The 55,185-nt window shown below is 63.5% G+C and carries 61 protein-coding genes and 1 tRNA gene (2 of these 62 only partly in view); 32 read left to right on the top strand and 30 right to left on the bottom strand.

The features are described 5' to 3' along the window. The 4 genes from K3181_RS09565 to K3181_RS09550 form a co-directional block, all read left to right on the top strand. Nucleotides 1–171, top strand: the end of a protein-coding gene (locus tag K3181_RS09565) for a DUF4331 family protein (protein ID WP_221602753.1). 540 nt of this gene lie to the left of the window's left edge; 171 of the gene's 711 nt are visible here — the last part of the coding sequence; its start codon lies beyond the left edge, outside the window; its stop codon occupies nt 169–171. A 76-nt stretch (nt 172–247) separates the two neighbouring features. After that, on the top strand, nt 248–1,591 hold the full coding sequence (locus K3181_RS09560) for a tetratricopeptide repeat protein (RefSeq protein WP_221602752.1): 1,344 nt from the start codon (nt 248–250) through the stop codon (nt 1,589–1,591). Beyond that, nucleotides 1,588–2,853 (top strand): HupE/UreJ family protein, encoded by a 1,266-nt coding sequence (locus tag K3181_RS09555; protein ID WP_221602751.1) that lies wholly within the window; start codon nt 1,588–1,590, stop codon nt 2,851–2,853. The genes K3181_RS09560 and K3181_RS09555 overlap by 4 nt, the downstream gene beginning before the upstream one ends. A gap of 62 nt (nt 2,854–2,915) precedes the next feature. Continuing rightward, nucleotides 2,916–3,248: a hypothetical protein gene (locus K3181_RS09550; protein WP_221602750.1), complete on the top strand. Its 333-nt coding sequence runs from the start codon at nt 2,916–2,918 to the stop codon at nt 3,246–3,248. A gap of 302 nt (nt 3,249–3,550) precedes the next feature. On the opposite strand, the gene K3181_RS09545 is transcribed toward K3181_RS09550, so the two are convergent. Continuing rightward, a complete protein-coding gene (locus tag K3181_RS09545) occupies nt 3,551–4,342 on the bottom strand; it encodes an alpha/beta fold hydrolase (RefSeq protein WP_221602749.1) in 792 nt (263 codons plus the stop codon). A 203-nt stretch (nt 4,343–4,545) separates the two neighbouring features. Here K3181_RS09545 and K3181_RS09540 point away from each other — a divergent pair, with 203 nt between their 5' ends. Next, complete coding sequence (locus tag K3181_RS09540; protein ID WP_221602748.1) at nt 4,546–4,989, top strand: hypothetical protein; 444 nt, start codon at nt 4,546–4,548, stop codon at nt 4,987–4,989. A gap of 202 nt (nt 4,990–5,191) precedes the next feature. On the opposite strand, the gene K3181_RS09535 is transcribed toward K3181_RS09540, so the two are convergent. Genes K3181_RS09535 through K3181_RS09530 form a run of 3 tightly spaced genes read right to left on the bottom strand, consistent with a single transcriptional unit; the run spans nt 5,192 to nt 7,068 of the window. Further along, nucleotides 5,192–6,523: a dihydrolipoyl dehydrogenase family protein gene (locus K3181_RS09535; protein ID WP_221602747.1), complete on the bottom strand. Its 1,332-nt coding sequence runs from the start codon at nt 6,521–6,523 to the stop codon at nt 5,192–5,194. After that, nucleotides 6,516–6,728, bottom strand: a complete 213-nt coding sequence (locus tag K3181_RS15720) for a GDCCVxC domain-containing (seleno)protein (RefSeq protein WP_282099773.1) — start codon at nt 6,726–6,728, stop codon at nt 6,516–6,518. The genes K3181_RS09535 and K3181_RS15720 overlap by 8 nt, the downstream gene beginning before the upstream one ends. Further along, on the bottom strand, nt 6,721–7,068 hold the full coding sequence (locus K3181_RS09530; protein ID WP_221602746.1) for a mercuric transporter MerT family protein: 348 nt from the start codon (nt 7,066–7,068) through the stop codon (nt 6,721–6,723). Before K3181_RS09530 ends, K3181_RS15720 begins: the two co-directional genes overlap by 8 nt. Between K3181_RS09530 and K3181_RS09525 the strand changes: the two genes are divergently transcribed. After that, nucleotides 7,052–7,531: a MerR family transcriptional regulator gene (locus K3181_RS09525; protein WP_345725473.1), complete on the top strand. Its 480-nt coding sequence runs from the start codon at nt 7,052–7,054 to the stop codon at nt 7,529–7,531. The two genes, K3181_RS09530 and K3181_RS09525, sit on opposite strands and share 17 nt — an antisense overlap. A 252-nt stretch (nt 7,532–7,783) precedes the next feature. Beyond that, on the top strand, nt 7,784–9,940 hold the full coding sequence (locus tag K3181_RS09520) for a TonB-dependent receptor (RefSeq protein WP_221602745.1): 2,157 nt from the start codon (nt 7,784–7,786) through the stop codon (nt 9,938–9,940). Nucleotides 9,941–10,131: 191 nt separating this feature from the next. Here the strand turns inward: K3181_RS09520 and K3181_RS09515 are convergent, their stop codons facing one another. The 7 genes from K3181_RS09515 to K3181_RS09485 all read right to left on the bottom strand — a co-directional run bounded on the left by K3181_RS09515 (nt 10,132) and on the right by K3181_RS09485 (nt 18,595). Then, nucleotides 10,132–10,527, bottom strand: a complete 396-nt coding sequence (locus tag K3181_RS09515; RefSeq protein ID WP_247714917.1) for a copper-binding protein — start codon at nt 10,525–10,527, stop codon at nt 10,132–10,134. Further along, nucleotides 10,506–13,673 (bottom strand): efflux RND transporter permease subunit, encoded by a 3,168-nt coding sequence (locus K3181_RS09510; protein ID WP_221602744.1) that lies wholly within the window; start codon nt 13,671–13,673, stop codon nt 10,506–10,508. Before K3181_RS09510 ends, K3181_RS09515 begins: the two co-directional genes overlap by 22 nt. After that, nucleotides 13,670–15,187 carry an efflux RND transporter periplasmic adaptor subunit gene (locus K3181_RS09505; protein WP_221602743.1) on the bottom strand — a complete coding sequence of 506 codons (1,518 nt, stop codon included), beginning with the start codon at nt 15,185–15,187 and terminating at the stop codon, nt 13,670–13,672. Before K3181_RS09505 ends, K3181_RS09510 begins: the two co-directional genes overlap by 4 nt. Continuing rightward, on the bottom strand, nt 15,187–16,398 hold the full coding sequence (locus K3181_RS09500) for a TolC family protein (protein ID WP_345725481.1): 1,212 nt from the start codon (nt 16,396–16,398) through the stop codon (nt 15,187–15,189). Before K3181_RS09500 ends, K3181_RS09505 begins: the two co-directional genes overlap by 1 nt. A gap of 138 nt (nt 16,399–16,536) precedes the next feature. Next, entirely contained in the window at nt 16,537–16,893 is a 357-nt protein-coding gene (locus tag K3181_RS09495) for a hypothetical protein (RefSeq protein WP_221602741.1), read from the bottom strand. Between the two features lie 148 nt (nt 16,894–17,041). Then, nucleotides 17,042–17,518, bottom strand: coding sequence for a CBS domain-containing protein (locus tag K3181_RS09490; protein ID WP_247714915.1), 477 nt, complete (start codon nt 17,516–17,518; stop codon nt 17,042–17,044). Nucleotides 17,519–17,653: 135 nt separating this feature from the next. Continuing rightward, nucleotides 17,654–18,595: a DMT family transporter gene (locus K3181_RS09485; protein WP_221602740.1), complete on the bottom strand. Its 942-nt coding sequence runs from the start codon at nt 18,593–18,595 to the stop codon at nt 17,654–17,656. Between the two features lie 98 nt (nt 18,596–18,693). On the opposite strand from K3181_RS09485, the gene K3181_RS09480 reads away from it, so the two are divergent. Then, the gene (locus K3181_RS09480) at nt 18,694–18,906 is read left to right on the top strand and encodes a hypothetical protein (protein ID WP_221602739.1); all 213 of its coding nucleotides are present in this window, start codon (nt 18,694–18,696) and stop codon (nt 18,904–18,906) included. A 120-nt stretch (nt 18,907–19,026) separates the two neighbouring features. Continuing rightward, nucleotides 19,027–19,650 (top strand): cation efflux transmembrane domain-containing protein, encoded by a 624-nt coding sequence (locus tag K3181_RS09475; RefSeq protein WP_221602738.1) that lies wholly within the window; start codon nt 19,027–19,029, stop codon nt 19,648–19,650. Between the two features lie 87 nt (nt 19,651–19,737). Here K3181_RS09475 and K3181_RS09470 read toward each other — a convergent pair whose 3' ends face one another. Continuing rightward, nucleotides 19,738–20,370: a tyrosine-type recombinase/integrase gene (locus K3181_RS09470; protein WP_221602737.1), complete on the bottom strand. Its 633-nt coding sequence runs from the start codon at nt 20,368–20,370 to the stop codon at nt 19,738–19,740. A 298-nt stretch (nt 20,371–20,668) separates the two neighbouring features. Between K3181_RS09470 and K3181_RS09465 the strand changes: the two genes are divergently transcribed. Genes K3181_RS09465 through K3181_RS09455 form a run of 3 tightly spaced genes read left to right on the top strand, consistent with a single transcriptional unit; the run spans nt 20,669 to nt 22,982 of the window. Further along, complete coding sequence (locus tag K3181_RS09465; protein ID WP_221602736.1) at nt 20,669–20,902, top strand: DUF3489 domain-containing protein; 234 nt, start codon at nt 20,669–20,671, stop codon at nt 20,900–20,902. Nucleotides 20,903–20,904: 2 nt separating this feature from the next. Continuing rightward, nucleotides 20,905–21,321, top strand: coding sequence for a DUF2924 domain-containing protein (locus K3181_RS09460; RefSeq protein ID WP_221602735.1), 417 nt, complete (start codon nt 20,905–20,907; stop codon nt 21,319–21,321). Further along, nucleotides 21,318–22,982, top strand: coding sequence for a recombinase family protein (locus K3181_RS09455; RefSeq protein WP_221602734.1), 1,665 nt, complete (start codon nt 21,318–21,320; stop codon nt 22,980–22,982). Before K3181_RS09460 ends, K3181_RS09455 begins: the two co-directional genes overlap by 4 nt. Before the next feature lie 233 nt (nt 22,983–23,215). Here K3181_RS09455 and K3181_RS09450 read toward each other — a convergent pair. Further along, a tRNA-Ser gene (locus K3181_RS09450) sits at nt 23,216–23,306 on the bottom strand. 311 nt (nt 23,307–23,617) lie between these two features. Between K3181_RS09450 and K3181_RS09445 the strand changes: the two genes are divergently transcribed. Next, nucleotides 23,618–24,673, top strand: coding sequence for a peptidylprolyl isomerase (locus K3181_RS09445; protein ID WP_221602733.1), 1,056 nt, complete (start codon nt 23,618–23,620; stop codon nt 24,671–24,673). Further along, nucleotides 24,670–24,984 (top strand): DUF1905 domain-containing protein, encoded by a 315-nt coding sequence (locus K3181_RS09440; RefSeq protein ID WP_221602732.1) that lies wholly within the window; start codon nt 24,670–24,672, stop codon nt 24,982–24,984. Before K3181_RS09445 ends, K3181_RS09440 begins: the two co-directional genes overlap by 4 nt. Here K3181_RS09440 and K3181_RS09435 read toward each other — a convergent pair. Next, nucleotides 24,981–25,340, bottom strand: coding sequence for a VOC family protein (locus tag K3181_RS09435; protein ID WP_345725472.1), 360 nt, complete (start codon nt 25,338–25,340; stop codon nt 24,981–24,983). The two genes, K3181_RS09440 and K3181_RS09435, sit on opposite strands and share 4 nt — an antisense overlap. Continuing rightward, on the bottom strand, nt 25,337–27,427 hold the full coding sequence (locus K3181_RS09430; protein ID WP_221602731.1) for a RelA/SpoT family protein: 2,091 nt from the start codon (nt 27,425–27,427) through the stop codon (nt 25,337–25,339). The genes K3181_RS09435 and K3181_RS09430 overlap by 4 nt, the downstream gene beginning before the upstream one ends. A gap of 145 nt (nt 27,428–27,572) precedes the next feature. Between K3181_RS09430 and K3181_RS09425 the strand changes: the two genes are divergently transcribed. The 3 genes from K3181_RS09425 to K3181_RS09415 are packed head-to-tail and all read left to right on the top strand — an operon-like array spanning nt 27,573 to nt 30,149. Further along, nucleotides 27,573–29,027, top strand: a complete 1,455-nt coding sequence (locus K3181_RS09425; RefSeq protein ID WP_221602730.1) for a cytochrome ubiquinol oxidase subunit I — start codon at nt 27,573–27,575, stop codon at nt 29,025–29,027. Further along, nucleotides 29,017–30,024, top strand: coding sequence for a cytochrome d ubiquinol oxidase subunit II (gene cydB, locus K3181_RS09420; RefSeq protein ID WP_221602729.1), 1,008 nt, complete (start codon nt 29,017–29,019; stop codon nt 30,022–30,024). The genes K3181_RS09425 and cydB overlap by 11 nt, the downstream gene beginning before the upstream one ends. Then, nucleotides 30,021–30,149: a DUF2474 family protein gene (locus tag K3181_RS09415; RefSeq protein WP_221602728.1), complete on the top strand. Its 129-nt coding sequence runs from the start codon at nt 30,021–30,023 to the stop codon at nt 30,147–30,149. The genes cydB and K3181_RS09415 overlap by 4 nt, the downstream gene beginning before the upstream one ends. Here the strand turns inward: K3181_RS09415 and K3181_RS09410 are convergent. Beyond that, nucleotides 30,142–32,037 (bottom strand): M1 family metallopeptidase, encoded by a 1,896-nt coding sequence (locus K3181_RS09410; protein WP_221602727.1) that lies wholly within the window; start codon nt 32,035–32,037, stop codon nt 30,142–30,144. The genes K3181_RS09415 and K3181_RS09410 overlap by 8 nt on opposite strands. A 186-nt stretch (nt 32,038–32,223) precedes the next feature. Between K3181_RS09410 and K3181_RS09405 the strand changes: the two genes are divergently transcribed. Further along, complete coding sequence (locus K3181_RS09405; protein WP_221602726.1) at nt 32,224–33,099, top strand: glycoside hydrolase family 16 protein; 876 nt, start codon at nt 32,224–32,226, stop codon at nt 33,097–33,099. Here K3181_RS09405 and hemF read toward each other — a convergent pair whose 3' ends face one another. Continuing rightward, nucleotides 33,100–33,957: an oxygen-dependent coproporphyrinogen oxidase gene (gene hemF / locus K3181_RS09400; RefSeq protein ID WP_221602725.1), complete on the bottom strand. Its 858-nt coding sequence runs from the start codon at nt 33,955–33,957 to the stop codon at nt 33,100–33,102. It lies immediately after the preceding gene. A gap of 45 nt (nt 33,958–34,002) precedes the next feature. On the opposite strand from hemF, the gene pdeM reads away from it, so the two are divergent. From pdeM to K3181_RS09365, 7 genes are all read left to right on the top strand, one after another. Continuing rightward, nucleotides 34,003–34,719, top strand: a complete 717-nt coding sequence (pdeM, locus tag K3181_RS09395) for a ligase-associated DNA damage response endonuclease PdeM (protein WP_221602724.1) — start codon at nt 34,003–34,005, stop codon at nt 34,717–34,719. 136 nt (nt 34,720–34,855) lie between these two features. Further along, the gene (gene infC / locus K3181_RS09390; protein ID WP_221602723.1) at nt 34,856–35,374 is read left to right on the top strand and encodes a translation initiation factor IF-3; all 519 of its coding nucleotides are present in this window, start codon (nt 34,856–34,858) and stop codon (nt 35,372–35,374) included. 69 nt (nt 35,375–35,443) lie between these two features. Next, nucleotides 35,444–36,025, top strand: a complete 582-nt coding sequence (locus K3181_RS09385) for a hypothetical protein (protein ID WP_221602722.1) — start codon at nt 35,444–35,446, stop codon at nt 36,023–36,025. 44 nt (nt 36,026–36,069) lie between these two features. Beyond that, nucleotides 36,070–37,482, top strand: coding sequence for an SLC13 family permease (locus tag K3181_RS09380; protein ID WP_221602721.1), 1,413 nt, complete (start codon nt 36,070–36,072; stop codon nt 37,480–37,482). 296 nt (nt 37,483–37,778) lie between these two features. Beyond that, on the top strand, nt 37,779–39,086 hold the full coding sequence (locus tag K3181_RS09375) for a cystathionine gamma-synthase family protein (protein WP_221602720.1): 1,308 nt from the start codon (nt 37,779–37,781) through the stop codon (nt 39,084–39,086). 134 nt (nt 39,087–39,220) lie between these two features. Beyond that, entirely contained in the window at nt 39,221–39,967 is a 747-nt protein-coding gene (locus K3181_RS09370; protein WP_345725471.1) for an ATP-grasp domain-containing protein, read from the top strand. A gap of 10 nt (nt 39,968–39,977) precedes the next feature. Then, complete coding sequence (locus tag K3181_RS09365) at nt 39,978–40,769, top strand: SDR family NAD(P)-dependent oxidoreductase (protein ID WP_221602719.1); 792 nt, start codon at nt 39,978–39,980, stop codon at nt 40,767–40,769. Between the two features lie 9 nt (nt 40,770–40,778). Here the strand turns inward: K3181_RS09365 and K3181_RS09360 are convergent, their stop codons facing one another. Next, complete coding sequence (locus K3181_RS09360; protein ID WP_221602718.1) at nt 40,779–41,312, bottom strand: J domain-containing protein; 534 nt, start codon at nt 41,310–41,312, stop codon at nt 40,779–40,781. A gap of 153 nt (nt 41,313–41,465) precedes the next feature. Here K3181_RS09360 and K3181_RS09355 point away from each other — a divergent pair, with 153 nt between their 5' ends. After that, entirely contained in the window at nt 41,466–41,615 is a 150-nt protein-coding gene (locus K3181_RS09355; RefSeq protein ID WP_221602717.1) for a hypothetical protein, read from the top strand. Nucleotides 41,616–41,697: 82 nt separating this feature from the next. Here the strand turns inward: K3181_RS09355 and pal are convergent, their stop codons facing one another. The 7 genes from pal to galE form a co-directional block, all read right to left on the bottom strand. Further along, entirely contained in the window at nt 41,698–42,207 is a 510-nt protein-coding gene (gene pal / locus K3181_RS09350; protein WP_221602716.1) for a peptidoglycan-associated lipoprotein Pal, read from the bottom strand. A gap of 75 nt (nt 42,208–42,282) precedes the next feature. Then, nucleotides 42,283–43,665, bottom strand: coding sequence for a Tol-Pal system beta propeller repeat protein TolB (tolB, locus tag K3181_RS09345; protein WP_221602715.1), 1,383 nt, complete (start codon nt 43,663–43,665; stop codon nt 42,283–42,285). After that, nucleotides 43,662–44,468, bottom strand: coding sequence for an energy transducer TonB (locus K3181_RS09340; protein ID WP_221602714.1), 807 nt, complete (start codon nt 44,466–44,468; stop codon nt 43,662–43,664). Before K3181_RS09340 ends, tolB begins: the two co-directional genes overlap by 4 nt. Nucleotides 44,469–44,477: 9 nt before the next feature. Continuing rightward, complete coding sequence (locus K3181_RS09335; protein ID WP_221602713.1) at nt 44,478–44,954, bottom strand: ExbD/TolR family protein; 477 nt, start codon at nt 44,952–44,954, stop codon at nt 44,478–44,480. After that, on the bottom strand, nt 44,954–45,652 hold the full coding sequence (gene tolQ, locus K3181_RS09330; protein ID WP_221602712.1) for a protein TolQ: 699 nt from the start codon (nt 45,650–45,652) through the stop codon (nt 44,954–44,956). Before tolQ ends, K3181_RS09335 begins: the two co-directional genes overlap by 1 nt. Further along, entirely contained in the window at nt 45,649–46,113 is a 465-nt protein-coding gene (locus tag K3181_RS09325) for an acyl-CoA thioesterase (protein WP_221602711.1), read from the bottom strand. Before K3181_RS09325 ends, tolQ begins: the two co-directional genes overlap by 4 nt. A 100-nt stretch (nt 46,114–46,213) precedes the next feature. Continuing rightward, entirely contained in the window at nt 46,214–47,224 is a 1,011-nt protein-coding gene (gene galE, locus K3181_RS09320; RefSeq protein ID WP_221602710.1) for a UDP-glucose 4-epimerase GalE, read from the bottom strand. 139 nt (nt 47,225–47,363) lie between these two features. On the opposite strand from galE, the gene K3181_RS09315 reads away from it, so the two are divergent. From K3181_RS09315 to K3181_RS09295, 5 genes are all read left to right on the top strand, one after another. Beyond that, nucleotides 47,364–47,969, top strand: coding sequence for a DUF4136 domain-containing protein (locus K3181_RS09315; protein ID WP_221602709.1), 606 nt, complete (start codon nt 47,364–47,366; stop codon nt 47,967–47,969). Continuing rightward, nucleotides 47,966–49,105 carry a M14 family metallopeptidase gene (locus K3181_RS09310; RefSeq protein WP_221602708.1) on the top strand — a complete coding sequence of 380 codons (1,140 nt, stop codon included), beginning with the start codon at nt 47,966–47,968 and terminating at the stop codon, nt 49,103–49,105. Before K3181_RS09315 ends, K3181_RS09310 begins: the two co-directional genes overlap by 4 nt. Nucleotides 49,106–49,268: 163 nt before the next feature. After that, a complete protein-coding gene (locus K3181_RS09305; protein WP_221602707.1) occupies nt 49,269–49,406 on the top strand; it encodes a hypothetical protein in 138 nt (45 codons plus the stop codon). Further along, on the top strand, nt 49,403–49,726 hold the full coding sequence (locus K3181_RS09300; RefSeq protein WP_221602706.1) for an ArsR/SmtB family transcription factor: 324 nt from the start codon (nt 49,403–49,405) through the stop codon (nt 49,724–49,726). The genes K3181_RS09305 and K3181_RS09300 overlap by 4 nt, the downstream gene beginning before the upstream one ends. Next, complete coding sequence (locus tag K3181_RS09295; protein ID WP_221602705.1) at nt 49,723–50,139, top strand: VOC family protein; 417 nt, start codon at nt 49,723–49,725, stop codon at nt 50,137–50,139. The genes K3181_RS09300 and K3181_RS09295 overlap by 4 nt, the downstream gene beginning before the upstream one ends. A gap of 53 nt (nt 50,140–50,192) precedes the next feature. On the opposite strand, the gene K3181_RS09290 is transcribed toward K3181_RS09295, so the two are convergent. Genes K3181_RS09290 through K3181_RS09275 form a run of 4 tightly spaced genes read right to left on the bottom strand, consistent with a single transcriptional unit; the run spans nt 50,193 to nt 52,868 of the window. After that, entirely contained in the window at nt 50,193–51,212 is a 1,020-nt protein-coding gene (locus tag K3181_RS09290) for a S66 peptidase family protein (RefSeq protein WP_221602704.1), read from the bottom strand. Then, on the bottom strand, nt 51,209–51,613 hold the full coding sequence (locus K3181_RS09285) for a cytidine deaminase (protein ID WP_221602703.1): 405 nt from the start codon (nt 51,611–51,613) through the stop codon (nt 51,209–51,211). Before K3181_RS09285 ends, K3181_RS09290 begins: the two co-directional genes overlap by 4 nt. A 10-nt stretch (nt 51,614–51,623) precedes the next feature. Next, nucleotides 51,624–52,352, bottom strand: coding sequence for a glycoside hydrolase family 25 protein (locus K3181_RS09280; RefSeq protein ID WP_221602702.1), 729 nt, complete (start codon nt 52,350–52,352; stop codon nt 51,624–51,626). A 12-nt stretch (nt 52,353–52,364) separates the two neighbouring features. After that, complete coding sequence (locus tag K3181_RS09275) at nt 52,365–52,868, bottom strand: UPF0262 family protein (RefSeq protein ID WP_221602701.1); 504 nt, start codon at nt 52,866–52,868, stop codon at nt 52,365–52,367. A gap of 167 nt (nt 52,869–53,035) precedes the next feature. On the opposite strand from K3181_RS09275, the gene K3181_RS09270 reads away from it, so the two are divergent. Then, nucleotides 53,036–54,559 (top strand): replicative DNA helicase, encoded by a 1,524-nt coding sequence (locus K3181_RS09270; RefSeq protein WP_221602700.1) that lies wholly within the window; start codon nt 53,036–53,038, stop codon nt 54,557–54,559. 1 nt (nt 54,560) lies between these two features. Here the strand turns inward: K3181_RS09270 and K3181_RS09265 are convergent, their stop codons facing one another. Beyond that, nucleotides 54,561–55,185 carry the 3' portion of a phospholipase D-like domain-containing protein gene (locus tag K3181_RS09265; protein WP_221602699.1) on the bottom strand. It continues 563 nt past the right edge of the window, so the window shows 625 of its 1,188 coding nt (coding positions 564–1,188); the start codon falls outside the window, past its right edge; the stop codon is at nt 54,561–54,563.

Genomic DNA, 55,185 nt, shown 5'->3' with positions numbered 1-55,185 from the left:
ACGGCCCTGATTCCGTCGGACAGGAAGAACGCCTATAACGACGCCAACCCGGCGCAGGATGCAGATGGCGATTTCGTGCCCGATCTGGCGGACACGCTGACGGGTCTGACCAATGCGCTTGCCGATGACCTGATCGATGCCGGCCTCACGCCGTGTGCGACGCCTGCGTGAGAGGCAGAGTGGCGGACGTCATTGGAACGTCCGCCACCGTTCTCTCGTCGAGAAATGCCAGGAAGGGTGAAACGGGATGCGCCATGTCATGAGGAATCTTCGCTATCTCGTGCTTCCGCTCGCAGCGGTCGCGTTCCTGACCGGTATCGAATGGTTGGCCAATAACTCGGCCGAAGCGCCGGTCAGTGCGGCCGATTGGCGAAAGTCCGGATACGGTCCGGCTTCCTATGAAGCCGCACGGGCGCAATCCGACGCCGAGATCGCGTTGGGCAAAGAGCGTGTTCGCAATGGGCGCGATCAATGGCTGCGGCAGGAGAGTCTTGCGCGAGGATATCTGCACCGCTCACGGCTGAGCTACACCTATGATGAACTGGCGGCGGCGGGGAAAGCATTGTCGGAGGCAAAGCGCCTGGCGCCCACCGGCTCCGGCCCTTTGCTCTCCGATGCGGTGTTCGCCCAGATGTCCCACCAGCTCGGACGGGCGGAATCGTCGCTAACGGCGATGGACGCATGGGCGGTCAAAAGCGAACCGTCGATGCTTGCGGAAAGCGTCAGTTTGAAGGGCGATATCGCATTCTACCGCGGAGAGATGGGCCTCGCGCAATCGTATTACGAGAAAGCCTCGGCCTACGGATCCGATGCAGGGGTGGCCTATCGATTGGCGATACTCTCGAAAGCACGCGGCGATTTCGACGCGGCGATCCGGAATTTTGCGGATGCGAACCCGAAATCGCAGGCATCTACGCCTTTCGCGAATGCCAGCACTGCGATGCACATCGGTGGGGTCTACCTCGCCCGGGGGGACTACGCTTCGGCCAGGGAATGGTACGAGACAGCCCATCGCCTGTTTCCCGGATACTGGCTTATCGAGGCCCATCTGGCGCAAGCCAAGGCGTTGGAGGGCGATTTGGATGGCGCCATTGCGGACATGATGGTGATCGCACGTCGCGCTCCCTCAGCGGAAATCATCGACGCCCTCGCCATGCTCCTGCGAGCCGACGGACGACCCGAGGAAAGCCGAGATTGGGCCAGCAAAGCGGCCGCCATATGGGAGGAACGCCTGGCCCAGCTGCCCGAGGCTGCGTACGGCCATGCGGTCGAGCACGAGATCGTTTTCGGCTCGCCAACGAGAGCGCTCGATCTTGCCAGACGCAATCTTGCTGCCAGACCCTATGGAGAGTCCCGCGTCCTGCTTGCGTCGGCGCTCCTTTCCACCGGGGCCGTCGAGGGGGCGCTGCAGCAGTTGGCTTTGGCCGAAAGCTCGGGATGGCGCAGCGCTCCGCTCTATGCGCTTCGCGCACGAGCATTGGAGCTGTCGGACAATGGGGATGCGGCCAAGAAGGCGCGGGCGGTGGCCGAGACCCTCAATCCGCGTATCTTCGAACCGGAAGCCTCACTGGTTTGGCTTTCGCACGGATGACGGGTGTCGCGCCCTTGGTTCTGCGGCTGATCGCACTCGCGATGCTGGTCTTCATGACATCTCCCCTCGCTGCGCATTCGACTCCCAATTCGGAAGTTCGTCTGAGGCTGACCGAAGATGCGGTGACCGCCGATATCATCGTACCCGAGGGCGAATATGCCTTTGGCACGGGCAATCCGGTCGATGGAAGCGGTCAGTCGCTCCGCAGCGCACGCGATTACCTGCTTGGTCATATCAGTGTTTCGGGTCCGCAGGGGCAGCCGTGGAATGTGTCGGTCCACACAATCGAGTTCGTTCGCACCGAGGGCGGGGCGGATTTGCACGCCGTCGCCGAGCTTGCACCGCCAACCGGCATGTCCCCGCGCGAGTTGACGATCGATTGGCGGGTTCTGACGGATACGCTGCCTGGCCATTTCGCGCTTTTTCTTCTCGACGATGGTCGGGAGGGCGACGAGGGGGCTCTCCTCGGAGCAGTCCGGGACGGCAGTTCCTCGCTTGATATCGCACTTTCCAGGCCAAGCCTGTTCGATCCCTTGGTCAGCGCAATAACGCTCGGCGCGCATCATATTCTGGAGGGGTACGACCACCTGCTCTTCCTTCTGGCCCTGCTCCTACCCGCACCGCTGGTCGCCCGCTCCGGACTTTGGGCCGGGCATCGTCCGACGGGTGAAACGCTCGCTCAGCTCGCCAAGATCGTCACCGCTTTTACGCTCGGTCACAGCGTGACGCTTGTGGTCGCGACCCTATGGCAATGGTCGCTGCCCGTCGCACCCGTTGAAACTGCAATTGCCGTGTCGGTGCTCGTCTCCGCAATGCATGCGGTGCGCCCGATTCTGCCCGGCAGGGAGCCGGTCGTGGCGCTGTCGTTCGGGCTGGTTCACGGACTCGCCTTTGCCACGTTGGTCCAGAAGTCGCATGCCGGCGCCGCAAGCGGCGCGCTTACCCTGCTGGGGTTCAACCTCGGCATAGAAATGGTCCAGCTTGCCCTCGTTACCGTCGTTGTTCCCTCATTGCTCGTCTTGTCCCGGCACCCTTTCTACGACGGGATGCGCCGAACGCTGGCCTATGCCTGTGCTACGGCGGCGATCGCCTGGATCGTCAATCGCACGACGGGCCTCGCCGCGGGTCTGGTCGCATCCATGGAAGCCGCGATGGGACAAATGGGATGGCTGGCGCTCGCAGCCTCGCTGATCGCGCTCGGCCTGACCGTCCGACGCCGCGCGGCCGCCGATGATTATGTCAACAGGACGATCCGCACATGATCCATCGTCAAAACTTCCAGCACCGTGCAGCGACGAGCCTCTGTCCGAACTGCGGATGCAATTTGCGGCAGTTCGAGGAATTCACCTATGGCAACATCACCATCGACAGACGCGGCGACCTTCTGTTCGAAGGCCACCCGCTGTCGTTGCCGCGAAGCCAGCACCTGATGGTGGAAGCTTTGGTGAAGGCCGAGGGGCGCGGGCTTACGCGATCGCTTCTCGCGACCGTTGCCGGAGGCGAAATCTACGATCAGACGGTTTCGAAGTATATCGAACGCATCCGATCGAGTTTTCGAAATATCGAACCTGAATTCGACCAGATCAGCGTCTTGCGGGGCTTCGGCGCATACCGGTGGAACTATCGCAGTTCGGATCACAAAAGCTTGGCGCGCTAGAAAGGCAAGAGAGTCGATCCGGTCATAAAGCCGCTGAAACCCCATAGGGTATCCAGCGCTTGGCTGGTTGCGTTGCTCGATATAGGCGACTCTCCGGGTACCACGCTGATGCATGTTAAATTGAAGAGCTGATCGCAATCGCTTTTGAGCATAAGTCCCACACACTTGATGGGGCAGCACAAGAAGAACCGCTCTATGGCTGCTTGCCGAGCCCTCGTGGCCGAATGCGGACTATCTGCTACCGGCCCAACAAAAGACCTTACAGTGGGAGTAGCCCCTTTGCTAACGGCCCAGTTGCAGTATCATTTCGATTCCGAGACGCTCGTTGCATCCAGAATCACGCGAACGGTCTCCTCTGGCTGATCCCACATCGGGAAGTGTCCGCTATGATCGAACCAGTGCAGCGTGGCTTCAGGGAAGGCTTTGGCCGCGCGATCAGCCTGCTGCGGAAGACACAGTCGATCCTTGCGTCCCCAGCCGATGACAACCCGTGCAGACGTTTTTGCAGGGCCCTCCTGCATTGCGCCGTTGGCGAGGTCCCTCACAAGCGAATTGACGGTGCGCGTATCAGCCAATGACTTCAATTCACGCGCGACGAATGCCGGGTCGAGCGCCCACGGCCTTGCAGAGAGCTGCGCCATGAGCGCGGTCCGTCCTGCGACATTTCCGATGATAGCAGGAAGCGCCGGTCGCAGAGCGCGAACCAGAGCAACCGAAGGCGTTAAGGTGGCTTTGAAGTAAGTGCGCTCCCACCCCTGCCAGAAGCCGCCCGGATCCAGTGCGACAACCGCGCCCGCTCGACCGCGCCGCGCCATCTCGAGCACCAGGCGAGCACCCAGCGAGCTGCCAACCATATCAATACCTGTGAAATTCTCCGCGCCGAGCCATTCGTCGAGACTGCGCGCGAGCCCTTCGAACGTGCCGCTGTCGGCCTGTTCGCGTGTCTGCCCATGCCCGGGCAGGTCTACGGCGATTACCTCCCTGTCTTGGGAAAGCACAGGCGAGATCGTGTCCCACGAGCCGCAGGTAGCCCCCAGTCCATGAACCAGGAGGAGGGGTTTTCCGCGCCCCGTGCGCGTGTAGTGCATGGTCATGGAACGGGTAACGTCTCAGACCGACTTATGGGCCCGTGGATGTCTATATTGCCGAAGGTGAGGCCGAGAGCGGACGGTCCGATTCCGACCCGATTGCGGACAGTCAGAAAAATTCCAGAATTTCTATTTCAATTGGAAAGGACTGTAACCTTCTCGCTTCGTGCAGCGAACCAGCTATAGCATTGAGATGAGAGGAGCCATCTATGAAAACCGGTATTGTCGGGGGATTAGTCGCAGGGCTAATTTTCGTTCTGGTCGAAATGATTTTGGTTCCGACTGTCGGCGGAGGTAGTGCGTTTGGCCCACCGCGCATGATAGCTGCTATCGCTATGGGTGAGGAAGTTTTGCCTCCTCCGGCTACGTTTGACGCAGGCATTTTTACCGTGGGCATGCTAGTCCATTTCGCACTTTCCGCAGTTCTGGGCGTGATTTTTGCTCTGTTTATTAACCGGTTTCAGAGGGTTTTTGCCGCCAAGATCGGTGCTGGGCTGGTTTTCGGTTTACTGGTCTATCTCGTCAATTTTTACGGCCTAACTGCGCTTTATCCGTGGTTCGAGATGGCACGCAATGCGATCACAATCGTCGCACATCTGATCTTTGGTGGTGTGCTCGGCTGGTGGATGAGCGCTAAATCGGTAGCGGTGTAATGATTGAGTGTGAGTGACTCCGGGCGCGCGTCGTCGGTTCGTCACTTTTTCACTAAGTTCGTGACCGAGTCGCCGATCTAGCGATAAGCTAGGAGCCGACCGTCGACTAACGACCATGATTGCGGATGTTTGTCGAATAGCAATGCTTCCTAACCGCGGTCACACCTCAGCGATCGGGAGAGCTCAGGCGCTAAGTTGCTGCTCAACCCAACATATCTCCGGCATCGGAGGCCGCCGTCGGATAGGCGAACATTGTCGATTTAATGTCGTCCGCGGTGAGCCCATGTCGCATGGCCAAGCCAAAGACATTGATGAGCTCGTCGGCGTCAGGGCCGACCAGGTGGGCTCCAAGGATGCGCCCTGTGCCATTCTCGACCAGCAGCTTGTGGCCATAGATCTCTTCGTTCAGCCGCCTCGCCGAAAACCAACCGGGGTGCGAGCCAGCATGCACCGTGAAATCCAGCCCTGCCTCACGCGCCTCGCTTTCCAACATTCCGACTCTCGCCGCCGGCGGCTCCGTGAAAAGCGCACTCGGAACCCCCCGATAGTTTGGTGTTCGGCCGCTGTCTTCGAGTATGTTTTCTACCACGACCTTGGCATCGTGACTGGAGACCGGTGTTAGTGGCGGACCATTTGCAGCAGCGTCACCCGCCGCGAAGACCTTGGGGTTGCTCTGGCTGCGTAGCTGTTCGGTAAGCACCAAGCGGCCATCATCAAACGCGACGTCTCCGGCCTCCAGATCGAGCGAGCCGATCGCAGGAACTCGTCCGGCAGCGTGCACCACCACATCTCCTTCGATCCTGCGATCGCTAGCATGCACGGATAGAACGCCGTCTCTCTTCGCTACGCTGTCGACCTCAGCATCCACGATTTCGATGCCGAGATTGTCAAAACTCGGCATGAGCCAATCGACCGTGTCAGGGTCGAAGGCTTTCAGAATGCGGCCTCGTTGGACGATAGTGACCTTTGCACCGGCGCGCGCGGCGAGGTGGGCAAATTCCGCAGCAATGTATCCGCCGCCGACGAATACGATCTGTTCTGGAAGGGTTTCGAGTTCTAGAAACGCATCGCTATGAGTCAGCAACACCTCGCCTTCGATGCCAAGTGGTCGAGGCTCCGCTCCCGTCGCGATGAGCGCGTGGGAGAAACAGAGTTCCCTGCCGCCTACCGCGATCCGGTCGGGGCCAGCGAAGCGCGCCGCGCCGTGGAAGGTCTCGACGCCCTTACGTTCGTAGCGAGCTTCCTGTTTTTCAGGGACAGGGTCCGTGAAGCTCCGCTTAAAAGCCTGGAGCTCGCCCCAGTTAATGGAAACCGAGCCTTCAATACCCTTCCCCTTCATTCGCCTGTATGCCGCTAGCGCCTCCTCCCCGCTAACCATCATCTTCTTCGGGTCGCACCCGCGTAAAGCGCACGTGCCGCCGTAAGGCCTATAATCGATAACCGCGCATCGCTTCCCGGCCTCGGCCATGCGGTGGACTGCGACCTGCGCTGCAGTTCCCGATCCGATAGCGACGAAATCAAAAGTCTCAGCCATTGCAGCAGTCCCCTTCCTGAATCGGGGGGCAGGGAACGGTGCCGTATGAACAGAATACGCAGCAATCGCCTTGGAGCGGCTGAAGGCGAACGCCGCAACCCGCGCAGTTATGGAAGAACAGGCAAGCGTCGGTCGGCATTTCCATGTCCTCCTCATGACCGCATTCGGGACAGCGCAAGCGCGAGATCAGGATCGGATCAACCATAGAGAATGGCACCTGTCAGCAGCGCCGCACCGATGGCAATCCCTATGGCGATCAGCGCTCGATAGGTCGATGATCCGCAAGCTCCGTCTGCCGGGCAAGTGCGCGCCTGTCGAAACTGCCAGAGCAATCGAGCGGTCGCAGCAACAAGCAACACCGAGGCAACAATGAGCAGATGCGTGCGATAGGGAGCCACGACAGGCGAAATACTGCCAAGCCACGCGGAACCCACACCAATCGACGTAAGCGTCAATGGGAGTGCACAGCAAGCGGCTGCTCCGAAGGCAGCAAAGACACCGCTGCCCGCCGCTAATCCGTTCCACCATGTGCTGAAGCTGCGCACCAGTCGTCCCTTTGCAAAATTCCCGCAATTATTTACAGTCTATAGCAACTACAGACTCAAGGGGTTTCGTGTGAAAATCGGAGATGTATCGAAACAGACCAGATGCAAAATCGAGACAATCCGATATTATGAGCGGATAGGAGTCATCGACCCGCCTCCACGAAGGGGCGCTTACCGCGACTATGGTCTTCGGGACATCGAGCGGCTGCGCTTCGTTCGGCGTGCGCGCGAACTCGGCTTCTCCCTTGAAGAGGTGCGGGCGCTGCTCGACCTCACACCGGGGCCCGATGTGCATTGCGATCAAGTGCAATCAATCGCGGAACAGCATCTCGGGAACGTCCGCGCCAAGCTGGCGGACCTCGCGCGCATGGAAACTGCTCTGACAAAATTGATCAGGCAGTGTGGCACTACCAGTGATGACCGGTGCCCGGTGTTGGAAAGTCTGGCTGGCGGCGAAGGCTAAGCCTAAACCTACGAGACCATAAGCAGACCGTCCGCTCCCACCCACCTGACGACGCTTCCCCCAAGCTAGCGATGTGCCAGGAGTTGGACCGACGCTAACGATCCGATTGCGGTGGTAATGGAACACTCAGGCGATCGACAGGCGCAATCATTCCAACCCACCGCAAACTTACTCGCTATTGCAAATCATTCGCATTGACGGACGGTGGCCTCGCTTCTATTCCGCCTGCGAACGATTCGCAGGAAGGAAATTATGAGGCCCTATCTTCTGCTCGGCGCCGCCAGCACCGCCCTAACGTTTGCGCCGGCTTATGCGCAGGATAAAGCGCAGCCGACCGACGCTCTCCAAGCAACCGAGAAGAGCGAAGAGGTCGATTCCAAGAATACAATTATTGTCTCTGCCACCCGGACGCCGACGCCGATCACTGCTATTCCAAACACCGTCAAGATCATCGGCCGGGAAGAGATGGAGACACAACTGGCTGTGAGCGCCAGTCTCCTCGACAGTCTTTCCTTTTCCATTCCCAGTCTCGCCCCGGCCCGACAAAAGCTAACCAGCACCGGCGAATCGCTGCGAGGGCGAACACCGCTCTACATGGTCGACAGCATTCCGCAGTCCACTCCGCTACGCGACGGAAAGCGCAGCGGTTTCACGATCGATCCGGCGTTCGTCGAGCGGGTGGAAGTCATCTACGGCGCGAATGCAATCCAGGGGGTCGGCGCAACTGGCGGTGTGATCAACTATGTGACCGTGGATGCCCCGAAAACCGGCGAATGGCTGAACCGGATCACCGCCGAGATCACTACCGACGATTTCGAGGAAAACGGCTTCCATTACCGCGTGGCCGGAGTGGCTGGTCGGAAGTTGGGCGCGTTCGATTTCGTGGGCGGCGCGGCTTACGAAAAGCATGACCTATTCTTCGACGGCAATGATCGTCCGATCGCGGTCGACACCATCCAGGGCGAACTGATGGACAGCCACAGCCTCGCGCTGTTCGGCAAAGCAGGCTTCGAGCCGGCACCGGGCCAGCGGATTGAGGGAACAGTAAACTTCTTTGAGGTAACCGGAGAAGGCGACTACACGACGGTTCTCGGCAACCGAGATGCCGGAGTTCCAGCCACTTCCGTCCCAGGAACCCCGGCTGGCGATCCCACCTTCACGGAGGCGTTCAACGCGGCGCTGTCCTATTCGCACGACTCCTTGCTCGGCGGAGATCTGACGCTCCAGGGCTACTACTTCGACTTCTACGCCCTTTATGGTGGTGATACTTTCCCGGTCTTTCAGGATCCGGCAATCGCGCCGGCAGGAACGCTGTTCGACCAGTCCGCGCTCAGCTCTGAAAAATACGGTGCGAAGCTGACGTGGGTGCGTAAAGATGCGCTCTGGAACGGACTGCAACTGGCCCTCGGGGCCGATTACCTGCGCGACCGCAGCTTTCAGGAGCTGGCACAGACAGATCGGCTCTGGGTGCCGGAGTTGATTTATCACGGCTGGGCTCCTTTCGTGCAGCTGGAACAGGCGCTGGCAGGAGAGGTGGTGCGATTGTCCGGGGGAGCGCGTTGGGAGAATGCGACGCTCGAGGTCCCCGATTTTACTACTATCGCCAGCGCAAACAGCACCTTCGTGGAGGGCGGCGAGCCCAGCTTCGACGAAGTTCTATTCAATGCCGGCATCGTTCTCAAGCCGATGGACGGCTTCACGCTCTTCGGTTCCTACGCCCAGGGCTTTACCATGCCCGATGCTGGCTTGATTCTGCGCTCCGTGAGCACGCCGGGGCAGAGTGTCGAAGAACTTGTCGACCTGCAGCCCGTCATTGCCGACAACGTCGAAGTTGGAACTGGTTGGCGCGGAGGCGGCCTCGATCTGACGGCGAGCTACTTCTGGTCGAATTCGGATCTCGGCTCGCGCATCCAGGTCGTGGGGGGTGCCGGCCAGGTCCGGCGCGAGCGCACCGAAATCGAAGGGCTGGAAATCGCCGCCAGCTATAAGCTGGGCAGCGGGCACCGACTGGGCGCAAGCTTTGCCGCACTCGACGGACGGTTCGACAGCGACGGGGATGATATCGTCGATCGCGAACTCGATGGCCGCAACATCGCCCCTGATCGCCTTAACGCTTTCGTCGAAGGGCCAATCGCTGGACCACTGAGTGGGCGCGTCCAAGCGTCGCGCCTGTTCGATCGCACGTTCGAAAGCAACGACCCCAAGTTTAACTTCGACGGCTACACGCTCGTCGATTTGATCCTGCGTTACGAAACCGAGAAGGCCGGCGATTTCTCGTTGGCGGTCAGCAATCTGCTCGACGAACAATACATCACCTACTTCTCTCAGACGGTCACCTTCGTCAGCGATCGAGATTTCGTTTCGGGGCGCGGGCGAGCCGTCACCTTGCGTTGGCAGGGCAGCTTCTGAGCTACTGGAAAAAACCACCTCGCTAATTGTCATTCATGAAACCACCCACAGTAGTCCATCGGTGGGTTGGGGCGACCAAATCGTTTCATCAAATCGCGCCTATCGAGGGTTTTCGACCGATCAGTCTGTCCCTTTTCGTCGTGCTCCCTTGGCGACGGCGCCGGCCCTGAGGCCGACGCCGCATCGCGAAATTACTTCTTGTCGATTGACGTGATGACACTGCCTTCATCGCCAGCGCGGAATTCGAACGAGACTTCGTCACCAACCTTCACGTCATCACGAAGCTGCTGATTAGCCTCGAACGCCATGGTCATGGCGGGCCATTCAGTCGCGGGGACGGGGCCGTGATCGATCGTGATCGTTCCCGCTTCCGGATCAATCGCAGTGACAGTTCCTTCGGCGCTCGCGGACTTCGTAGCCCCGCCATCCGTCACGCGGTCGCCCATCATAGGCATGTCCGCGCCATCCATCGCCACCTGGTCATCGTCCATCGGCATGTCGCTCATGTCAGCGGCATCGTCACTCGGACCACAGGCAGATAGCGCCAGCGGTGCGGCGAGCGCCGTCATGAGGGTTGTGATACGCATTCATCTTCTCCTTGGGGGTGATTTGGCCGGTCTGGCCGGGGACGCCGCAGCAAAAGGTAGGCTGCAGGCAATACGAACATGGATAGGAGCGGGGCGGTGATCATCCCGCCGATCATGGGTGCGGCGATGCGGCTCATCACTTCGGACCCCGCGCCTGTGCCAATCAGGATTGGAAACAGGCCGGCGAGAATGACCGCGACCGTCATCGCTTTGGGCCTCACACGCAGCAATGCGCCTTCGCGGATGGCAGTCGACACTTCCCCAGCATCCGGATTGGTCCCGGACCGTTCCAGCGCGGATTTCAGATAGATCAGCATGATCACGCCGAATTCCGCAGATACCCCGGCCAAGGCGATAAAGCCGACGGCAGTCGCAACGGACTGGTTGTAGCCCATCAGATAGAGCAACCAAAATCCGCCGGTCAGGGCAAAGGGAAGTGTGCCCATGATGAGCAGGGCCTCATCAAGTCGTCGGAAGATCAGGTAAAGCAGCAGGAATATGATCGCGAGCGTTGCCGGAACGACGATCTGCAAGCGCTCATAGGCGCGAGTCAGATATTCGAACTGCCCGGCATAAGACAGGCTGACTCCAGGTGGCAGGTCGACCTGCGTAGCGATCGCTTGCTGCAGGTCGGTTACTACCGAACTGAGGTCGCGCCCGCGCACATCGATGTAGACGAAACTTGTTGGCCGACCTTGCTCGCTTTTCAACATCGGAGGGCCGCCAGTTACCCGGATATCCGCCACCGTGCCGAGCGTAATCTGCTGACCCGCCGGGGTCAGCATGGGCAGGTTGCGCAGCTGGTCGACACTGTCCCTGATCTCCCGCGGATAGCGCACATTGATCGGATATCGCGCCAGCCCCTCAACGCTGCGAGCAACGTTTGCACCGCCGACTGCTCCCGATACGATCTGCTGCACATCGGCGATGTTGAGGCTGTAACGAGCCGCTGCCGATCTGTTGATATCGACATCGACATAGCGACCGCCCGATAGCCTTTCGGCGAGCGCGGAGCTCACCCCCGGGATCTCCCCGGCGATCTGCTCGACTTGCAAGGCGACACTCTCGAGTTGGTCGAGGTCCTCGCCGGAAACCTTCACCCCAATGGGGCTCTTGATTCCGGTGGCGAGCATATCGATCCGGTTACGGATCGGCGGCACCCAAACATTGGCAAGCCCCGGCACCTGCACGGCGCGATCCAGTTCCTCGACCAGCTTGTCGGACGTCATGCCTTCTCGCCATTCGCTGCGTGGCTTGAAGCGGATGGTTGTTTCGAACATCGTGAGCGGGGCGGGGTCTGTTGCCGTGTCTGCGCGTCCGGCCTTGCCAAACACGGTATCCACTTCGGGCACTGATTTGATCAGTCGGTCGGTTCGCTGAAGGAGCGCAGATGCCTCCCCGGGCGACAGGCCAGGAAGCGCACTGGGCATATATAAGAGATCGCCTTCATCGAGCGGTGGCAGGAACTCCCCGCCCAGCCGAGAGAAGGGGATAAGTGTCGTCAGGAAAATCAGCCCGGCAATCGCCAGCGTCGTTTTCGGTCGATGCATCACCCAGTCGAGACCCGGGCGATAGGCGCGCGTCAGCACACGATTGATCGGATTACGCTCCTCCGGCGGAATCTTGCCGCGGATCAGCCAGCCCATCAGCACCGGTACCAGCGTGACAGACAAGATTGCCGCCCCAGCCATTGCGTAGGTCTTTGTGAAGGCAAGCGGAGCGAACAGCCGCCCCTCTTGTGCTTGCAGGGTGAATACGGGGAGAAAGGACAGGGTGATGATCAGCAGGCTGAAAAACAGCGCCGGGCCGACCTCTTTCGATGCATCGGCCACGATCCGCCACCGTTCCTTGGCCGACATGACCGTATCCGGATTCTCCTCAGTCCAGCGCTCGATATGCTTATGCGCATTCTCGATCATGACGACCGCCGCATCGACCATGGCACCGATAGCGATGGCGATACCACCCAATGACATGATGTTGGCGTTCACGCCTTGAAATCGCATCACAAAGAAAGCGGCGAGAACGCCCAGCGGCAGCGTGACGATCGCGACGAGAGCGGATCGCGCGTGCCAGAGGAACAGCAGGCAGACGATCGCGACAACGATGAATTCCTCGATCAGCTTGCTGGTCAGGTTCTCGATCGAGGCGTCGATCAGTTGCGAACGGTCATAGGTTGTGACGATTTCTACACCCTCAGGAAGGCTCGCCCGTAATTGATCGAGCTTGGCCTCGACCGCCTCGATCGTGCCGCGCGCATCTTCCCCCTGACGTAAGACGATGATGCCGCCCGCGACCTCGCCTTCGCCGTTGAGCTCAGCGATGCCGCGTCGCATTTCGGGGCCGACCTGCACATGCGCGACGTCGCCCAATGTCACCGGGACACCACCGGCTTCGGTGCGTAGCGGAAGGCTACGAAAGTCTGCCAAGTCCCCGAGATAGCCGGAAGCGCGAACCATATATTCGGCTTCGCCCATCTCGACGATCGAGCCGCCGGATTCCTGGTTGCCAGCCTGCACCGCGTTGACCACTTCAGCGTGAGTCACGCCCAGCGAAGCCATGCGATAGGGATCGAGGACGATCTGGTATTGCTTCACCATCCCGCCGACACTGGCGACTTCGGCTATGCCGGGTATCGTCTGGAGCTCGTAGCGCAGGAACCAGTCCTGCAGGCTCCTCAGGCCAGCAAGATCGTGATTGCCGCTGCGATCAACGAGGGCGTATTCGTAGATCCAGCCGACACCGGTTGCGTCAGGACCCAGCGTGCTTTCGACGTTTTCGGGTAGGCGATTCTGGACCTGATTCAGATATTCCAGAACGCGCGACCGAGCCCAGTAGAGATCGGTTCCGTCCTCGAAAATGACATACACGTAACTGTCCCCGAAGAAGGAGTAGCCCCGCACGGTTTTCGCACCGGGAACCGATAACATGGTGGTCGCCATCGGGTAGGTAACCTGGTCTTCGACTATCCGGGGCGCCTGGCCCGGGTAGTTCGACCGGATTACCACCTGCACATCGGACAGATCAGGCAGAGCATCGACTGGCGTCGTTCTGACCGCCCAGAAACCTGCCAAAGTCAGTCCGATGGCAACCAGCCCCACGAAAATGCGGTTGGCGATCGACGCATCGATAACGCGCCCGATCATTGGCTTGCCTTCGCAATCGAGACGATGCGCGGCCCGGTGGGGCGCTGCTCAAAGGTGAAAGTCACGCGGTCCCCGCTCTTGAAACCGCGCAACTGTGCGGGTCCTTCGCTGGCGAAGGTCATCGTCATCGCGGGCCACTCCAGTGCGGGCACCGGCCCGTGGCGCAGCGTGACTCCGCGTGCGGTGATGCTCTTGATGGTGCCCGTAGCGCGATATGTGGGGGACGCTTCGGTTTCTTCTTGCGTCTCGTCGCCCGGCGCGGCTGTCGGCGCCTCGTCTATTGGCCTCACGTTGATGCCGGCCAAACTGGCCTCGGAATCGATCAGGAACTGTCCCGAGGTCACCACCTTTTCGCCGGGGGCAAGTCCCGCCAGCACTTCCGTGCGTCCATTTGCCTCCCGACCGATGCGGACTTCCGCAGGTCGATAGCCGCCACTCTCCCGAGTGATCATAACGATGGCCCGCGAGCCAGTTCGGATTACCGCCTCGGAAGGCACAAGCAGGGCTTCTCGGCGCTCCGGCGCGAGTGTCACCTGCGCGAACATACCCGGCTTCAACCGTAATCCCGGATTGGGCATAGTCGCTCGCACGGTAATCGTGCGGCTGGCATCCTGCGCACTAGGCAGAACAGCGATGATCCGGCCAGCAAATCGTTCGCCGGGAAAGGCGGTCAGCGTCGCGCTGACAGGTTGCCCGACACGCGCGCTGGCCGCCAATGCCTCCGGCACCGCCGCTTCTAGCCAGATCGGATTGTAACCGCTGATCTCAGCGAGCATCTGACCCGCGCCAACAGTCATGCCCGGTCGCACACCCAGCGAAGTGATCGCTCCTGATTGGGGAGTGCTCACCGTTATTGTGGTATGAGGCCTGCCGCTTCGAGCAACCAAGGAAATTATCGAGTCGGGCATGCCAAGCAGCCGCAACCGCTCACGTGCCGCGCGGATAAGGGCTTCATCCCCCGTCGCAGCGACGGCGAGAAACTCGTTTTGCGCTCCTCCCCATTCTGGGATCAGGAGGTCGACGATGGGTGCGCCCCTCGCAATCAGGTCTTGCGGCGCATGGCCATAGGTCCGCTGCACGTAACCACCCGCGCGGGGCTGCACGATCGCCACCTCGCTGCCGTTGTAGGCGAGCGTTCCGGTGACACTTGTTTCCGGTTCGAGCACGCCGAATTCGGCCGTGGCCGTTCGAATACCCAGGTTCTGGACCAGCGTGGGGTCAATACTGACCCCGCCGCCGCTCTGGGCATCGCCGCCAGCGCATTTCGGCACCAATTGCATGTCCATGAAGGGCGATTTTCCCGGTTCGTCGAACCGTTGGTCCGGGACCATGGGATCATACCAGTATAACACTTCCTCACAGCCAGCATCGGTCCCGGCATCGTTGCTTGTGCCGGCACTGTCTTCACCCAGCGTCGAAAGGCCATAGCCTGCGGCAATACTCACAAGCGCGATGCCAGCGGCTGCCAGATACGACCGCTGGCGCGGCGTAAGGCGTTCGAGAACAGCCTTCATTACCGGTTCTCCCCGTAGGTGAGTTGCAACTTCACGGCCGCCTCGACCGCCGCCTGTTCGCGTTCGAGTATCTCCAGCTCCAGAAGCGCGAGCGCAGCTTTGGCTGCAATCACGTCGACGAGATCGGCTCGTCCTGCGGCGAAGCTGGCCGTTTCAAGGGCGGCACGGTCGCGCGCTAGCGGGAGCAGCTCATCACGCGCGCGCTCCCATTGCCGAACCGCGCTGCGCCAGGCAGCAAGATCGGCTTCGAAGTTCGCGATCAACGCACGCCTGCGATCTTCGCGTTCAGCCACGGCCGCGGCGGCTTCGGACTCGGCTGCAGCAATGCGCGGGTTCTGCCTGCTGCCGGCAAAGATGGGAAGGGTAACCGATCCCATAATGGAAACGGCATCGCCGAAACCGCTACCACGACGACCATAGGTGACGCTCACTCCGAAATCGGGCCTCTTCTCAGCTTTTGCGAGGTCGATGCCTACTTCCGCCTGCACACGTTCGGCGTCTGCCAGCATCAGTTCCGGATTGCCTTCCAGATTGAGGCGCAGGGATTGTGGCTGGGCGGTAGGCAGGGGCGCTACGCCGACAGCAACCGGATCCTCGGTGGGCACGTAACGCGTAATGCGGGCCTGCGCGGCCTCGCGTTCTGCATCGATGCGGGTCATCGCGTCTTCGATTTCGAGCAGCTCGCGCCGTATCGCGAGGCTCTCGGCTGGGCGAGCTGAACCCGAAGCTACGGCGCTATTGGCGACCGGCACCATGCTCCGCAAATCGTTGAGAGCTTCACGAGCCAAATCCAGTCTAGATTGAGCATAATAGAGGCTTACCCAAGCCGTCCCCGCTTTGACGAGGACATCGCGCTCGGCAACGCCTAGCTGCGCCTCGGCTAGTCGCACCTCTGAACTCGCGGCAGCCGATCGCGCCCGCCGCCTGGCGAGATTGGGAATCTCCTGGTCGACCCCGACGGCAAATTGCGTGGGCAGTTGCTCGCCGAACTCGAACGCTACCGGGCCGGTAACGGGGAGGTTCATTATACCTGCGCGAACACGCGGATCGGGCAGCGCATCCGCAGCCTTGGCCGCTTCGCGCCTACCTTGGACCCGCAGGTCACCAGCTTGCAGCGTGGGTTGTTCGTCTCGCGCAGCCGCGAGAGTTTCTTCATAGCCGATCGACTGTGCATTCGCAGTCTGAGCAGCAAGCAGGGCCGTCAACGGCACCCAGCCATTTCGCCAATTCATAAATCTCACTCATGCTGAGCAAGCATGACGGGCCAATACGTCGATGCCCGGCAATTTCCCGGGCGCACCAATGCATCCGTCAAGCTCGCAAACGACGCGAAGCGCCATCCGGGAAAATCAGACGGTGAGTGTGGCTTTTGGAGGAGGCGATTCCGGTATGAGTGGCGCGCTGTTGAGCCACTTGATGCCAAGGGGAAGAAAGGACTGCGGCACTGAAAGCTGGACCATGTCCGAAGGGCTATCACCGGACATCGCTAGTGGGGGCAGGCAATTCATGGCAACCAGACAAGCAAGGTTCATGTCCTCGCATGGCGTGCCGCTATCTGTTTCGGGAGATCCTGTCATTGCAGTCATCTCCATTTCGGAACAATGTTCCGTGCTCTCAACTTCCAAGCTCATGGGAACCGCCGCATAAGCCGCAGCCTGCACGGTCAAGCCACCGGCAATCAGCATGAGGAAGAGGATACGGAACAATCGCACGAGGCATAGCTAAAGAGTGGGAGGCGGAAAAGCAACGAGCTTCCCCGTTTCGCTAATTCACCAAGCGCAAGCTATGCTTGGCCAGCACGCTCTCAACTCGTAATGCAAGCCGTCCACGAAATCTGGCTTTATGGGGTAATGCTCAACAACAGCCAGCCTTCGCGGGCTCTTCGATTGGCTCCGAGATTTCTCGCAGGAGCACACCGGCCTCCTTCTTGCTGCCCTCCATCGCTATGTCGGCCTGAGAAACAATTCCGCAGCACTTTCCTTGCTCGTCGACCACGGGAAGCCGGCGAAGCTGCCCGTCTTCCATCTTCGCGCAGCAGTCCTCTACCGATTCTTGGGGCTTGGTTACTAACTGTTGGGACATCACGGCCTCCACAGCGGTGTCGCTTGATTTACGTTCAGCGACGCACCTGCAAGCGATGTCCCGATCTGTTACGACCCCCACGAGGACGCCGCTCTCGTCGATCACCGGGATTTCTCCACAATCGTTGTCGATCATCAATTGTGATGCCGTCTTCACGCTATCTGATGGCGCACAGCACGCGGGATCCTTCGTCATGATATCTTCGACCTTCATCATTTCCTCCTTTGATCGAGAGAAGGTGACGATCATAACTATGGGTGGGATGCGAACATCATCCCGGCACACAAGACAGAGCGAAAACTACCTGCGATAAAGGTGTCGTGGAAGCGCTCACTTCCGATCCCTGGATATCCGAACAAACCCCCGATGCGTCACTCGGGGGGCCTAGCTCTTCGCGCTTTGAGGCTTATCCAGGCTTGCCCTCGTATGTTCCTTAATCATCAGCAGCAGTCCGGCAAATACCAGCCCAAAGCCGATCAAATGCGACCAGCGAAAGGTCTCGCCCAACAGCACATAGGACAAAACCAGCGCCGAAATGGGCATGATCGCCATGGCTCCGGCGGTGAGCGCTTCGGGTGCCTCTCGCGCGCCGTTATACCATAGGACCGGAGCCAGCCCGCCTGTCGCTGCGCCCCAGAAGATCAGGGCTGCAGAGGCTCGTATTTCAACCTTCGACAGGTCGAACGGCCTGGGGTCGAAGAGCATGGCGAGAACTACGAACAGGATCGCGGCGACTAGCGATGCAGCCAAAGTCGCTTCGAGCGAGCTAATATCGTTGGACAGTTTCTTAGACAGCAGGGTGTAGGCTGCTTCGCAACATACGGCTGCAGCAACAAGTGCTGCTCCTAGTAGCGGTGCTCCGCCAGCACCGTCCGTATCATTGCGAAGCAGATTGATCGCTGCGATACCAGCCACTGCAAGAGCGAGCGCGCCCCATTTACGGCCGTTCATCGCGGCACCGAAAAATAGGACCGCTGCACCTGCGGTCACGGCCGGAGTAGCGCTCATGATCGTCGAGCCGACAACGCCCGAGGTAAGACGCATACCAAACAGCATCGTCGCCGTGAATCCGACCATTCCGAAAGCCGAGATCGCCAGTATCACCAAAAAGTCTGAACGTTTGGCTCGTGCGAAACATTGGGTCATCCACCAAGTAAAAGGCGCGAGCACGATACACGCGATGCCCATTCGCAAGGCCGATGCGGTGAAGATATAGAAATGCTGGCCAATGATCTTGCTGAGTGGGGTCGCGCTACCGAAGAGCGCCATCCCCGAAAGCAATTGAATGATAACGGTCGTGCCAGCGGAGGTCTTCTTGGACTTCATATCGAAGTCGGGCGCTTATCACGCTTGGCTAGTAGTCGGCAACGCGGGCCACGCTATGTCACGGTCTTTCTCTCTGAACGGCATGCGGGGGCCTAGCCGTGCGCGAGTTCGCGGCAGACCTGATAGAAAACTTCAGCGGCACCACAGAGTGCGAGGCCCGCCGAGACGATACCCAACCACACGTCGGTGCATTTGTCGGTGTTCCGGAAACGGGGGCTGGTTTCTTCAACGAAGGAAGTGCGCTCAGTTACCACAATGTCGAGCGAGGAGGCGTGCCGATATTAGCTTTTCTGTCGGAAGGCGCCAATTAGCATCCCGCCGGGCGCTATTGGGGGGGCGGACTGTCTGCTTCTTGCAGGTCGGCCCAAGATAGCAAGCATTCGGCCCCCGCCCCGGTTGCGGACGTCCACTGTTGCAGCCACATAGCCTGAATGTCGGCCGATTGCTGTTCCGCCAAGTCCACCGAACTTGAAAAGCTTGCCCGCCAGCGCGAGCAGCGGCGCGTGCTCGTTGTCGTGCTCGCCATCAACGCCGTGATGTTCGTGCTCGAATTCGGCGCTGGCGTGATCGCCGGGTCCACCGCACTGATGGCCGATGCCTCCGACATGCTGGGGGATGCGGTGGTTTACGCCGTTAGCATCTATGCCCTCGCGCGCTCGGAGCGTTGGAAGGCGGGGGCAGCGATGCTCAAGGGGGTGGTGATTCTATGTCTCGGGCTCGGGATCGCGGTCAACGTGGCGCTCAAGATCGAGAGCGGCGTGCCGCCGTCCTCGACGCTGATGGTGGCGTTTGGCACCTTGGCGCTCGCCGCCAACCTCGTGTGTTTCCGTCTCCTCACCCGATTCCGGCACCAGGACGTCAACATGGCGAGCACTTGGGAATGCTCAAGGAACGACCTGATCAATAATTGCGGCGTGCTGCTCGCCGCCGCGCTTGTCTGGTGGTTCGCCTCGCCTTGGCCCGACATCGCGATTGGTGGTGTGATGGCGTTGATCTTCCTTCGCTCCGCCGTTCGCGTGATCGCTGACGCTGCACCGCAATTGCGCGCGACCTGAAGTCCGCTTCCCACCCGTATCGGTCATTCGCGGTTGCTTGATCGACTGGAAAGCGGCCCTTCCGCTTCGGGAAGGGCCACCTCGACTTTATATCTCCGTTCGCTCGGCGAGCAGTAGAGCATCTTCGATATCGACACCGAGATACCTCACAGTGTTCTCGATCTTGGAATGACCAAGCAAGATCTGGATCGCTCGTAGGTTACCAGTCGCCTTGTAGATCATCGGAGCCTTGGTTCGCCGCATCGAGTGTGTCCCGTATTCCTCCCGGCGAAGTCCGATGGCTGTGACCCACTCATCAACCAGTCGAGCATACTGCCGTGTGCTTAGGTGACCGTCGCGATCTATCCGGCTTGGGAAGGCAAAATCACCAATAGTGCCGCCACGACGCTCGAACCACGCCATGAGGCTGGCTCGTACGTCACTGGTCAGTTCGAACTGAACCGGCCGGTGCGTCTTTTGCTGCATGATGGTCGCTCGTCTTCGGATTTCACTGCCAGCGACCAGATCGCCGATCTTGAGTTTGACCAGGTCGCAGCCGCGTAACTTGCTGTCGATGGCTAGGTCGAACAACGCTCGGTCTCTGACCCTTTGCTCACGATCGAGAAAGAAGCGAACCGCCCATATTTGCTTCTGCGAAAGTGGTCGCTTGGTCCCGACTTTCTTTCCGGCGTTGCAAGGTGTTCGATCCTGCATCGGCGGATCGTAGTCTGAGTAGCCCATGGCATTTCTCCTCGGCCAAGAATCGGCCAATTGAGGAACGCGAAGGCACCCGATCTCAAGCAAATCTTATGGCGGCTTTCAGCTATCGCGAAGGATGCTCGCTACGACCGAAATCAGGGCGCAAAACGGACATTCGTTTGCCCCCACTTTCCATTCGACTTCGCGACCAAAGCAAGCATTGGTGCTGTCAGTGTATCGCGGCCCCTGAAGGCGGGCTGCCGCCCCGACGCAGCGCGCGAGCCGGGGCCTTGGGTGGTGGCAGGCGACATAATGCCGTCTGAGACCAGGAGAACCACTCATGACGAAGCAGACCGAAAAAGCAGCAGAACCCAAACGCGAGACCAAGATCGACAAGGTCATCGCGCTGCTTAAACGCAAGCAGGGCGCAACCCTCGATGAAATGGTGAAGGCCACCGGCTGGCTGCCGCATACGACCCGCGCAGCGATGACCGGTCTGAAGAAGAAGGGGCATACGATCGAGCGCGACAAGCGCGGCGGGATGTCGTGCTATCGTATCACGAAGAGCGCCTGAGGATGGCAGAACTGTCAGACGAGCTGGCTGCCCTTGCAGCGATGGACAAGCCAGCACTCGGCGACCGGTGGGTGAAGCTCACCGGTCGACCGATCCCCAAAGCCAGCGCGCAAATGCTGCGCCTGGCAGTAGCTTATGAGCTGCAGTCCAAGACCGGGCGCGGCCTGCCGCGCAAGATCATGCAGCGGCTCGATCAGGCTGCGAGCGGGAAGACGACGACGCAGGACATCCGGCCAGGCATGCGCCTCGCGCGTGAGTACGGCGGCAAGCTCCACGTGGTCGCGATCGGCGAGCATGGCGAGATCATCTGGAATGAGCGGCAATGGCGCTCCTTGAGCGAGGTGGCCCGCGCGATCACTGGCACGCGCTGGTCGGGACCTGCCTTCTTCGGCTTGAAGACAAAGGCGAAGACAGCATGAACAAGGTCCGCTGTGCGATCTATACCCGCAAGTCGAGCGAGGAGGGACTGGAACAGGACTTCAACTCGCTCGATGCCCAGCGCGAGGCCTGCGCTGCCTATATCCTGAGCCAGGCTTCGGAAGGCTGGTCACAGCTTCCCGCGGTTTACGACGATGGCGGCATCTCGGGCGGAACGCTCGAACGTCCCGCGCTCAAGCGGCTGCTGGCAGATGTCGCTGCAGGCACGATCGACATCGTGGTGGTCTACAAGGTCGACCGGCTGACACGCTCGCTGCTTGATTTCGCTAAGCTGGTCGAAGCCATGGACAAGGCAAAGGTCAGTTTCGTGTCGGTCACGCAGTCATTCAACACCACGACCAGCATGGGACGGCTGACTCTCAACATGCTGCTCTCCTTCGCGCAGTTCGAGCGCGAGGTGACCGCCGAGCGCATTCGCGACAAGATCGCTGCTTCGAAGGCCAAGGGTATGTGGATGGGCGGCGTGGTGCCGCTCGGTTATAAGGCGAACGGCAGGACGTTGGCGATGGACAATCAGCACGCCGCTCTCGTTCGCAGCATCTTCAATCACTATCTGGAGGTCCGCAACGTTCGACTGCTAACAGCGCAGCTCTCGGAGCAGGATCTCCGTGTCCCCAAGCGTGTGACCGGCACCGGGCGCAAACTGGGCGGCAAGCCGTTTACGCGCGGGCAGATCTACAAGATCCTCTCCAACCCGATCTACATTGGCAAGATCTGCCACAAGGGTGAGATTTACGATGGCCAGCACTCAGGCATCGTCGATCGCGAGACGTGGGATCGAGTGCAGGCGCAGCTCGAAGCCAATACGCAAGGTGAGCAGCAGTCGCGTACGGGAAGGACGCCAAGTCTGCTGGCTGGTAGGGTCTTCGACAGCGAGGGCAACGCCCTGATTGCTAGCCACGCGACCAAGGGGACCACGCGCTACCGATACTACATCGGAAAGGGCGGCGAGGGCGACACCTCACTAGCTCAGCGAACCCTTCGCATTCCCGCGCCCGAGCTGGAGAAGGTCGTGTGTGAGCTCGTAGCAAAGGAGGTTGAACGGCCGCTAGGGTTGCTGGCGAAGGCGGGCATCGAGCTGACAGCTGATATCGTTGCGAACCTCGCAGATCCCTCCGCCAGCCTGGCGACCGGGCTGAGAAAGCGGGAGCGAGCCACGGTGCGAATGTGCATCGCGAAGGTCACCATCAGGCCCGCGCAGCTGACAATAGAGCTATATGCCACCGGCCTTTGCGACTTGCTGTCCATCACGCCAACTTCACCAGCAACAACCAATCCAGCGATATCCATAAACGCGAACCTCCGGCGCAGCGGTCGCGCTGTTCGATTGATCCACGACGGCTTGTCGAAGTCGACTGAGGGCGAGCCTCAGGAGCACCTCCTGAAGCTGCTCCATCGCGCTCGCGCCTGGTGGCAGATGATGCTGGACCGCAAACTTACTATCTCGGCGCTCGCACGCGAACAGCAGGTGACCAGCTCCTACGCATCGCGCGTCGTGCGATTGAACTTCCTAGCGCCCGAAGTTGTCGAAGCGATAGCTACGGGAAAGCAGCCTATCGATCTCGATGCGAAGAAGCTGTTCGGTATGAGCGACCTGCCACTATCGTGGAACGAACAGGAAGACCTTTTGCTCGACAGATAGATTCGCGAGAAAGCGACTGGCGAGCGGCGGGCGACTGCTGCTCGTGTTCGTTGGGGCATCAAACAGCGAAAGCGAAACGGGTACCTCTGAATGAGGCGCCAGAGAATGTTGGGGGGGTGGCTACTGAACGAGCTTCGACGCGCTCTCCGGCTGACCACCTTCCGCGCCGAACGACGCAGAACTGCGGCACGTTCCGTCATTAAGAAAATCGTTCTCTATGAATGACTTATGTGTGGCGGAGCAGGAGGGATTCGAACCCTCGATACGGGGTTACCGTATACACACTTTCCAGGCGTGCGCCTTCGACCACTCGGCCACTGCTCCGCATGCTCTCTTGTTGCCCTACCGCTTTGCTACTTGAGGGCAGAAATCCCGAGAAGATCCCCGGCGCTCAAGCAGCACACAGCGTGGTAGCGTCACAAAAGAGCCGCGCGTCTAGCGGCGGGGCGATGATTCCGCAAGCCGGAGCGGGAACCGGATGATTGCGGATGGCGTTTTTGAGTGTACAACATTCGTGCGACGGTGCTGCGCGGATCAGGCATACCCTGCGAACACCGTCTCGAAGCCCCCTCCCGCCCGTACAATGCGCGAGAGGGGGCTTTTGTTTTGTCCGGGCCGGTGGCACCAGTTCGCGCATGACCAGGCCCCTGATTTCGCTCGCCGCGCTGCTCGCGCTCGCCGCTCCCGCCATCGCGCAGGAGGAGACACCTCCGCCGGCTCCGTCGCCAGGGGAGATCGTGGCGCAGGCGCCTGCCGAGGAATGGGTCGCCATCGCACCCGAGGATCTGCTGGTGATGACGCTGGCCCCGGCCGAAGACGGAAGCGAACGCAAGGTGGTGATCCAGCTGATGCCCGCGCCGTTCAGCCAAAGCTGGGTACAGAACATTCGCACCTTCGCCCGTTCGGGCTGGTTCGACGACATCACCGTCAACCGCGTGCAGGACAATTACGTCGTCCAATGGGGCGATCCGAACTACGACAACCCCGAAAGCAGCGGCGAACAGAAGGCACTCCCGCCGGCGCTCGTCGAGACCGACGAGCGCGACTACACGGTCAACGGAGACGCCATCAGCCTGTCGACCCTGCTCGCCGATTCCGAACGCGACCTGGCGCTCGAAGCCGAATCCCTAGTTTCCGGGAACAAGACAGCCGCCGTCATCATCGCCAATGGATTGGTCGATTCCTATGCGCAGCTTTCGCTGTTTCACGAGGGTTGGCCGCTGGCGTCGAACGTGGGGTCGGACGATGAGGGCGAACCGGCAAGTGTCTGGCCGATCCACTGCTACGGCATGGTCGGTGTGGGCAGGAACATGTCGCCCGACGCAGGCACGGGCGCGGAACTCTATACGGTGATCGGCCATGCCCCGCGCCACCTCGACCGCAATATCGCCCTTGCTGGCCGGATCGTCGAGGGGATGGAGCATCTCTCCAGCCTGCCGCGCGGTTCGGGTGCGCTGGGCTTTTACACCGAGGAAGAAGCGGACAAGCGCACACCGATCCTCTCGGTGCGGGTCGCCAGCGACCTGCCCGATGGAGAGCGGCCGCGCTTCGAATACCTCTCGACCGACGGCGCCAGCTTCGCGCGTTATGCCGACGCCCGCGCCAACCGCCGCGATCCCTTCTTCATCGTGCCGGCAGGCGGCGCCGACATCTGCAACATCCCCGTGCCGGTGCGTCGGGTCGCCGATTGAGCGAGACACTCTCCTGGCGCGGACCGATCACCCGCTGGGATGGCGAGAAGGCGGTCTACCACCTCCTGACCATCGGCGGCGGCGTGGCAGAGGATCTTACCATGCATGAGCGGCTGCGGCGCCTCGAATTGGGCGGCAGGCGCGGCTTCGGTTCGGTGAAGGTGATGGCGACCATCGGCGGGACGCGCTGGAAGACCTCGGTCTTTCCTTCGAAGTCGGGCGAGTGGTGGCTGCTCGTGGGCAAGAAGGTCCTGAAAGCGGAAGATCTTGCGGCAGGCGACGAGGCAGAGCTGGCGCTCGAATTGCTCTAGAGCTTCTGCATCAGTTCGATGCGGTTGCCGAAGGGATCGGCGATGTCGCCGCGGACATAGCCTTCCAGCTCCTTGCCCGGCTTGAAGCGGACGTTTGCCTTCCCGAGCCGCGCCACCAGCACCGCGAGATCGCTGACCAGCAGCGCCGGATGCGCGCGCCGCGCGGGCAGGAAGGCATCCTCCACCCCGCAATGGATCGCAACGCCCGCGCCTTCGAACCAGCAGCCGCCGTTGACCGCGAGATGCGCGGGCTTGGCCACTTCCTCCAGCCCCATCAGATCGACCCAGAAGCGCCGCGCATGCGATTCGCCGCCATGCGGCATGGCCAGCTGGACGTGGTCGATCCCGGTAATCACACGCGCTCGGCCTGCGCGACCGAGTCGCTCGCCCTGAGCGCACTCAAGATGCGGGTGAGGTGGGGCACGTCCTGCACCTCGAGATCGATCTCGTAGGTGGTGAAGGGATGGTCGAGCTGGGTCTGCTCGAGGCTGGTCACATTGACGTGGTTCTGCGCGAAGATGCCGGCCATCTCGGCGAGCGTGCCGGGCCGGTCGTAGAGAGTGACCCGCAGCCGACCGACCGCGCCGCGCGAGCGCTTGCCCCACGACAGGTCGAGCCAGTCGCTGTCGATCCCGCTGGCGAGACGGGTGCAGTCGATCGTGTGCACCTCGACCCCCTCGCCCGGCTTGCGCAGGCCGACGATGCGGTCGCCTGGCACCGGGTGGCAGCATTGGGCGAGCTGGAAGCCGACGCCGGGGGTCAACCCGCGGATCGACAGCGCCTTGCCGCTCTTGGCCCAGTCGGGCTCGTTCTCGAGTTCGGCGGTACAGCCCGGAACCAGCGCCTCCATCACCACGCGGTCTTCGACCTTGGCCGAGCCGATGGCGTAATAGAGGTCTTCCTCCTCCTCCATCTCGAGCCGCTTCAGCGCCTCGCGCAGCGCCTTCTTGCCGATCTTGGCGGGCACGCGCAGCGCAATTTCGTCGAACAGTTTCTGCCCGATCTCGGCCACTTCGGCCCGTTCCCTCAGCCGCACCGCACGGCGGATCGAGGCGCGCGCCTTGCCGGTGACGACGAAGCCCAGCCAACTCAGCTGCGGATCGGCATGGTCGCTCTTGATGATCTCGACCACATCGCCGTTGTTGAGCTGCGTGCGCAGCGGCATGTGACGCCCGTTGATTTTCGCACCGACCGTCTGCGCGCCGAGATCGGTGTGCACCGCGAAGGCAAAATCGACCGGGGTCGCGCCCTTGGGCAGCTGGAACAGCGCGCCCTTGGGGGTGAAGGCGAAGATGCGGTCCTGGTAGATCGCCAGCCGCGTGTGTTCGAGCAGTTCGTCGGGATCGTGGCTGGCGTCGACGATCTCGATCAGGTCGCGCAGCCAGCCGACCTGCCCGTCGGGGCGATCGCCCTGCTTGTAGGCCCAGTGCGCGGCGAGGCCGAATTCGTTGCGGCGGTGCATCTCGCGTGTGCGGATCTGGACCTCGACGCGCATCGACTTGCCGTAGATCAGCGAGGTGTGGAGCGAGCGATAGCCGTTGTTCTTCGGCGTCGAGATGTAGTCCTTGAACTTGCCCGGCAGGAACTGCCAGGTCGTGTGCAGAACGCCCATCGCGCGGTAGCAGTCGGACACGTCCTCGCAGATGATGCGGAAGGCCATGATGTCGGTGACCTGTTCGAAGGACACGTGCCGCTCGGCCATCTTGCGCCAGATCGAATAGGGATGCTTCTCGCGCCCCGACACCTCGGTCACGATCCCCGCTTCGGCCAGCGCGTGCTTCATGTCGAGCGCGATCGCGTCGACCTGGCCGCCATCCTCGCTGCGGATCTGGTCGAGCCGCTGGGTGATGGTCTCGAAGGCCTCGGGCTCCAGTTGCTCGAAGGCGAGCATCTGCATTTCGCGCATGTATTCGTACATGCCGATCCGCTCCGCGAGCGGGGCATAGATATCCATCGTCTCGCGCGCGATCCGCTGGCGCTTCTCGGGATTCTTGATGAAATGCAGCGTGCGCATGTTGTGCAGCCGGTCGCCGAGCTTGACCAGCAGCACGCGAATATCCTCGCTCATGGCGAGGAGGAATTTCCTGAGGTTCTCGGCGGCGCGCTCGTTCTCGGGCATCTGCTCGATCTTCGAGAGCTTGGTCACCCCGTCAACCAACCGCGCGACATCGGTACCGAAATGGTCCTCGATGTCCTCGATCGTCGCCAGCGTGTCCTCGACCGTGTCGTGCAGCAGCGCGGTGGCGATGGTTTCCTGGTCGAGCTTGAGGTCGGTCATCAGCCCCGCGACCTCGACCGGATGACTGAAATAGGGATCCCCGCTCGCGCGCGTCTGCGTGCCGTGCTTCTGCACGGTATAGACATAGGCGCGATTGAGCATCGCCTCGTCGGCGTCGGGGTCGTATTCCTTGACCCGCTCTACGAGTTCGTACTGGCGCAGCATCGCAAATCACGATGTGAGGATTGCCCTGCGCAGGGCAAGGGGAAACTGCGCAAACTCCGTCCGGCCATGCATTTTTCTGCAACAGTGCTTGCACAGTCGGTGGCTTGAGCCACCGCGCCACACTTGTCATAGCGCGTATTCGGTCATGCCCGAATTCGACGCCCTGCTGCTCGCCCGCATCCAGTTCGCCTTCACGGTGAGCTTCCATTTCATCTTCCCGGCCTTCTCCATCGGCCTCGCGAGCTATCTCGCGGTGCTCGAGGGGCTGTGGCTCAAGACCGGCGAGCAGCGCTATCTCGACCTGTTCAAATACTGGCTGAAGATCTTCGCCATCGCCTTCGCCATGGGCGTGGTCAGCGGGATCGTCATGTCCTACCAGTTCGGCACCAACTGGGCGGTGTTCAGCGACAAGGCGGGGCCGGTGATCGGGCCGCTGATGGCCTATGAGGTGCTGACCGCCTTCTTCCTCGAAGCGGGTTTCCTCGGCGTCATGCTGTTCGGGATGGAGAAGGTCGGGCGCAAGCTGCATTTCGCCGCCACGCTGATGGTCGCGCTCGGCACCTTCGTCTCGGCCTTCTGGATCCTCTCGGTCAACAGCTGGATGCAGACGCCGACGGGCTACGAGGTGGGCGCCAACGGGCAGTTCCTGCCGGGCGAGAGCTGGCTGGCGATCATCTTCAATCCCAGCTTTCCCTTCCGCCTCGTCCACACCGTGCTGGCCGCCTATCTCACGACCGCCTTCGTGGTCGGCGGGGTGGGCGCCTGGCACCTGCTCAAGGACCGCACCAACGCCCATGCGCGGAAGATGTTCTCGATGGCGATGTGGATGGCGGCCATCGTCGTGCCGGTGCAGATATTCGCGGGCGACATGCACGGGCTCAACACGCTCGAGCACCAGCCGGCCAAGGTCATGGCGATGGAAGGCCACTACGAGAGCCACCCGGACGGTGCGCCGCTCTACCTTTTCGGCATCCCCAACGATGCGGAACAGCGGCTCGACTACGCCGTCGGCATTCCCAAGGCGTCGAGCCTGATCCTCAAGCACGACCTCGACGCCCCGCTTGCCGGGCTCGACACCATCCCCGACGACGAACAACCGCCGGTGGCCATGGTGTTCTGGAGTTTCCGCATCATGGTCGCGACCGGGTTCGCGATGCTCGGCGTGGGGATGTGGAGCCTGCTCGCCCGCTTTCGCGGCAAGCTCTACGACTGGTCCTGGCTGCATCGCGCCGCGCTGGTCATGGGACCGAGTGGCTTCGTGGCGGTGCTGGCCGGCTGGATCACCACCGAGGTCGGTCGCCAGCCGTGGGTCGTCTACGGCATGCTCCGCACTGCCGATGCCGCCAGCCCGCTGGCCGCGCCGGCTGTGGGCGCTTCGCTGCTGGCGTTCGTAGTGGTCTATTTCGCCGTCTTCGGCGTGGGCACGTGGTACATCCTGCGCTTGATGAAGGCACCGCCGCACACCGGCGAAAAGGGCGTCAAGCGGACCGAGAAGGGGCCGGTCCGGACGGCCGGCATCACCCCCGGCCCGACGCAAAACCCGGGCGGCGATCCCGATGTCCTGCCGGAAGACCGCGAGGAGGCGACCGATGGCCGTTAATTTCGACCTCACGGTGATCTGGGCCTTCATCATCGCCTTCGCGATCTTTGCCTATGTCGTCATGGATGGCTTCGATCTCGGGATCGGCATCCTCTTCCCGGCATTCGAGGTCGGGCCCGAGCGCGACCGCGCGATGAACTCGATCGCGCCCGTATGGGACGGCAACGAGACCTGGCTGGTGCTCGGCGGAGGCGGCCTCTTCGCTGCCTTCCCTCTGGCCTATGCGGTGGTGCTGCCCGCCACCTACCCGCTGATCATCGCCATGCTGCTCGGGCTCGTTTTCCGCGGCGTGGCGTTCGAATTCCGCTGGCGCGACCCGGCGCACCGGCGGCTGTGGGATTTCGCCTTCACCGGCGGGAGCCTCGTCGCGGCGATGGCACAGGGCATGACGCTCGGTGCGCTGCTGCAGGGAATCGAGGTCGTCGATCGCGCCTATGCCGGCAGCTGGTTCGACTGGCTGACGCCCTACACCGTCCTGACCGGTATCGGCACCGTGGCCGGCTATGCCCTGCTCGGCGCGACCTGGCTAGTGTGGAAGCTCGACGGCGAGGCGCAGGCACACGCGCGCAAACTGGCCCTGCGCGCCTTCTGGGCGACCGGCGGGCTGATGGCGCTGGTCAGCCTCTACAACCTCGTCCTGCGCCCCGAATATGCCGCCCGCTGGCTGACCGCACCCGAGCTCTACTACGCCGCGCCGGTGCCGCTGCTCACCGCCGCGCTGGCGATCGCGCTCTACCGCTCGCTGACTCGCGGCGGCGAGAGCCGGCCCTTCTGGCTGGCGCTCGGCCTGTTCCTGCTCGGCATGGCCGGGCTCGGGGTGACGATCTGGCCCAATGTCGTGCCGCCCTCACTGACCATCTGGGACGCCGCCGCGCCCGAGCGCAGCCAGATCTTCATGCTGGTCGGCGTCGGCATCACCATGCCGCTGATCCTCGCCTATACCGGCTGGGCCTATTGGGTCTTTCGCGGCAAGACCGGCCACGAAGGATATCATTGAGCGACGCGCCCGAAGAGGCCCCGCTGTGGCAGCGGCTGGCGTGGCTGGCGGCGATCTGGGCCGCCAGCGTCGCCGTTCTGGGCGTGGTCGCCTATGTCCTGCGGCTGTGGATCGGAACTAGTTGACGATCCGGTCGACACCCGCACGGGTCACCGCGTGGTATCCTGCCCGCGTCTTCGCATAGATCCGTTTCGCGTGCGCCTGACCCCAGTCGCCCTGGTCCCACAGCACCTTGAACAGCGGACGCACGAACTTGGCGCGACCCACTTCGGCTAGGAATTCCTTCGCCTGCGGCACGGCGGGCTCGTAACGATTGGCCAGCGCGAGTTCGAGCCACAGGAAGAGGATCTCGTTATTGCCGGTCTCAGACAGGCCGAGCGCGCTGTCGAGCGCCGCAAGCTGCTCGGCGCTGCGCTCCTTGGGGATACTGTCGAGGAAGCGCATCTGTTCGGCGGCGGTCCAGCCGGCATAGGCGGGCGGGATCGTGCCTTCGTCGGCATAGGCGGCCACCGCGCCGTCGACTTCGGCGAAGGCTGCGGGATCGGGCTTGGCGACATTGGCCGGCAGGCCGGGGGCGAAGATCCATTCGCGCAGCATCAGCTTCTTGGCCTCGGCCTCGTCGCGCACGAGGTTCGCCAGCATGTCCTCGTAGAACATCTCGCTCGTCGCCGGCTGGAAGGCGTGGCTGTCGAACCACTGGCGCAGCCAGGCGTCGAAGCGCTCGCGTCCGACCAGGCGCTCGACGGTACGCAGGAAGAAGTGACCCTTGTCGTAGGTGATCGCACTGCCGAGTTCGTTGGCGCCCGGTTCGTGGTGCAGCGCGGTCCCCGGTGCATCGTCTCCCACCTCGGCGAGCGTTTCCTCGATCCCGGCGAAGGCCAGTGCAGCCTCCTGCTCGGCGCGCTTCTTGCCATAGACCGCCTCGACGATGCGGTTCTCGAAATAGGAGGTCACGCCCTCATTGAGCCAGCTGTCCTCCCACACCGCATTGGTGACGAGATTGCCCGACCAGCTATGCGCCAACTCGTGCGCGACGAGGCCGTTGTTCGAACGGTCGCCGGCAATGAAGGTCGGGGTGAGGAAGGTCATCACCGGGTTTTCCATCCCGCCATAGGGGAAGGACGGCGGCAGCACGATCATGTCGTAGCGGCCCCAGCGATAGGCGCCGTAGAGCTTCTCGGCAGCGGAGACGAGCTGCTCGGTGTCGCCCACTTCCTTCGCGGCGCGCGGCAGCGTGGCGGGTTCGGCCCAAACGCCGGTGCGCGGACCGAGCTCGGCGAAATCGATGTCGCCGGCGGCCAGCGCGATCAGATAGGGCGGCACCGGCTTGTCCATCACGAAACGGAAGGCGCGGCGGCCATTGCCGAGGTCTTCGGGCTCGCCCTGGCGCACGCCGCTCATCACCACGTCGAGCGGCTTGGGCGCGGTGATGCGCGCTTCCCAGGTCTGGCGGATGCCGGGGCTGTCCTGCGTCGGGATCCAGCTGCGGTTGAGGATCGCCTGCCCCTGGCTGAAGAGGAAGGGATGCACCCCGCCCTTGGTCTGTTCTGGGCTGAGCCATTGCAGCGCCTCGGCACCGGCCGGCGCGCGATAGGCGATGCGCAATTTTGTCGCACCGTCGAGCGCGATCGTCAGGGGCGCGCCCTTACCGCCCTCCTCGACCGTTTTGCCGATTTCATAGGCCAGTTCACGGCCGGCGCCGTCGGTCACGCTGGCGATTTCGAGGCATCTGGTGTCGAGCACGATATCCTCGGCACCCGGTGCGGCGAGAACGTCGAGTTCGGCGACCCCGCCGACGCGCTTGGCATCGAAATCGAGATCGAGGTCGAGCGCGACATGCGTCACCCGCGCGACCTGCGGCTGGGCATAGGTCGCGCTGTCGACCGCGTCGGGTGTGGTGAGGATCGGCGAGACCATCCGCTCGGGCGCGGCGGCGACGGGCGCGGTGCCCTCCATCGTCGTGCAGGCGGTGCTGGCGAGCAGAAGGGCGAGGGGGGCGGCAAGGCGGCGCATGGGCAACTCTCCGAAGGTCTTTCGCGGCGGACCTGCTGTCCGCGCGCTGGGTTCTTTTCAACGCTGCCGCGCTATTGCCGATCCTGCGGTACAGCACCAGCCCTGCGCGGCAATTGGCATTCGCCAGGGCTGGAAATCCCGGAGAATGCATGCAATGAGAACGTTCACAGTCTTGGGGAGAGCATCATGATCCGCACCAGATTCGCGCTTTGCGCCGGAGTATTGGGCCTGCTGGCGAAGCCGCTGGCGGCCGAGGAACCGGCCGCCCGCACGCTCATCTGGGCCGACGAATTCAACGCGCCCGAGCTCGATCGCGACAAATGGGGCGTCATCGGGCCCGAGTTCTGGGTCAACAACGAACAGCAGGCCTATGTCGATGCGCCCGCCGTGCTCTCGATCGTCGACGGGCTCTCGGGCGCCGACGGCGGTGCGCTCATGCTGCGTCCCATATTCAAGCCCGGCGTCGATCCGCACCCCGACCGCAAGGCCGATTTCCTTTCGGGACGGGTCGAGAGCCAAGGCAAGTTCGACTTCACCTATGGCCGCGCCGAAGCGCGCATCAGGATGCCTGACGCGACGGGCGTCTGGCCCGCCTTCTGGCTGCTCGGCAACGACACATGGCCGGGTACGGGCGAGATCGACATCATGGAATATGTCGGCGAGAAGGACTGGGTCGGCGTGGCGCTCCACGGCCCCGGCTATTCGGGCGAAACGCCGCTGGTGAACAAGTTCTTCTTCCCCGAAGGCGACGATGTGACCGGCTGGCACGTTTATGCGGTCGAATGGAAGAAGGACGAGCTGCTCTTCCAGGTCGACGGCCACACCACCTACCGCGTCACCCGCCCGATGGTCGAAAACTACGGCAAATGGCGGTTCGACAATCCGAAATACCTGATCCTCAATTTCGCCATGGGCGGCGCCTATCCGTTCAAGACCAACGGGATCGAGAAGCCCTATAACGGCGTCCCGCAGGAGACCGTCGACAAGGTCAAGACCGGCGAAGTGGCGATGCTGGTCGACTGGGTGCGGGTCTACGCGCCCGAAGACGAACAAGCGGAGTGATCAGGCCCAGGTCGCCTCGGGCGGCAGGCTCATCAGGATGGCATCGATATTGCCGCCGGTCTTGAGGCCGAACAGCGTCCCGCGGTCGTAGACGAGGTTGAATTCGGCATAGCGCCCGCGCCATTCGAGCTGGGTCTGCTTGTCCTCGGGCGTGAAGTCGCTCTCCATCCGTCGGCGGACCAGCTTGGGAAAGACGTCGAGGAAGGCTTCGCCCACGTCTTTCGTGAAGGCGAGATTGCGCTCGAATGCCGCATCGTCGGGGCATTCGAGATGATCGTAGAAGATCCCGCCCACGCCGCGATGGACGCCGCGGTGGGGAATGAAGAAATAGTCGTCCGCCCACTTCTTGAAGCGTTCGTAATAGGTCGGGTTGTGCGCCGAGCAGGCGGCGCGGAAGCGGGCATGGAAATCCGCGGTGTCCTCGGCATAGGGGATCGGCGGATTGAGGTCGGCCCCGCCGCCGAACCAGGCCTTGCCAGTGGTGAGGAAACGCGTGTTCATGTGCACCGCGGGCACATGCGGGTTGGCCATGTGCGCTACCAGGCTGATGCCGGTCGCGGTGAAGCCGGGGTTCTCCGCGCTCGCGCCGTTGATCGTACCGGCGAACTCGGGCGCAAAATTGCCGCGCACGGTCGAGACGTTGACCCCGACTTTCTCGAACACCGTGCCCTTCATCAGCCCGCGCGTGCCACCGCCCGGATCGGGATTGCCCTCCTCTTCGCGCTGCCAGCTGTCGTACTGGAAGCGCGCCTCGGAACCCGCTTCGCGTTCGATCGCCTCGAACTCGGCGCAAATACGATCGCGCAGGCTCTCGAACCATTGGCGGGCGGTGTCGGTGTGCTGGGTCCTCTCGGTCATGCCAAGAGCCTTGCCATCCCCCTCTCGCTACGGCAATAGCGAGCCATGGTTCCCCTTTCGTTCGCAGGCGAGGAATGGCTCCTGACCGAAGGTCGCGCGCTCTACTGGCCGCGCGAGCGTGCGCTGCTGGTCGCCGACCTGCATCTCGAGAAAGGGAGCTTCTTCGCCCGCCACGGGCAGATGATCCCGCCCTACGACAGCCGCGAGACGCTCGAGCGCGTGGCGCACGCGATCCGCGAGACGGGCGCGCGGCGGGTGATCACGCTGGGCGACAATTTCCACGATTCGGACGGCTCGACGCGGCTCGAACCGCATGCGGCGGGCATGCTCGATGCGCTCACGCGCGCGGTCGACTGGGTGTGGATCACCGGAAATCACGATCACGGGCACGATCCCGATATGGCGACGCGCTGCGGCGGCACACTGGCTGAGGAACTCGAGATCGGCGGTGTGGTCCTGCGCCACCAGGCGCTGAGGGGCGAGACTCGCCCCGAACTCTCGGGCCATTACCATCCGCGCCTGCAGCTGAAGGTAAGGCAGCGGATGATCCGCCGCCCCTGCGCGGTGGTGAGCGCCAACGACGGGCCCGACGGTCGACCCAGCGGCCGCATGATCCTGCCCGCATTCGGCGCTTTCACCGGCGGCATGAACGCGGGTGATCCGGCGATCCTGCAGGCCCTGCAACCCGCCGACCGGATCGACGCGGTCGTGCCCGCCAAGGGCAAGCTGGCGCGGTTCAACCTGTGGAATCGCGCTGCCTAGGTGCAACGGTCGCGCGCAAATCTGCGCCCCAATCGCATAACACACTTCCGAATCTGCGGAACAATCCCTACATGGCCCCTTTGAATATCCGGCCACCAAAGGAGAGTGCCCCATAGCCCGTCCACCCCGCCGTAGCATGCAGATGCCCGTCAAGAGCGGCCCGCGCTACGATAACATGATCAATGTGCCGAAGGTCCGCGTGATCGATCACGAAGGCGAAAACCTCGGCGTTATGTTCACCCGCGAAGCAACTGAGCAGGCCAACGAGTTGGGCCTGAACCTCGTCGAAGTGTCCCCCAATGCGGACCCGCCGGTGTGCAAGTTCCTCGATGTCGGCAAATATCGCTACGAGGCGCAGAAGAAGGCCAACCTCGCGCGCAAGACGCAGAAGACCCAGGAAATCAAAGAGGTCAAGATGCGCCCGAACATCGACACGCACGATTACGACGTGAAGATGAAGAACGTCGTCAAGTTCATCGAGCACGGCGACAAGGTGAAGTGCACGCTGCGCTTCCGCGGTCGCGAGATGGCGCACCAGCAGCTCGGCATGGACCTCCTCAACCGCGTCCGCGACGATGTGGAGGAAATCGCCAAGGTCGAGGCCTTCCCGCGCCTCGAAGGGCGCCAGATGATCATGGTGCTGGCCCCCAAGTAAGCGGACGGCCGCACCGCCAACAGCGACGAACCGGGGAACGCAGGCCACTGCTCCCCGGTTTTTCTTTGCATGAAGAGCACCCTGGCCCTCACTCTCGCCGCCAGCCTCGCGCTTGCCGGATGTGGATCGCAGACGGACACCGAGGACGCCGTTCGGACGGTGGACCTCGAAGGGACGCCCGGCGATCCCATACCTTCACCACCTCCGCCGCTCGATACCGGTGAGAACGCCGATAATGACGGGCATCCCGACCTCATGCCGGCCCCGCTCGAACCCGAGATCGAGCGCACCGAAACGGGCGCACGCAATGTGCTTCTTTCCTTCGCACGGGCGATCGAACTGCGCGAATTCGACCAGGCATGGGCGATGCTCGATCCGGCGGATCAGGAAAAATGGCCCAAGGGCGAATGGCGCAAGCTCTTCGCCGACCTCGGCAAGATCACCGTGGCGGTACCCGGTGGGATCCTGGAGGGTGCGGCGGGTTCGTCCTACTACACCAGCCAGGCCACGATTACCGCGAAGGACAGAGAGGGGCGCCCCATAAGCTATGAAGGGCCTATCGTCCTGAAGCGCGTCAATGATGTACCCGGCGCGTCTCCGGAACAACTCCGCTGGCACATCGACAGCGTAAAGCTCGACTGGACCCACTAGCCCCCGCCCCGCCCGCTTGCTAGCAGCGCGGGCGGGAGAGTGGGATGAACGCCAAGACTATCGGACTGTTCGTGGGTGCGCTCGCATTGCTGGCGAGCATTGTCCTGCCCGCGCCTGCGGGGATGACGCGCGAGGCGTTCGTCGTCGCGGGCCTGGTCCTGCTGATGGCCTCGTGGTGGATGACCGAAGCGCTGCCGCTGACGGCGACCGCGTTGATGCCCTTCCTCGTCCTGCCCTTCGCCGGGGTGATGGACGCCAAGGCGACCGCGAGCGCCTATTATTCGCCGATCCTGTTCCTCATCCTCGGAGGCGCCTTCATCGCGCTCGCGATCGAACGCACCGGGCTCCATCGCCGTCTCGCGCTCGCACTGCTCCAGCTCGTCGGCCACCGCGGGCAGACGGGCGTGCTGCTCGCATTCATGGTCACCGCGGCGATCCTCTCGATGCTGATTTCCAACACCTCGACCGCGCTGATCATGATGCCGATGGCTCTCGCCGTGCTGCGCGGCGGCGGATCGGAGGATGGCGACACCGAAGGGCTCGCCGGCGCGCTACCCATCGGGATTGCCTTCGCTGCCTCCATCGGCGGGCTGGGCACTCTGGTCGGGTCGCCCACCAATGCCATCGCCGTGGGGCTCGTCGACACGCTCACCGGCACACGGATCACCTTCGCGCAATGGGCGCTCTACGGCTTTCCCGTGGTGATCATCGGCGTCCCTCTGGCCGCGCTGCTGGTCGGCCGAGTGCAGAATGTCCGTGCACATCCCTTCGATACCGAGGCCGCGCGTACCGCGATCGACACCCACGATGCCTGGACAAGTCCCGAGAGGCGACTGGTGCCGGTGGTGGCAGTCACCTTCGTACTGTGGATGGGGCAGATGTTGATCGCGCCCTACCTGCCCGAGGGATCGCTGACCGACGGCACCATCGCGGTGCTGATGGGGCTGACTCTGTTCCTGTTGCCCGACGGCACCGGCCGACCGCTGCTGACCTGGGAAGAGGCCAACCGCGCGCCCTGGGGTGTCATCATGATGTTCGGCGGCGGCCTCGCGCTTGCCGCCGGGATGAGCGCGAGCGGGCTGGCCGACTGGCTCGGGCAGGCGCTGCTGCCGCTCGAGGCCTGGCCGCTGGTCTTCGTCGCCCTCGCGGTCGTCGCCATGGTGGTGCTGATCACCGAATTCGCCAGCAATGTCGCCACCGCCAGCGGGATCATCCCGGTGGTCGCGAGCCTGACGGTCGCGCTCGGCGTCGACCCCGTGCTGCTCGCCATGCCCGCCGCGCTGGCGGCGAGCTGGGGCTTCATGCTGCCCGCCGGGACCGGACCCAACGCCATCGCCTGGGCGACGGGCCGCATCCGCATCGAACGGATGGTCAAGGCGGGCATATTGCTCGACCTGTTCGGCATCGCGATGATCGTCGCCGTGGTCTGGGGAATGCACGCGCTGATCGGCGGCTGATTTTCCTACAGCGCCCGCACGCTGTAAACGGACGCGATGGTCATGCGCTCGCCCCCTCTTGCGTCCGATTTTCCCGTCGACCGCGATCGAAGAATTTTTGGCGCAGGACCGTGGTCCATGCGGTCCATGTTGCAGGCTTCGCCGCAGTTGAAACCAACATCGCTCCGCAATATGGAGCGCAACCGAAAGCGCTGTCGGCGGAGAGGCGTTCCTGCGGAGGTTAGGAACGGGCGCCCCGGCCAGCCCACCCGGCTCCCGCCTTCCTGGGAGCGTGATTCAGGAAGGATGCTCGTCCCATGAGCGAACACGAAATCGACCCCACATCGCCCCGCATGGCTCCCAAGCAGGAGGTCACCAAGATCGCCGGCCGCGAACTGAAGCCCAGTACGCTGATGATGGGCCATGGCTACGACCCGGTGCTGTCCGAAGGCAGCCTCAAGCCGCCGATCTTCCTCACCTCGACCTTCGCCTTCCCCAGCGCCGCCGATGGCAAGCGCCACTTCGAAGGCATCACCGGCAAGCGTCCGGGCGGCGCCGACGGCCTCGTCTATTCGCGCTTCAACGCGCCCAACCAGGAGATACTCGAGGATCGTCTCGCGATCTGGGACGGAGCCGAGGACGCGCTCAGCTTCTCGAGCGGGATGACCGCGATCTGCGTCCTGCTGCTGACCTATGCCCAGCAGGGCGACGTGATCGTCCATTCGGGCCCACTCTACGCCGCGACCGAAGGCTTCGTCGCCAAGTGGATGTCGCGCTGGGGCGTCAGCTATCTCGACTTCCCCGCGGGCGCGACGCGCGAGGAAATCGACGCGGTGCTGGCCAAGGCCAAATCCAAGGCCGACGAGCAGGGCGGCAAGGTCGCCATGGTCTATCTCGAAAGCCCGGGCAATCCGACCAATGCGCTGGTCGATGTCGAGGCGGTGCGCGGCGCCGTCGACGAGGCCGGCCTCGACTGCCCGATCGCGATCGACAACACCTTCCTCGGCCCGCTGTGGCAGCGCCCGCTCGACCAGGGCGCCGACATCGTTTGCTACTCGCTGACCAAATATGTCGGCGGCCATTCGGACCTCGTCGCGGGCAGCATCGCCGGCGCGAAGAAGTGGATGGATCCGGTGCGCATGCTGCGCAACACCATGGGCGGGATCTGCGACCCGAACACCGCGTGGATGCTGCTGCGCAGCCTCGAGACGGTCGAACTGCGGATGAGCCGCGCGGGCGAGAACGCCGCCAAGGTCTGCGAATTCCTTGCCCGGCATCCCAAGGTCGAAGGCCTCGGCTATCTCGGCATGATCAAGGATGCGCGCCAGCAGGACATCTACGACCGCCACTGCAAGGGCGCGGGCAGCACCTTCTCGCTGCTGCTGAAGGGCGGAGAGGCCGAGTGCTTCCGCTTCCTCGACAGTCTCAAGATCGCCAAGCTCGCGGTCAGCCTCGGCGGGACCGAGACGCTGGCGAGCCACCCCGCCTCGATGACGCACCTCTCGGTGCCCGACGAGCGCAAGGCTGCGCTGGGCATCGGCGACAACCTCATCCGCATCTCGATCGGCATCGAGGACCCGGACGACCTGATCGCCGACTTCGAACAGGCGCTGGAGGCGGTCTGAACCGGATCGGGTTTCTCGCCTGTGCCGACACGCTCCCCGGCGACGGACCTCGCCGGGGAGACGCGTTCGAGCATGATATAGAGGTCGCCGCGCTGCGCCCGGCCCTCGCCGCTGCGGGGCTCGAACTGGTCGAAGTGGACTGGCGCGCGCCACTCTCGGATTTCGAGGGGCTCGCGCTGGTGTTGCTCGGCACGGCCTGGGACTACCAGGACCATCCCGAGGATTTCCTCGCCAGGCTGGAGGCTCTGGCCGCCCAAGGCGTCGCGGTGTGCAACCCGCCCGAGGTGGTCCGCTGGAACGCCAACAAGCGCTATCTTGCGGAATTGGGCGAGCGCGGGGCCGCCACCGTCCCGACGCTCTGGCTCGACGATGTCGACCGGGCAGGCGTCGAGGCGGCGATGGACCACTTCGGCACCGACCGAATCGTCGTGAAGCGGCAGGTGGGCGCGGGCGGCCTCGGCCAGCACAGCTTTGCGCGGGACGCCCTGCCCGACGACGGCTGGAGCATGGGGCGCGCCTGCATGGTCCAGCCCTTCCTGCCGAGCGTGGTCGCGGAAGGCGAATACACCTTCGTCTTCATCGGCGGCCATTTCAGCCACGGCGTGCTCAAGCGTGCCGGCGCCGACGACTATCGCATCCAGTCGCTCTATGGCGGCTACGAATGCGACTACGCGCCCGAACCGCACGACCTCGCGACCGCCGAGGCCGTGATCGCGGCATTGCCCTTCGCCGATCTGCTGTACGCCCGCGTCGACATGGCGCGGCTGCCGACGGGCGAGTTGGCGGTGATGGAAGCGGAACTGATCGAGCCCTATCTCTACCCCGAACAGGGTCCGCGCTTGGGAGAACGCCTCGCACAGGCTATCCTCGCCCGCATCTAGGGAGGCAGGCATGGCGGAAAAGGTGTTCCTCGTGATCGGGGCCGGTGCGGGGATCGGCGGCCATGCCGCGATGCGCTTCGCGCAGGGCGGATACCATGCCGTGCTTGCCCGGCGCTCCGACGAAGCCGGCCTGGCGAAGCTCGTCGATGCAATCGAAGAGGCGGGCGGCATGGCTTCGGGGACATTGCTCGATGCGGCGGCGGACGGCACGATCGAGGAGCTGGTCGAGCGCGTCGAGCGCGACATCGGGCCGATCCACGCCGTGCTCTACAACCTCGGCGCGCAGATCGGGAGCCGCACGCTCGCCGATACGCCGCACCGCACCTTCGAGCTCGGCTGGCGGCTCGGGTGCTTCGGCCTCTTCCGCCTTGCCCATGCGCTCACGCCGCACATGGTGGCGCGCGGCTCCGGGACGATCCTCGTGACCTCCGCCACCGCCGCCGTGCGCGGCAATGCCGGGCAGCACAGCCACGCCGCCGCCATGGGCGCGCGCCGCATGCTGTGCCAGACGCTCAACGCCGAATTCGCACCGCAGGGGGTGCATGTCGCGCATGTGGTAGTCGACGGCTCGGTTGATGCGCCCGACACGCTGGGCAAGCTGCTCGGCGACCGGTTCGAAGGCTACAAGGCGTCCAAGGGAGACGACGGGGTGGTCGATCCGGCCGCGCTCGCCGAGACCTATTGGCACCTCGCGCACCAGCCGCGCAATTGCTGGTCGCACGAGGTCGACGTGCGCCCCTTCACCGATGTTCCGTGGTGGAACGACAATCCCAATCCTGGGATCGATACCCGGCCGAAATAGGCCGGAGCTTCAGCCCTGCCACTCGCGCCGCTCTTCGGCGGCCTTCAGCACCTCATAGGCGAGCTGGAGCTTCTGGAACTCGGCCGCGGCCTCCTTGTCGCCGGGCTTCACGTCGGGATGGACCGTCTTGGCCTTGTCGCGCCAGGCCTTCTTCACCGCCGCGAAATCGGCGTCGGATTCTAACTCCAGCACTTCCAGCGCGCGCATCTCGTCGGCGCTGCGCGAACCGTCTCCGCTGCCGCTCCAGCCATAATGCTGGGCCTCGGCATAGCCGGCATTCTCGCTCCGCTCGGCCTTCGCGCGGGCTTCCTTCTCGGCCTTGTCGAGGCCTTCGAAATAGTCCCACTTCTGGTTGTATTCGGCGGCGTGCTTCTGACAGAATATCCACCGTTCGGGACTGTTGGGCGCCTTGGGAGCGGGGCAGTCGCCCGGCTCCTCGCAGCCGTGCCGGTCGCACAGCCGCACGGTCGTCGCCTCGCGCGAGGAGCCATAGCCGCGCCAGCGCGGAAAGCCCCAGTCGTTGGAGCGCCGCGCCTTAGCCACGGCGGAAGAATGTCGTTTGTCGGCTGGGCATGGCGGTCAATCTAGGCGGACTGGCGAAAGGTGCAAGCATGTGGGAACCAGTTTCAATCTGCAATGTTGCATTGCAACGAAGAATTAATATCTGGGCGCTAGCACCCTCGCACGAGAGAGACCATGAGCAAGCAACTGACCCTTTCCGCCACCGCCGCCGTCCTGTCGATGGCTGTGTTCGCCCTGACCGCCGGCTTCGGCGGACTTTCAGGCGACCAGCGCGAACTGGCGACCGGTGCAGGTCCGCTGGTGGAACTGAGCGCGCTTCGCTAGGCAAGCCCTCAGGTTCTCCCCGACGAATAAGGGCTCCCCGATCGGGGAGCCCTTTTCGTTTTCGGCTTCGCCGAGATAGCGATCAGTTGATCGTGATCGTCGCCGCGCGGCGGTTCTGCGCCCAGGCCGACTCGTTCGAGCCCAGCGCCACCGGGCGTTCCTTGCCATAGCTCACGGTGCGAATGCGGTTCGCCGGAATCCCGATCGAGACGAGATAGTTCTTCGCCGCATTGGCCCGGCGTTCGCCCAGTGCGAGGTTGTATTCGCGCGTGCCGCGCTCGTCGCAATGCCCTTCGATCGTGAAATTGACCTGCTGGTACTGGCTGAAATACTGCGCCTGGCGCTGCAGCTTGGTCTGGTCTTCCGCATCGATGTTGAACCGGTCGGTATCGAAATAGACGACCGTGTTCTCCTGCCCGACGGCATCGACGAAATGCGCCTGCGAGCCGACCGTCGGTCCGGTCGGGGCGGTTGGCGTGGGGGTCGCGGTTTCGGTCGGCGGCGGCGGAAGTTCTTCCGGCGCCTTCTTCGAACAGGCAGCAAGCGCGATGGTCGATGCCAGCATCAGACCGGTAGCAATACGGGTATTCATAGGCTGTCCCCTTTCAAACAGCGTGGTGAAGTCGGTTTTGCCCCCCGAATTCGTCTTTATCTTTTCACAATGCAGCTAGGGCAGGATCGGTCCCCAGGCAGGGTCCGAAGCATCGACCGGCGTCGGCAGCTTGCGCAGATTCTCGCCGGTCAGGTCCACCTGATAGAGCCCGGTCTTGCCGCTGTTGCGTTCGGTGCGGAAGAACTGGATGATCCGGCCGTTGGGCGCCCAGGTCGGTGCCTCGTCCTGCCAGCCATTGGTCAGCACGCGGACATTGCCGCCCGAGGGCGACATCACCGAGATATTGAACGTACTCGCGTTGGTGAACGCGATCTGGTCGCCGCGCGGGCTCCATTCGGGCGTCGCGCAGCGCGCCCCGCCGAAGCTGATCCGGCGCTGGTTCCCCCCGTTCGCATCCATGACGTAGCACTGCTGCGCGCCCGAACGGTCGCTTTCGAAGACGATCCGGCTGCCATCGGGCGAATAGGAGCCGCCGATGTCGATCCCCGGCGTGTCGGTCAGCCGGATCGGCTCGCCGCCGCTGGAGGATACGCGGTAGATGTCGGTATTGCCGTTGACCGCCATGGAATAGAGCAACCAGCGTCCGTCGGGGCTCCAGCGCGGGGCGAAGGTCGGGTTGGCGCTTTGCGTGATCAGCGTCTGGCGACCGGTACCGATGTCGTAGACGTAGATGCGCGGATTGCCGTCGACATAGCTGAGATAGGACAGCTTCTTATAGTCGGGCGAATAGCGCGGCGTCAGCGCGGTAGAGCGGCCGGTAGTGATGAAGCGGTGGTTGGCCCCGTCGCTGTCCATGATCGCAAGCCGCTTGGTACGGTTATCCTTCGTCCCGGTCTCGGCGATATAGGCGATGCGGCTGTCGAAGAACGGGCTTTCGCCGGTCAGGCGCGAATAGATGAGGTCGGCGCATTTGTGCGCCGCGCGGCGCCAGTCGGCGGGCTGGACCACCCAGCCTTCGCGCACCAGTTCCTGCTGCAGCGCCATGTCGTAGAGATAACAGCCGACGGTCAGCTTGCTGTCGGCGCGGCCGCGGACATAGCCATGGACAAGCATTTCGGCACCGCGATTGGACCAGGTCGACCAGCTCGGAGCGGTGATCTCGGCGAAACCCGGTTGGGGCAGGGCGTCGGGACCGGTCGGCTTGAACAGGCCGTTGTTGCGTAGGTCGGAGGTGATGACCCGCGCGAGTTCCTTGCCCAGCGCAGCGGTGCCCGAGGAATTGGCCGGGGTCGCGACGTCGCGATCGGTCGCGAAGCCCGGGATGGCAATGCCGAGATCGTCGAGATTGCCTTCGAAGCTGACCGTCACCTCGAGTCCCCCATCTTCTTCAATGGTCTCGACTTCGCCGCCCTCGGGGATGGGCTGTCCAAGATCCTGGTTCTGTGCGCTCAGTGGCGCAGCCAGCGCCAGGAACGATGCGAAAAGGACATACTTCATTGTGCCAACCTCCAGTCGAGGTTGGCGGTGACGACCTTCCAAGCCTCGTAATATTCCTCGGGCAAATCGAATGGCGCAGCCAACTGCACGGCTCTGACTGCCTGCTCGCCGTGCCGTCCCGCTTGCGCCCGGTTCGTGTCGTTGACCCCGGTCTGCCTGACCACCTCCGGCCTACCGGAAAGGCTGCCATCAGGGTTCAGCCGGAACCGCACGTAGGAAACGATTTTTTCTACTTCAGGGCCGTTTGGCGGTTCCCAATGGGGTTTGATCTGTCGGGCAACGGCCTGAATGATAGAGGCTTTCGCAGCGTTCCCGATCTGCGATGCCGGGACGCGCGTCTCGCTCGTACTGGTGCTCGATCCTGCCCCCTCGAGGAAATTGTCGCCGAGGCGCGAGCCGCCGCTACGCTGGCTGCTCTTGGGCTGGGCCTGCGTGCGCGGCGGATCGGGGCGGCGACGGGGGCGCGGGTCGGGCGCGGCCTTGGGCGGCGGCACCGGCGATTGTACACGCGGCGGCACGGGGCGTTCGACCTGCGGCTGGACCGGTTGGTCCTGTGCAGGCGCCGGGGCCGGATTGGGCTCCATCGTCGGCGCGGTTGAGGCGCGGCTTTCGGCTACCGGATCGGGTGCCGTCGCCGCCATGCCAACGTCCTCGGCAAGGCTCACCGTCATGCGCTGCGGCGGCTCGATCACAGGAGCCGGAAACAGGCCCTGCACCACAAGGAGAGCGACCAGCGCAAGGTGCAGCACGACCGCAACGACCAGTCCGGTCCGTTCCTCGTGCCTGATCCCTGTCCTCTCCATGACCGCCGGCTATTCCTCGACCGATGAACGGTTGTTGACCGATGCGGGCGTCGCGCTGTTCGTAATCAGCGAAATGCGGTTGAGCCCTGCACGGTTGAGCTCGCCCATCACCGCCATCACTCGACCGTAATCGAGCGCCTTGTCGGCACGCAGCGTGATGTCGGGCCCTTCGCCGCCGCTGCGCGGCAGGCTTTCGAGCGCCTGCGGCAAGCCGCCCAGCTCGACCGCGACATCGTCGATATAGACGTAGCCTGCCTCGTCGATGCTGATCGTAACCTGCTGCGGATCATTGGGCAGCTGCGCGGCGCGGCTATCGGGCAGGTCGATCGGCACGCCGGCGGTCAGCAGTGGCGCCGTGACCATGAAGATGATCAGCAGCACCAGCATGACGTCGACCAGCGGTGTGACGTTGATCTCGGACATCGGCCGACGCCCACCGCGTCCGCGGCGCCTGCGCCCTCCACCCGAGGCAAGCCCTATCGCCATCAGCGGGCTTCCAGCTGGCGGCTGAAGGTCGAGTTGAGCCGGTCGGCGAAGCGCTGCAGGCGCGCCTCGTAGCGATCGACCCGATGGCTAAAGCGGTTGTACGCGATCACTGCTGGGATCGCGGCAAAGAGGCCGATGGCGGTGGCAAAGAGCGCTTCGGAAATGCCTGGCGCGACCACCGCAAGCGAGGAACTTTCCTGCGCACCGATCTGGAAGAAGCTGTTCATGATCCCCCAAACGGTCCCGAACAGGCCCACAAATGGTGCAACCGAGCCGACCGTCGCGAGGAAGTTGAGCCGCTCGGCGATATCGTCCGCCTCGAGCGCGATCTGGCTGTCCATGGCCAGCGCGATGCGGCCGCGCAGCGCCTCGGGATCGCGCACCGCCCCCTTGGAAGAACGGCGGTATTCGGACACCGCCGCTTGCGCGACGCGCGCCGCCGGAATGTCCTTGTTGCCGCGTTCGGATGTGAAGCGGTCGAAGCTCTCGGCCTGCCAGAACTCGTTTTCGTAATCGATCGTCCGGCTGCGCAGCTTCCTCATGCGAAGACTGAAGCTGACGATGATCATCCACACCCAGACGCTGGCAAGCAGCAGTCCGGCCATGACCAGCTGGACGACGATGTCGGCGTCGAGGAACAGGCGGATCGGATCGAGCCGGGTCGGTGCCGCGGCGCTGAGAAGTAGAAGCGAGCTCATTGGTCCCCTTGCTCGGCAAAACGCGCGAAGGCCGCGCGCCATTCTTCGGGCTGGCGCTTGGGCCGGCCTTCGGGTGAAACGAAGCCGACGCGCAAATGTGCCTCGGCCAGCAATTCGCGCTCTCCACCTGCCAGTCTGAATGCAAGCTGGTGCATCCGGCAGGAAGCGGCCTTGAGCTCGGTGCAACGCGTTTCGATGAGCACGTCGTCGTCGAGCTTGGCCGGGCGCAGGTATTTCAGGTTGATCTCGGACACCGCATAGGCGCCCTCGCCCGCCTCGATCGCCGCGCGCTGATCGATCTCGAGCTGGCGCAGCAGGTCGCTGCGCGCGCGCTCGAACCAGCGTAGATAGTTGGCGTGATAAGTGATGCCCGAGAGATCGGTATCCTCGTAATAGACTCGCACGGCGTAGAGGTGCCGATCGCCATCGAGGGCGCCATCGGGGAGATTGGGCGTCTGCATTACTTCCACCGGGCCTTAAACAAGCGAAATCCGGCCCGACAAGGCCTAGCGGTAGAGCGAGATTTGGCAGCGTTAGGCTGCCTGCGCAATCTGGCGAAAGTTAGGTTTCGCCCCATTCCGACAATTTTCTTTCCCACTGCAGAGCATGCGCGATGATCTGGTCGAGATCGGCATATTTCGCCTGCCAGGGCAGGATTTCGCGAATCCGCGAGGGGTCCGAAACCAGCTCGCCAGGATCGCCCGCGCGACGCGACTCTATCCGCCGGAGGATGGTCTGGTTGGTGACCCGGTCGACCGCGTCGAGCACTTCCAGCACCGAGAAACCGCGCCCGTAACCGCAGTTCATCGTCAGCGAGCGCTCGGGTTGGTCGATCAGCGCTTCGAGCGCCAGCACATGCGCGTTCGCCAGATCGCTGACATGGATGTAATCACGCACTCCGGTGCCATCCGGCGTATCGTAATCTGTGCCGAACACCGCAACCCCATCGCGTTTGCCCGTGGCTGCCTCGCAGGCGACCTTGATCAGATGCGTCGCGCCCGCCGTAGACTGACCGGTGCGTGCCTGAGGATCAGCGCCCGCGACGTTGAAATAGCGCAGCGCGCAGAAGTTGAAGCCATGCGCGGCGCTGGCATCGGCGAGCATCTGCTCGGTCATCAGCTTCGACCAGCCATAGGGGTTGATCGGCCGCTTGGGGCTGTCCTCCGACACTGGCGAGCATTCGGGCGTGCCATAGGTCGCCGCGGTCGAACTGAAGATGAAATGCTCCACTCCGCCTCTGACTACGGCCTCCATCAGAGCACGGCTCTTCACCGTGTTGTTGTCGTAATACTTCAGCGGATTCTCGACCGACTCAGGCACGATGATCGACCCGGCGAAATGCATGATCGCCTTGATCCCGTGTTCGGAAAAGATCCGCTCGAGCAGAGCCGCGTCGGCGACATCGCCTTCGTACAGCGGCACGTCGTCGGGCACAGCAAAGGCGAAGCCGGTCGAGAGATTGTCGATCACTGTCACCGGCCAGCCGGCATCGCGCAGGGCGAGGACCGCATGGCTGCCGATATATCCCGCCCCCCCGGTCACGAGGACTGGTACCTTGTTCGCATCGCTCATGGGTAGCGGGACTAGCATAGGAATTGGTAAGGGCAACGTCCTAGACAGCCCGCCCTACTCGCGCCGGTGCGAATTCGCCTGCCCATGCGTTGTCGGGGCAGGCATGATCGCCTTCGGAGACGCGAAAAGGATCGCAGACATGAAACCCCTTTCCCTTGCCCTGAGCCTCGCCGCCGCGCTTTCGCTGGCCGGATGCGCCACGCCCCCCGGCCCGGTCGAGGTGACCCGCTTCGTCGCACCCGATCGCGTTGCGCTCCTGGGCCAGGGCGAGATCTTCATCGAGACCGCTCCCGGGTCGCAGGCCGATGGCCTCGCGCTCGCACCCTACAAGGCGGCCGTCGCAGAAGAACTGCGCCGCCTGGGCTATGCCGAAAGCGAGCGCACTGGCGCCGGCCAGGTCGCGCAGGTCGCGGTGCAGCACTACGTCATCGGGGCCGGCGGTCGGCGCAGCCCGGTGAGCGTGGGCGTCGGCGGTTCGACCGGCAGCTACGGCTCTGGCGTGGGTGTCGGCATCGGCATCAATCTCGGCGGGGGCGAGAAGGACCGCCTGGGCACCGAGCTGGCGGTGACCATTCGCGACAAGGCAAGCGGCGAGAGCCTGTGGGAAGGCCGCGCCGATTTCCAGCCGCCCGAGAATTCCCCCCTTGCACGCGGACAGGCGAACGCCCAGACGGTCGCCTCCGCGCTGTTCCGGGAGTTTCCCGGCAACAATGGCGAAACGATAGAAGTAGAGGTTACCGAGTGAGCGATATCCGGATCGATTCCGCCTTCGACAGCGGCAATATAGACGTGCTGTCGGTGGACGGCGCCAGCGCCAGGCTGGCGATTCCGAAGGACACGAACAGTGAGTTCAAGCAGTGGTTCCATTTCCGCGTCGCGGGCGCGGCGGGGCGCGAGCTCGAGCTCAACATCACCGGGCTCGAGGAAAGCGCCTATCCCGGCGGTTGGCCCGATTACGATGCCTGCGTGTCGGAAGATCGCGACTATTGGGGCCGCGCCACCTCCACCTATGACAAGGACGCCGACGGCGGGACCCTGACGATCCGTTACACGCCGGCAAGCGACGTAGCGTGGTTCGCCTATTTCGCGCCCTATTCGATGGAGCGCCACCACGACCTCGTCGCCGAGGCAGCTTCGTCCGAGGGCGTCGACTACGTCCATCTCGGCGCCACGCTCGACGGGCAGCCGATCGACTGCCTCGAAATGGGCGAAGGCCCGTTCAACGTCTGGTTCTATGCCCGTCAGCACCCGGGCGAGACGCAGGCCGAATGGTGGATGGAAGGCGCGCTGGAAGTGCTCACCGATCCCGCCGACAGTGTCGGCCGCGAACTGCGCAAGCGCTGCCGCCTGCATCTGGTGCCCAATTGCAATCCCGACGGATCGAAGCGCGGCAATCTGCGAGTCAACGCCGCGGGCGCCAATCTCAACCGCGAATGGGCCGAGCCCAGCGCCGAGAAATCGCCCGAAGTGCTCGCGATCCGCAACCACATGGACAAGACCGGCGTCGACTTCGCGATGGACGTGCATGGCGACGAGGCGATCCCTGTCGCCTTCCTCGCCGGCTTCGAGGGCATCCCCGGCTGGACCGACGAACAGGGCGAGGGCTACTATCGCTACGAGGCGATCCTCGATCGCCGCACGCCCGACTTCCAGACCGAGCAGGGCTATACCAAGGCTGCTCCGGGCAAGGCCAATCTCAGCATGAGCACCAACCAGGTCGCCGAACGCTTCGGCGCGATCGCGATGACGCTCGAGATGCCCTACAAGGACAACAAGGCCAATCCCGAGCCCGAGCAGGGCTGGAGCCCCGAGCGCAGCAAGATGCTCGCCCGCGACTGCCTCGCGAGCCTGCTTGAATGGCTTGAAACCAGACCGAGCTGACCTCCCCCACGGGCGCAGCACCGCCAAACGATCGGCCCGGGAGCGCTCGCGCGCTCCCGGGCCTTTTTCGTGTCCAGCTCTCGTTTCGATTATTTTAGAAATGAACTTGACAGGCAGGGCGGCAGGCCTCATTTTGATATTTATCGAAATGAAGGAGATTCGCATGTCCACACCAACCCGTCTCGATCGCTGGCTCGCCTCGATCTCGCGCTCGCTCGAACTGTGCTGTCATCACGCCACCGGCGGCATTCCGAAGGCAATGCTGCGGCGCCCAGCCAGGCAGGAGTGCGACTGCAAGTGACCGACGAGGAAGCCCTCGCCTCCTTCGCCGCGCTCGCACAGGAACACCGCCTGGCGGCCTTCCGGCGAATGGTCAGGGCCGGCGAGGACGGCGTATCCGCCGGTACAATCGCGGAGGAACTCGGTCTTCCGCCGAGCTCGCTGTCCTTCCACCTGAAGGAACTCGGCGGCGCCGGGCTGGTGAAGCAGGAACGCCAACACCGCACCATCCTCTATCGCGCCGATTTCACAGCGGTCGACGATCTGGTCGGCTATCTTCTCGCCAATTGCTGCGAGGATGCCTGCGATCCATCCCCCCAGGACAAGGAAACCCCCAAGTGAAACGCCTGCACCTGCATCTGGGCGTCAGCGATCTCCCGCGCGCTGTCGCCTTCTACAGCGAATTGTTCGCCACCGCCCCAACCGTGTCGAAACCCGACTATGCAAAGTGGCGGCTGGACGACCCGATGGTCAATTTCGCGCTTTCCACGCGTGTCGAGAAGGGGCTCGACCACCTCGGGATCGACGTAGAGAACGACAGCGAGCTGGACCAGGTCCGCGACCGAATTCTTCGCGCCGGTGCTGCGCTCCTCGAGGAGGAGGAAGCGAACTGCTGCTATGCCCGTTCGCGCAAGCACTGGACGGCAGACCTCGATGGAACCGTGTGGGAAAGCTTCCTCACCCACGACGCGGCCAGCAACTATGGCGAAGGGCCCGATGTCCGCGTGTTGCGCGAGGCCGGCGCCGCGCGCTGACATTCCCTAGCTGAAGGCGCGTCTCGCCGCCCGTACGTACGAAGCGCTGGCGCTCAGGCGACCGCCGGTTCGAGCATGCGCAGCGTGCGCGCGGCGGCATCGAGCTCGACCCTTACCCCCACGGGCAGGCACAGCTGGTCGGTGACATGTCCGGTGTCGAAGCCGGCGATGACCGGGACCTGCAGTCCGGCGAAATGGCGGTCGAGGACCTCGTCGAGCGTGAAACCCTCGTAATCCGGATCGCGCAGGTCGCAGCGCGTGCATTGACCGAAGACCACGCCCGCCACCCGGTCGAACACGCCGGCGAGGCGCAAGTGCTGGAGCATGCGATCGACGCGATAGGGCTCCTCGTTGATATCCTCGAGCAGCAGCACCGCGCCGGTCAGGTCGGGCAGCCAGCCGGTCCCCATCAGCGTCGAGAGTATGGTGAGATTACCGCCAAACAAGCGGCCCTGCGCCGTACCCGGCACCACTGCGCGCGCCGGACGCCCCACCGCCGCCTCGACCGCCTCGCCGCCGAGCACCGGCGTGGCCCCGGCGAAGGCGATGCGCCACAGGCTCTCCCAGCTGGCCCGCTCCCACCTGCTCGCGGCATTGGGTGCATGGAGCGTCGGGAAGCCTGCACGCGCGGCGATGGCGCAATGCAGCGCGGTGTTGTCGCTATAGCCGATCAGCAGCTTGGGATTGGCGGCGATCGCCTTCCAGTCGAGCAGCGGCAGGATACGCGCGCAGCCCCAGCCGCCGCGGATGGCGAAGACCGCGCGCACCTCGGGATCGGCGAACATCGCATCGACATCCGCCGCACGCGCCGCATCGGTCCCCGCGAGATAGCCATCACGCTCGCTCACATGCGCGCCGAGCCTGGGTACCAGCCCCATGCCGGTGATCCAGTGCAGCGCACGGTCGAGTTCGTCGGGCAGGGTGATCGCGCTCGCCGGGGCGACGAGGCCGACAGTGTCGCCCGATCGCAGGCGCGGCGGCTTGCGCGCCGGTTTGGCCGCGAGTCCCCCCGGTAGCAGAGTGGCACCGGCCGCGCCCCCGATGAGACCGAGCGCGGCGCGGCGGCCGATCATGCGAGGCTGGCGGGGCCGAAGGCGTACGGCAGCAGGTCCGACAGCCGCAGCCTAGTCACCGCATCGGGTCCGACGCAGAGGATGTCGGGATCGGTCCCGCCGAGCTGCGCCAGTTCGTTGAGTACCTGTCGGCAGCGCCCGCAGGGGGTGATCGGCTCGGTCCCCGGCCCGGTCACCGCGACCGCGACAAGCCCGCCGCGCACGCCGTCGGCCATGGCCTTCGATACCGCGACCGTTTCGGCGCAGAGCGCGAGGCCGTAGCTCGCATTTTCGATATTGGTCCCGGTGACCACGCTGCCGTCGGCGAAGACCAGCGCCGCGCCGACGGCGAAACCGGAATAGGGGGAATAGGAATGGCGCGCGGCGTCGCGAGCGGCGGCGATCAGCTGTTCGTCGGTCATCGTGTCATCCTCAGGGCCGCACCACGACCCAGCGTAGCGGCGTCTGGGCGGCTTCGGTCTGGTACCAGCGATTGGCGGTCCACATCAGCCAGGGGCGCGTGGCGTAATCGGGTTCGAACCAGCTGCGCGTCAGCCACAATTGCCGCTCGAACCGGCGCGAGGGAGCATAGGCCTCCTCGAAATCCTCGGTCGGCGCGAGGATCGCGGGCTTGCCCGTATGCGCCTCGATCTGGTTGACCAGCGTGGTCAGTTCGCTCTGCACAGCCGCGTCGGAGACCCGAGAGGGGCATTCGGCGGCGGTGCTCTCAAGCAGGATGGCGGGCGGCAGGAGGTCGCTCTCGCGCGGGACTATGGTGACGAAATTGGCCGATTGCCCGTCGGCCACCGCGCAGGGATCGAACCGGTGCGCCGCCCCCACCTCGAGCCCTGCGTCACGCGCGCGGGCGAGGTTCTGGGCAAAGGCGCGGTCCTTGCGCCCCGCCCCGTCGCTCGCCTCGAGATAGACGAATTTCGCGCCCAGCCCGGCGATCGTGCCGAAATCGACCGCACCGTCGGCGGCGCTGACGAGCGCACCCTGGTCGGGCCAGACCGCCTCGTCGGGTCGCCAGTCGCGCCCTTCGTACCAGGCATAGCTCGCGCCGATGGCGACGATCGCCACCAGGAACAGCTCGGTCTTGCCCGCACGCGACAGGATCTGCGGAAAGCGGAACTTGCGCCGTCTGCGCGCTCGCCTGGCCATGCCCTTCCCCCCTCAGCCCTTGATATGGAGCACGCAGATCAGCGTGAACAGGCGCCGTGCGGTGGCGAAATCGGTCTCGACCTTGCCCTCGAGGCGCTCGATCAGCAGTTCGGCGGCGCGATTGTGGACACCGCGGCGGGCCATGTCGATGGTTTCGATCTCCATCGGCGTCGCCTTGCGGATCGCCTGGTAATAGCTGTCGCAGATGGCGAAATATTCGCGGATCGGGCGACGGAAGCGGGCGAGGCCGAGCAGCAGTTCCTCAAGCAACTGTTCTTCTTCGTCGGCGATGCTCATCAGCAGCCGTCCGTCGCGCACAGCGAGCTTCAGGCGGTAGGGGCCGTTCGCCCCGCGCTCGACCGCGCGCAGCGGCTTGAAGCAGTTCTCCTCGATCAGGTCGAAGATCGCGATCTTGCGCTCCTGCTCGATATCGGCGTTGCGCCAGATGATCGTCTCCTCGTCGAGCTCGATATGCGCGATGCGGTGATCGGCCGGGGAGGATGCGGAATCGGTCATGCCTGCGCCCTGCTTTCGCAACTGCGAGCAGACGGGGCAAGGTAGATCAGGAATTTGTTCTCCGCGGTTTCGCGTGAAAAAATTTTTGGGCGAAGTCCACAGACCTGTCCGCGAGCTTGCTTCCGATAGACCTTCACAGCCGAGTCCGCATTCCGCATGGTGGGACGATGGCCGATACCGATCTCCTCTTCCCCGCCGACGATTCGACCGATGCCAAGCCGGCGAAGGGCACAGTGCTGCCCGCCAACCTCGAGGCGGAAGCGGCCTTCATCGGCGCAGTCCTGATCGACAACCGGGTGATCGAGGAACTGACCACCCCGTTGATGCCCGAGCATTTCCACGAGCCGGTGCACCAGCGCATCTACGAGCGCGTGCTCAAGCTGCTCGAACGCAATTCGGTGGCGACGCCGGTCACGCTCAAGCCCTATTTCGAGAGCGACGAGGCGCTCAAGCAGCTCGGCGGGACGACCTATCTCGCGCAGCTCACCGCCGACGGGCAGGGCCTGCTCCACCCGCGCGAACTGGCCGACCAGATCTACGACCTCGCGCTACTGCGCGAGCTGGTCAGCGTGGGGCGCAACCTCGTCGAAGGCGCGCTCGACACCTCGGACGAAGTAGAGCCGCTGCGCAAGATCGAGCAGGCCGAGGCCGATCTCTACCGCGTCGCCGAGGGCGCGAGCACGGGCAATGAAGCGCAGACATTCCGCAAGGCGGCCTTCGGCGCGCTCGAAGTGGTCCAGGCGGCGATGAATTCGGGCGGGCGCTTTTCGGGCAAGACCACCGGGCTCGACACGATCAACGACAAGACCTCGGGCCTTCACAATTCGGACCTCGTGATCCTCGCCGGGCGCCCGGCGATGGGCAAGACCTCGCTCGCCACCAACATCGCCTTCAACGCCGCGCGGCGGTTGATGGACGATCTCAAGGCCGGGATCGAACCGGAGAAATCGCCCGGCGCGGGCGTTGCCTTCTTCAGCCTCGAAATGAGCGCCGACCAATTGGCGACGCGTATCCTTGCCGAGCAGGCCGAGATCTCGAGCGAAAAGCTACGCTCGGGCAAGCTGAGCCGTGAGGAATTCCAGCGCCTGTCCTTCGCCAGCCAGGAACTGACCGACCTGCCGCTCTATATCGACGACACCCCGGCGCTGACCATTGGCGCGCTGCGCACGCGCGCCCGGCGGCTCAAGCGGCGGCACGACATCGGCCTTGTGATCGTCGATTATCTGCAGCTGCTGCAGGGTTCGGGCCGCGCCAGCGACAACCGCGTCAACGAAATTTCGGAGATCAGCCGCGGGTTGAAGACGCTGGCCAAGGAACTCCACGTGCCGGTGATCGCGCTGTCGCAGCTCAGCCGTCAGGTCGAACAGCGCGAGGACAAGCGCCCGCAGCTTTCGGACCTGCGCGAATCAGGCTCGATCGAGCAGGACGCCGACATGGTGTGGTTCATCTTCCGCGCCGAATACTACCACAACGCGCTGAAGCCCGACACGCCCGACGAAACCAGTTCGGAAGAGGTGCGGATGAAATATGCCGAGTGGGAGGCGCGCCATCTGGAACTGGTCAACAAGGCGACGCTGATCGTCGCCAAGCAGCGCCACGGTTCGACCGGCAACGTCCCGCTGCTGTTCCACAGCGAGTTCACCAAGTTCTCGAGCCCCGACGTGCGGCACTACGACGAGGATTACGAGTAGCTCAGATCCCGAGGTTGAGCCGCCGCGTGACGGTGTAATCGATCACCGACACCAGCACCCAGCCGAGCGCCCAGCGGACCCGGTTGAACCATGTCCGTCGCCGGGCGTGGACTTCGGGAGTGATCGCCTCGGACGCGGCGATGTGGTAGCTCACGAATTCGCGCATCCGCTCGGCCAGCGCGGCATCCTCGATCCGCAACATGATCTCCAGGTTGATATAGAGACTGCGCATGTCGAAATTGGCGCTACCCATGTAGACCGCATCATCGAGCACGAGCAGCTTGGTGTGCAGCTTGCACGGGCTGAACTCCCAGATCTTCGCACCGCGCCTGAGCAGGTAGTGGTAGAGCGAGCGAGTCGCGCCAAGCGTCGCGCCATTGTCGCTCTTGGCCGCCATCAGCAGCCGCGTCCGGCCCTTGCGCGCAACCCGCGCGATCCGCCGCAGCAGCGGGTAGGGAGGCGAGAAATAGGCCATGAAGATGTCGAGCCTCTCGCCCTCGACGAGGTCGCGCGTCACGCATCGCGCCCAACTCGACAGACCGCGCGTGGGTCCGCCGACCAGCCAGTGGACCTTGCCGTCTTCGCTGCGCCAGTCCCATGTGGCGGCCGCGCGGCGAATCGCGCGA

Origin of the sequence: Qipengyuania mesophila (genome assembly GCF_019711655.1) — a bacterium.
GTDB classification, from domain to species: Bacteria; Pseudomonadota; Alphaproteobacteria; order Sphingomonadales; family Sphingomonadaceae; genus Qipengyuania; species Qipengyuania mesophila.
Note: the sequence above shows the minus strand (reverse complement) of the source record. Positions and strands in the feature narration are given on the sequence as shown.

Excerpts from the sequence above, each read along its gene's own strand:
- K3181_RS09455 (WP_221602734.1), top strand. The coding sequence starts at position 21,318 with ATGAACAAGGTCCGCTGTGCGATCTATACCCGCAAGTCGAGCGAGGAG.
- K3181_RS09410 (WP_221602727.1), bottom strand. The coding sequence starts at position 32,037 with ATGCGCCGCCTTGCCGCCCCCCTCGCCCTTCTGCTCGCCAGCACCGCC.
- K3181_RS09465 (WP_221602736.1), top strand. The coding sequence starts at position 20,669 with ATGACGAAGCAGACCGAAAAAGCAGCAGAACCCAAACGCGAGACCAAG.
- K3181_RS09460 (WP_221602735.1), top strand. The coding sequence starts at position 20,905 with ATGGCAGAACTGTCAGACGAGCTGGCTGCCCTTGCAGCGATGGACAAG.
- K3181_RS09430 (WP_221602731.1), bottom strand. The coding sequence starts at position 27,427 with ATGCTGCGCCAGTACGAACTCGTAGAGCGGGTCAAGGAATACGACCCC.
- K3181_RS09385 (WP_221602722.1), top strand. The coding sequence starts at position 35,444 with ATGAAGAGCACCCTGGCCCTCACTCTCGCCGCCAGCCTCGCGCTTGCC.
- hemF (WP_221602725.1), bottom strand. The coding sequence starts at position 33,957 with ATGACCGAGAGGACCCAGCACACCGACACCGCCCGCCAATGGTTCGAG.
- K3181_RS09290 (WP_221602704.1), bottom strand. The coding sequence starts at position 51,212 with ATGATCGGCCGCCGCGCCGCGCTCGGTCTCATCGGGGGCGCGGCCGGT.
- K3181_RS09280 (WP_221602702.1), bottom strand. The coding sequence starts at position 52,352 with ATGGCCAGGCGAGCGCGCAGACGGCGCAAGTTCCGCTTTCCGCAGATC.
- tolQ (WP_221602712.1), bottom strand. The coding sequence starts at position 45,652 with ATGAGCTCGCTTCTACTTCTCAGCGCCGCGGCACCGACCCGGCTCGAT.
- K3181_RS09340 (WP_221602714.1), bottom strand. The coding sequence starts at position 44,468 with ATGGAGAGGACAGGGATCAGGCACGAGGAACGGACCGGACTGGTCGTT.
- pal (WP_221602716.1), bottom strand. The coding sequence starts at position 42,207 with ATGAATACCCGTATTGCTACCGGTCTGATGCTGGCATCGACCATCGCG.
- K3181_RS09510 (WP_221602744.1), bottom strand. The coding sequence starts at position 13,673 with ATGATCGGGCGCGTTATCGATGCGTCGATCGCCAACCGCATTTTCGTG.
- K3181_RS09355 (WP_221602717.1), top strand. The coding sequence starts at position 41,466 with ATGAGCAAGCAACTGACCCTTTCCGCCACCGCCGCCGTCCTGTCGATG.
- K3181_RS09535 (WP_221602747.1), bottom strand. The coding sequence starts at position 6,523 with ATGGCTGAGACTTTTGATTTCGTCGCTATCGGATCGGGAACTGCAGCG.
- galE (WP_221602710.1), bottom strand. The coding sequence starts at position 47,224 with ATGAGCGATGCGAACAAGGTACCAGTCCTCGTGACCGGGGGGGCGGGA.
- tolB (WP_221602715.1), bottom strand. The coding sequence starts at position 43,665 with ATGAAGTATGTCCTTTTCGCATCGTTCCTGGCGCTGGCTGCGCCACTG.
- K3181_RS09270 (WP_221602700.1), top strand. The coding sequence starts at position 53,036 with ATGGCCGATACCGATCTCCTCTTCCCCGCCGACGATTCGACCGATGCC.
- K3181_RS09515 (WP_247714917.1), bottom strand. The coding sequence starts at position 10,527 with ATGCGTATCACAACCCTCATGACGGCGCTCGCCGCACCGCTGGCGCTA.
- K3181_RS09325 (WP_221602711.1), bottom strand. The coding sequence starts at position 46,113 with ATGCAGACGCCCAATCTCCCCGATGGCGCCCTCGATGGCGATCGGCAC.
- K3181_RS09555 (WP_221602751.1), top strand. The coding sequence starts at position 1,588 with ATGACGGGTGTCGCGCCCTTGGTTCTGCGGCTGATCGCACTCGCGATG.
- infC (WP_221602723.1), top strand. The coding sequence starts at position 34,856 with ATGCAGATGCCCGTCAAGAGCGGCCCGCGCTACGATAACATGATCAAT.
- K3181_RS09285 (WP_221602703.1), bottom strand. The coding sequence starts at position 51,613 with ATGACCGACGAACAGCTGATCGCCGCCGCTCGCGACGCCGCGCGCCAT.
- K3181_RS09520 (WP_221602745.1), top strand. The coding sequence starts at position 7,784 with ATGAGGCCCTATCTTCTGCTCGGCGCCGCCAGCACCGCCCTAACGTTT.
- pdeM (WP_221602724.1), top strand. The coding sequence starts at position 34,003 with ATGGTTCCCCTTTCGTTCGCAGGCGAGGAATGGCTCCTGACCGAAGGT.
- cydB (WP_221602729.1), top strand. The coding sequence starts at position 29,017 with ATGGCCGTTAATTTCGACCTCACGGTGATCTGGGCCTTCATCATCGCC.
- K3181_RS09475 (WP_221602738.1), top strand. The coding sequence starts at position 19,027 with ATGTCGGCCGATTGCTGTTCCGCCAAGTCCACCGAACTTGAAAAGCTT.
- K3181_RS09545 (WP_221602749.1), bottom strand. The coding sequence starts at position 4,342 with ATGACCATGCACTACACGCGCACGGGGCGCGGAAAACCCCTCCTCCTG.
- K3181_RS09375 (WP_221602720.1), top strand. The coding sequence starts at position 37,779 with ATGAGCGAACACGAAATCGACCCCACATCGCCCCGCATGGCTCCCAAG.
- K3181_RS09560 (WP_221602752.1), top strand. The coding sequence starts at position 248 with ATGCGCCATGTCATGAGGAATCTTCGCTATCTCGTGCTTCCGCTCGCA.
- K3181_RS09445 (WP_221602733.1), top strand. The coding sequence starts at position 23,618 with ATGACCAGGCCCCTGATTTCGCTCGCCGCGCTGCTCGCGCTCGCCGCT.
- K3181_RS09505 (WP_221602743.1), bottom strand. The coding sequence starts at position 15,187 with ATGAAGGCTGTTCTCGAACGCCTTACGCCGCGCCAGCGGTCGTATCTG.
- K3181_RS09335 (WP_221602713.1), bottom strand. The coding sequence starts at position 44,954 with ATGGCGATAGGGCTTGCCTCGGGTGGAGGGCGCAGGCGCCGCGGACGC.
- K3181_RS09540 (WP_221602748.1), top strand. The coding sequence starts at position 4,546 with ATGAAAACCGGTATTGTCGGGGGATTAGTCGCAGGGCTAATTTTCGTT.
- K3181_RS09365 (WP_221602719.1), top strand. The coding sequence starts at position 39,978 with ATGGCGGAAAAGGTGTTCCTCGTGATCGGGGCCGGTGCGGGGATCGGC.
- K3181_RS09470 (WP_221602737.1), bottom strand. The coding sequence starts at position 20,370 with ATGGGCTACTCAGACTACGATCCGCCGATGCAGGATCGAACACCTTGC.
- K3181_RS15720 (WP_282099773.1), bottom strand. The coding sequence starts at position 6,728 with ATGGTTGATCCGATCCTGATCTCGCGCTTGCGCTGTCCCGAATGCGGT.
- K3181_RS09425 (WP_221602730.1), top strand. The coding sequence starts at position 27,573 with ATGCCCGAATTCGACGCCCTGCTGCTCGCCCGCATCCAGTTCGCCTTC.
- K3181_RS09315 (WP_221602709.1), top strand. The coding sequence starts at position 47,364 with ATGAAACCCCTTTCCCTTGCCCTGAGCCTCGCCGCCGCGCTTTCGCTG.
- K3181_RS09275 (WP_221602701.1), bottom strand. The coding sequence starts at position 52,868 with ATGACCGATTCCGCATCCTCCCCGGCCGATCACCGCATCGCGCATATC.
- K3181_RS09380 (WP_221602721.1), top strand. The coding sequence starts at position 36,070 with ATGAACGCCAAGACTATCGGACTGTTCGTGGGTGCGCTCGCATTGCTG.
- K3181_RS09405 (WP_221602726.1), top strand. The coding sequence starts at position 32,224 with ATGATCCGCACCAGATTCGCGCTTTGCGCCGGAGTATTGGGCCTGCTG.
- K3181_RS09485 (WP_221602740.1), bottom strand. The coding sequence starts at position 18,595 with ATGAAGTCCAAGAAGACCTCCGCTGGCACGACCGTTATCATTCAATTG.
- K3181_RS09305 (WP_221602707.1), top strand. The coding sequence starts at position 49,269 with ATGTCCACACCAACCCGTCTCGATCGCTGGCTCGCCTCGATCTCGCGC.
- K3181_RS09490 (WP_247714915.1), bottom strand. The coding sequence starts at position 17,518 with ATGATCGTCACCTTCTCTCGATCAAAGGAGGAAATGATGAAGGTCGAA.